The organism is Pseudomonas sp. MOIL14HWK12:I2, assembly GCF_000510745.1.
Taxonomy (GTDB): domain Bacteria; phylum Pseudomonadota; class Gammaproteobacteria; order Pseudomonadales; family Pseudomonadaceae; genus Chryseomonas; species Chryseomonas oryzihabitans.
In genome coordinates this window covers 878,553-935,305 of sequence record NZ_KI783313.1, presented here as the reverse complement: position 1 = coordinate 935,305, position 56,753 = coordinate 878,553, and the positions used below count along the sequence as shown (strand labels likewise).

The following is a 56,753-nucleotide window of genomic DNA, read 5'->3' as shown; positions in this document are numbered from 1 at the left end:
CTGGTCGCCGACACCCTGGACGCTGATCGAGGTGGTGCCACCGGCGCTCGACGCCAAGGACGATGAGCGCTACGCCGCCGAATCGCGCTGCATCGAGAGCTTCGTCGCGACCCTGCCGCAGGCGGCGCGGGCCCTGGCCGGCGTGCCGACGCTGATGATCTTCGACGACCACGACGTCACCGACGACTGGAACCTCTCCGCCCGCTGGGAAGAGACCGCCTATGGCCATCCCTTTTCCCGGCGCATCCTCGGCAATGCGTTGCTGGCCTATCTGCTCTGCCAGGCCTGGGGCAACGCCCCGGAAGCCGTGGCCGAACCCCTGGCGGCCACGGCCCGGCTGCTGGACACGGCGGGTGACGACGGCAAGCTGGAGTGCCCGACGCAGAACGCCTGCATCGACGACCTGCTGCGCTTCCAGGGCTGGCACTACGTGCTCAAGACCAGCCCGCCGCTGATCGTGCTGGACACCCGGACCCGTCGCTGGCGCAGCGAGCGGCGCCTGGAGCACCCCTCGGGGCTGATGGACTGGGAAGCCCTCTGCGAATTGCAGCAGGACCTGCTGGACCATCCCTCGGCGGTGATCGTCTCGGCCGCGCCCATGTTCGGGGTCAAGCTGATCGAGGCGGTGCAGCGCATCTTTACCTGGTTCGGCCAGCCGCTGATGGTGGATGCCGAGAACTGGATGGCCCACCCCGGGGCGGCCAAGACCATGCTCAACATCTTTCGCCACCGCCGCACCCCGGGCAACTACGTGGTGCTCTCCGGCGACGTGCACTATTCCTTCGTCTACGACATCCGCATCCGGGACCGGCGCGGTGAGCCGCGGCTCTGGCAGATCACCAGCAGCGGCATCAAGAACGAATTCCCGCCGCGCCTGCTGGCGACCCTGGACCGGCTCAATCGCTGGCTCTATGCGCCCTGGTCGCCGCTCAACGGCTTCACCAAGCGCCGCCGCTGGGAGCTGCAGCCGCGCCTGCCGGATCGCCGCGAGGCTGGCGAGCGACTGTGGAACGGTGCCGGCATCGGCCAGGTGCTGCTGGACGGGGAAGGGCGCCCGGCGGTGATCCGTCAGCACAATGCCGATGGCTCGCCGGCCACCGAGTTCGTCGAGCGCCCGGCCTGAGGTCGGCGCCGCCGCGCCCTAGGGTCTTCCGGGTGACAGGCGCCTGATCAGCCAGGTCGAGAGCCAGTACACCGGCTCCAGCACCAGAAAACCCAGCAGGATGCCGCCCAGCCGGGCCAGGCCTGCCACCGGGTCGATATGGTCATAGTGGTCAGGCACCATCACCACCAGAAACGCCAGCGCGAACTGCATGCCGAGATAGCCGATACCGAGCGGGCCGTTCTCGAGGTGTCTGCCGATCAGCACACCGAGCGCAACGCCCGCCAGCGTGAGCCAGAGGCTTTCCTGGCTGACCAGCAGCAAAAGGGCCGCCAGGCCACCCCCGAGCAGGCAGCCGAGCATTCGATGCAGCAGCCTTCTGGAAACCGCCTTGCCGGCGCTGCTCAGGCCGTCGAAGGGAACCACCATGACCGCCAGGATGGTGATGGCCGCCTGGCTGACATCCACCTCGATCTCTGCCGTCGCGCCCAGAGACAACAGGGCCAGAGCCAGACCTCCCTGCAGCGCATGGCGCAACGCCAGGGGCTGCCAGACACCCAGGGTTCGGGGTGTCGAGGCCACCGTGGTCGGCACCTTGGGCCACAGGCGCGCACGGACGCCGTAGGTGGAAAGGGCGCTCACCAGCACGCACGCCGAGGTGCCGAGCGCCACCTCCAACAGGCGTGACAAGGCGTATTGCTCGAGCTGCTCGGGCGCCTGGAGGCTCGCCAGGACCACCATGGCGTAGGTGAGGCCGCCCAGCAACCAGGCATAGCCATAGCGGCCCACCAGTGTCAGATAGAGGGTGATGCTGCCCACGGTGCCCAGCAGGACGGCCTGCTCGTAGGGGTTCAGCTGCAGGTGGCGCAGGACCAACAGAGCGCCTGCGGCGCCGATACAGGTACCCAGCACCCGCAGGCAGCCGCGCGAGAAACTGTCGCGGACATCTAACCTCATCACGATATAGCCGCTGAACGCCGCCCAACCGACATGCTGAACCCCGGCCAGGTGGCCGAGCAGGATCGCCAGCAGGACCGAGGTCAGGGTTTCCAGTTCGTCGACCACACGGCGCCGGTCGCGGCCGAACTGGCGGAGATCGCCTGCCAGATCGCGCAACAACTGCCTGAATTCCGACAACGCCTGAGAGGGAGACATGGATCCCTGATGAGTACCGTGATCGCTGCCTATGTTACCGCCGCTGATCGCCGTCTGGCAGCACGGGAGCCGGCCGCGAACGGTAGAGGCGCATCGCGACGGGACCGCTCAGGCCGAGCTGCCGCCATCGGCCAGCCAGCGCAGCACGCCCTGGCCCGCTGCCCGGCCACTGGCGAAGCAGGCCGTGAGCAGATAGCCGCCGGTGGGCGCCTCCCAGTCGAGCATCTCGCCGGCGCAGAAGACTCCCGGCAGCTGCCGGAGCATCAGGCCGTCGTCCAGCGCTTCCAGGGGTACACCGCCGGCGCTGCTGATGGCTTCCGCCAGGGGCCGCGCTCTGACCACGGTGAGGGGCACGGCCTTGCAGGCCTGGGCCAACCGGCCCATGTCCTGGAAGGTCTCTGGCGGGGCCAGTTCGCGGAGCAGGGCGGCCCGGGCGCCGTCGATCCCGGCGTGGCGCCGCAGGTGGTTGGCCAGGGACTGGCTGCCGCGGGGCCTGGCCAGGGCCCGGCCGAGTTCCGCCAGGTCACGCTGCGGCGCCAGGTCCAGGCTCAGGGTCGCCTGGCCATCCCGTTCGATGGCCTTGCGGATTTCGGCGGACAGCGCATAGACCAGGCTGCCCTCGATCCCGGTGTCGGTGAGCACGAATTCGCCCTGGCGTGGCGGCTGACCCGCCAGGGCCAGGGCCGCGGGCTTGATTGGCGCGCCAGCATGGCGGGTCTTGAGGAAATCGCTCCAGCCGGCCACCTCGAAACCGCAATTGGCCGGTTCCAGCGGGCGCAGTTCGACTCCTCGCGCGGCGAGCAGCGCCTGCCAGGCCCCATCCGAGCCCAGCCGCGGCCAGCTGCCACCGCCCAACGCCAGTACCGTAGCCTGGGGCTGCAGGAGCCGCTCGCCCTCCGGGGTGGCCAGGCGCAGCCGGCCCTCGGCGTCCCAGCCCAGCCAGCGGCTGCGGGTATGGATGCGTACGCCCTGGTCGCGCAGGCGATGCAGCCAGGCACGCAGCAGGGGTGCGGCCTTCATGTCGGCGGGAAACACCCGGCCCGAGGTGCCGACAAAGGTCTCGATACCCAGCTCATGGATCCAGGCGCGCAGGGCGTTGCTGTCGAAGCTGTCGAGCCAGGGGCTGACGCCGCTCTCACGCTCGCGATAACGCTGGCGAAAGGCAGACTGCTCCTCGGCATGGGTGATGTTCATGCCACCCACGCCGGCGAGCAGGAATTTGCGGCCCACCGAAGGCATGGCATCGAAGAGATCCACAGGAACGCCTGCAGCGGCCAGGGTCTCGGCCGCCATCAGCCCGGCAGGGCCGCCCCCGATGACAGCGACGGCGGGCGTGGCGGAGAGGAGAGACATGGCGGCATCCAGGAGCTGAGGAAAACCGCCATTGTACGCGACACGACTAGACCACGCCGGCCTGGCCCAGGGGCGCCGCTAGGGGCTCTTCCAGTCGTTCGGGAATCAGCGGATCGTTGCGCCCGGGCGTGAGAATCACCTTGCGGCAGTCCTCCTGCTTCTTGTCGAAGATCTTGTAGCCCTCGACCGCCTGCTCCAGGGACATCCGGTGGGTGATGATAGCCTCTGGCGCCAGGTCACCGCGTTCGATGTGTTCGAGCAGCTCCGGCAGATAACGCTGCACGTGGGTCTGGCCCATCTTGAAGGTCAGGCCCTTGTCGAAGGCGTCACCGAACAGGAAGCCGTGGATGAAGCCGGCATAGACGCCCGGTACGCTCACGGTACCGCCACGGCGTACCGCGGCGATGCACTGGCGCAGGGCCTTGCCGCTGCTGCCTTCCAGCTTGAGATTGGCGAGGATGGTCTCGGTGGTGCTGCCCTTGGCCTCGAAGCCCACCGCATCCACCACGCCGTCGACGCCGCGCTTGCCGGGCGTCTGCTCGATGATGGTGGCGGCCGGGTCGTCGTCTTCGTCAAAGTTGATCGGGATGACGCCATAGGTCTGCTGGGCATAGGCCAGCCGATAGGGGTGGTGATCGACCATGAAGATGCGCTCGGCGCCCAGCATCCGCGCACAGGCCGCGGACAGCAGGCCGACCGGGCCGGCGCCATAGATGGCGATGCTCGATCCCTGGCCGATGCCGGTGTTGAGCACGGCCTGCCAGGCGGTGGGTAGGATGTCGGACAGGAACAGCACCTTTTCGTCGGCCAGGGTGCCGGGCACCTTGAAGGGACCGGTGTTGGCCTTGGGCACCCGCACGTATTCGGCCTGGCCGCCCGGCACGCCGCCATAAAGGTGGCTGAAGCCGAACAGCGCCGCGCCCGGCGGGATCTGTTTCTTGTTGAGGATGGCGCCGCGACCGGTATTGGTGGTCTCGCAGGCGGCGTAGAGATCCTGGTTACAGAAGAAGCAGCTGCCACAGGCGATGACGAAGGGAATCACCACCCGGTCGCCTTTCTGCACGGCAGTGACGGCCGGGCCGGTTTCCTCGACGATGCCCATGAATTCGTGGCCGAAGATATCGCCGTGTTCGACGGTGGGAATCTTGCCGCGGTAGAGGTGCAGGTCCGAACCGCAGATGGCCGTGGCCGTCACCCGCAGGACGATGTCGTCGGCGTCCTGGATGGTCGGATCGGGGACGGTATCGACGCGGACATCGTGGGCACCGTGGTAGGTCAAGGCTCGCATGGCGGTCTCCGTAGGGCGGTAAGCACCTAGGGTGGAGGCCGCCGTAAGCCGAGCGGTTCCGCGAGGTCGGACCGGTGGTATGGCGATCTGATAGCGACAGTTCGCGACTTTTCGCCGCTATTGCCCGGGCCAGAGCCGGGCAGGCGCAGCGGCGTCAGCGGTTGCGGATATAGACGGCCTTGCCGGCGCTGCCGTCGGCGGGATCGCGTTCCTGGACTTCGAAACGATCGCCATGGGCCTTGACCAGGCCGCTGAATTTGCGGTGCCCATAGAGGCGGGCGTCGAAATCCGGACGCACCTTGCCGAGGTTGGCCCCGACCATGCCCAGATTGGCCCAGCCGCCTTCGTCGGAGGCGTCTTCCACCGCCTGCTCGATGAGCTTGAGGATGGTGCTCAGCTTGGGCTTGCCGCGGTTGGTGGTGACGGGCTTGTCGCTGGCGCCGGCGGCCTCGCGCGGTTCCTCCCGCGGCTTGGACCTGAGGATCTCGGTGTAGATGAACCTGTCGCAGGCCGAAACGAAGGGATCCGGCGTCTTCTCCTCGCCGAAGCCGTAGACCGTCAGTCCTTCCTCGCGCAGCCGCGCCGCCAGGCGGGTGAAGTCGCTGTCGCTGGAGACCAGGCAGAAGCCGTCGAAGCGGCGGGTGTAGAGCAGGTCCATGGCGTCGATGATCAGGGCGCTGTCGGTGGCGTTCTTGCCCTTGGTGTAGCCGAATTGCTGAACCGGCTGGATGGAGTGGTCGAGCAGCACCTTCTTCCAGCTGTTGAGCTGGGGTTGGGTCCAGTCACCGTAGATGCGCTTGACGCTGGCCACGCCGAAGCGGGCGATCTCGGCCATGAGGCCATCGACGATGGCCGCGGGGGCGTTGTCGGCGTCGATCAGCACGGCCAGGCGTGCCTGGCTGGATTCGGGTGTCTTGGCGGTCTTGCTCATGGAAACTCCTGTTCAATGCAGGCCGAGCTCGTGCCAGACCTGGGTCGCCGTGTGATGGAGGATGCCGTGACGACGGGCCAGGGCCAGGCGATCGGCCGAATAGCCGCCGCCGATCACCCCCACCACGGGTATATCCGCCGCCAGGCAGCGCCGCAAGACGAAACCGTCGCGCGCCGCGAGACCGGCATCGGTCAATTCGAGATAGCCCAGGGCGTCGTCGCGATGGACGTCCACCCCGGCGTCGTAGAGCACCACGTCGGGCTGATGGAGCGGCAGCAGGTAGCCCAGGGCGTCGTCGAGCACCCGCAGGTAGCCGGCGTCGTCCAGGCCGCGGGGCAGGGGGATGTCCCAGTCGCTTTGCGCCTTGCGCGCCGGATAGTTGGTGGCGCAGTGCAGGGAGACGGTGACGGCGTCGGGCACCTCGGCGAGGATGCGCGCCGTGCCGTCGCCCTGGTGGACGTCGCAGTCCAGGATCAGCACCCGTCCGGCGCGTCCGCTTTCCAGCAGCGACAGCGCCAGGATCGCCAGGTCGTTGAAGATGCAGAAGCCGGCCGGATAGTCGTGATGGGCATGGTGGGTACCCCCGGCGAGGTGGCAGGCCAGGCCATGACGCAGCGCCAGCTCCAGGGTGAGCAGGGAACCGCCCACGGCGCGGATGGTGCGGCGCACCAGGGCTGCGCTCCAGGGCAGGCCCAGCTGGCGTTGCAGCGGCGGCGGCAGTTCGCCGGCCTTGAACGCCTGGATGTAATCAGGGGCATGCGCCAGCGCCAGTAGCTCGTCCGGGCAGAGTTCGGGCCGTTGCCAGTTGTCCGCGCCCAGGATGCCGCTGGCACTCAGGTGTTCGTGCAGCAGCCGGAATTTCTCCATCGGAAAACGATGGCCAGCGGGGAAGGGCGGACTGTAGTCCTCGTGGTAGACCAGGGGCAGGCGTGTGTTCAAAACACCAGAAGCTCCAGGATGAACCAGAGGATACCGGTACAGAAACCCAGCGCCAGGAGAAACAGCAGGCCGTCGCGGGCGATCAGCGACAGGGCGAAGGAGGTCAGCGCCAGCCCCGCCGTGGTGTTGGCGAAGGGCACCAGATCCAGCACCGGCATGGTCGCGGCGATGAGGATGCAGAGCAGGGCGGTGACGAAGTGCGCCGGGCGCGAGGTGAGTACCCGCAGCCGCGACTTGACCACCTTGTCGACCCAGCGCGCCGGCTTCTGCAGCAGCCGCAGCGACTTGCGCAGCTTGCCGCGGGAGACGGAGCGCTGCAGCACCCAGCGCGGCAGCCAGAAGTGGTCGCGCCCCAGTAGCAGCTGACCGCTCACCAGCATCACGAAGACGGCGATGGCGGTGGCGATACCGGGAATGCCGGTGAGCGGCGAGATCGCCAGCACGCCCGGCAGGAGGATCATGGGGCCGAAGGAGCGACTGCCGATGGCGTCGATCAGGTGCTGCACCGAAACCTGGCTGGGGCTGTTGCCCACCCGCTCCAGGCAGGCCAGAAAGCTCTGGAGGTCCACCGGGCCATCCTGCCCGGTGTCGCAGCTGGCGGGCTCGCGCTCCAGGGCCTCCTCTTTCATGGCTGGGCGCTGTCCAGCATGCGGCGGATCCAGCGGGTCAGGTCCTGGCGGCCATAGGGCTTGTTGAGGATGGGGAAACGCTCGCCGTTGCCTTCTTCCAGTTCCAGGGCGTTGTTGGCGTAGCCGGTGGTGAGCAGGATGCGCAACTCGGGCTGCCGCCGCTGGGCCTCCTTGGCCAGCATCACGCCATTCATGCCGCCAGGCATGATCAGATCGCTGAACAGCAGGTCGATGGTGGGTTCGCGCGCGAGAATGTCCAGCGCCTGCTGGCCATTGTGGGCGACCAGCACCTGATAGCCGGTCTCTTCCAGGATGGCCTGGGCCAGGGCCGCCACGTCCGGGCGATCGTCCACCACCAGGATGGTCTCGGAACCGCCGCCGTCCTCGTGCGGGGTCGGCAGGGGCGCCGGGTGTTCGCGCGCCTCCTCTTCGGAAACGGGGAAGTAGAGACGCACCGAGGTACCTATGCCGACCTCGGAATAGAGCCTGACCAGGCCGCCCGACTGCTTGAGGAAGCCGTAGACCATGGACAGGCCCAGGCCGCTGCCCTGGCCTTCGTCGCGGGTGGTGAAGAAGGGGTCCAGGGCGCGCCCGAGCACGTCGGTCGACATGCCGCAGCCGGTGTCGGTCAGGGCGATGCAGACATAATGCCCCTGGGCCAGGCCGCCATGGGCCAGGTCCTGGCCATTGACCTCGACGTTGAGGGTTTCCAGGGTCAGGGTGCCGGTGCCGCGCTCCTGCATGGCCAGGCGAGCGTTGTCGACGATGTTGAGCAGCGCCGTCTCCAGCTGGATCGGATCAAGCCGGCAATTCCACAGCGCCGGTGCCGGGCGGAAGATGAAGCGGAAGGGGCCGCCCAGGGCCTGGGCCAAGCGACTCTGGCGGGCATTGATGAGCTTGTTCAGGTCCACCGCGCGCCCGGTCAGGCGCTGCTTGCGGGCGAAGGCCAGCAGCTGCTGGGTGAGGGTCGCCGCCCGATTCACCGCGTCGCGGGTGTTGTCGACATGGCGCTTGGCCTTGTCCCTGTCCAGTTCCGGGCGGTCCAGATTGATCCTCAGGATATCCAGGTAGCCGACCATCACCTGCAACAGGTTGTTGAAATCGTGGGCAATGCCGCCGGTGAGCTGACCCAGGGCTTCCATCTTCTGCGCCTGGCGCAGGGCGTCTTCGGCGTCGCGGCGGCGGGAGACGTCCAGCTGCGAGGCGAAGTAGTAGCGCAGCTGGCCGGCGGGATCGAGCACCGGCGAGATGAACAGCGCATTCCAGAAGGTCGAGCCGTCCTTGCGGTAATTGAGCAACTCGATGTCGCAGTCGCGCTGCTCGCGGATGGCGTTGCGGATCTCGGCGATGTGCTCCTGGCGGGTGTCGGGTCCCTGCAGGAAGCGGCAATTGCGACCCAGCACCTCGTCCAGGGCATAACCGGTGGTACGCAGGAAGGACTCGTTGGCAAAGATGATCGGGTTATCCGGCTGGTGCGGATCCGTCACGATCATCGGCATCCGGGTCTTCTTCACGGCGGCAAAGAAGATGTCGTCGTGGCCGAGACCCTTGCCCAGCTCCGCGATCTGGGCCGCGGCGGGGTGGGAAGACGAAGCGTTTGCGGTTTCGGTCATGGAGAGGAAGCCTGCGAGCGGACAGCGATACCTTTATTGTGACCCTTTATACGGCCACAAGCTCCACCAGTTATCGTCATACGATGAGCAATGTGTCTGGAAGCACGGCGAACGCACAGGATTTGACCGGTTTTGCGTATGATGATCGCTCTCTGTCAAGGAACCCTACCCATGAGCAAGGTGCTGGACAACCTGGTCGATCTACTGACCCTCGAATCCCTGGCCCCCGATCTGTATCGGGGCGGCAGCCAGGATCTGGGCTTTCCCCAGCTCTTTGGTGGTCAGGTCCTGGGGCAGGCGCTGTCGGCGGCCAGCCAGACCGTGCCGGTGGAGCGCCGGGTGCACTCGCTGCACGGTTACTTCCTGCGCGCCGGGTCGGCGGTCGAGGCGGTGACCTACCAGGTGGATCGCATTCGCGACGGCGGCAGCTTTTCCACGCGCCGGGTCACCGCTTTCCAGGGCGAGCAGCCGATCTTCTTCTGCAGCGCCTCCTTCCATATCGAGGAGCCGGGTTTCGAGCATCAGACGACCATGCCGGAGGTACCGGCACCCGAGACCCTGCAATCGGAAATCGCCCACGCCCAGCGCTATGCCGAGCTGATTCCTGCGCCGCTGCGCGACAAGCTGCTCGGCCCGCGCCCGATCGAGATGCGCCCGGTGGTCTTTACCGACCCCTTCCAGCCGCAGCCCACCGAACCGGTCCGCCACGTCTGGTTCCGCGCCACCGGCGACCTGCCGGACCAGCCGGCCCTGCATCGCTATCTGCTGGCCTACGCCTCGGACTTCAATCTGCTGCCCAGTTCGCTGCTGCCCCATGGCACCAGCTTCTGGGACCGCTCGCTGCAGATCGCCAGCCTCGACCATGCGGTCTGGTTCCACCGCGATTTCCGCCTGGACGACTGGCTGCTGTACGCCATCGACAGCCCCTGGGCCGGTGGTGCCCGCGGTCTGTGCCGCGGCAGCATCTACAACCGCGCGGGTCAGCTGGTGGCCTCGGTGGCCCAGGAAGGACTGATTCGCAAACGCGGCTGAGATCCAGCCGTCCGGCTGGCTATTTGGTTATCACCCTTATAGGCTCTTGCCTGCGAAGGACTGGATGCCCGCGGCTAGGCGTCCCAGGCACAACATTAGTTTGAGGCATCGTTCTTGAATCGACTCGCGCGCGTCGTAACCGGTATCCAGGGGCTGGATGAGATCTTGAAGGGAGGCCTGGTTGCAGGTGCGTCCTATGTCATCCAGGGGCGTCCGGGTTCCGGCAAATCGATCATGGCCAACCAGATCGCCTTCAACCATGTGCGCGGCGGTGGGCGGGTTCTGTTCGCCACCATGCTGTCGGAAACCCACGAGCGGATGTTCCAGTTCTTTTCCACGCTGGATTTCTTCGACCGCTCCTGCATCGGCGACCAGGTCCAATACCTGAGTGCCTTCGATACCATGGAAGGTGAGGGGCTGGACGAGGTGGTCCGCCTGCTGCGTCGCGAGATCAGCCGGCAGAAGGCCAGTCTGCTGGTGGTCGATGGCCTGCTCAATGCCCGGTCGCGCGCGGAAACGCCGATCGACACCAAGAAATTCATCGCCGAGTTGCAGGGGCATGCGGCCTTCGCCGGTTGCACGGTCATCTTTCTCACCAGCGCGCGTCTCGAGGACGGCAGCCCGGAACACACCATGGTCGATGGTGTGCTGGATCTGCACGAGGAAGAAATCGGCAGTCGCACCATCCGCCGCCTGGCGTTGCGCAAGACCCGTGGCAGCGGCGCGCTGCCGGGCTTTCACGAATTCACCATCTCCGATGCCGGCATCACCGTGTTTCCGCGCCTCGAGGCGCTGTATCGCGATCCTTCGGCCGGCGCGACCTATCGCGTCGGTCACCAGCGCGTGCCCAGTGGCATGGCGTCGCTGGATGCGATGATCGAAAACGGCCTGCCGGAGAGTTCGACCACCCTGCTCATGGGGCCATCGGGTGCCGGCAAGACCTCCATCAGCCTGAACTTCCTGGCGGCCTGCACGCCGGAAGCGCCCGCGTTGATGTTCGGCTTCTACGAACCGCCGGAGCGATTGCTGCTCAAGGCGAGCGCCCTGGGCCTCGACCTGGCCAGCCGGGTCGACGAGGGCGCCTTGCATCTGCACTGGCAACCGACCACCGAGATGCGCCTCGACGAGGTCGGTCTCGAGCTGCTGGCCATGGTCAGACGGCACGGCATCAAGCGGCTGGTGATCGACAGCCTGGGCGCCATCGCCCGCTTCGCCCTGCCGCAAGGACGGCTCATCGAATACTTCAGCGCGCTACTGAACGAGCTGCGCACCCAGGGCGTCACAGTTCTAGCCACCTGGGAATTGCGCGACGTCTTTGGCGCGGACATCGCCGCGCCGGCGCCCGAACTTTCCAGCATGGTGGACAATCTGATTTTGCTGCGATTCGTCGAGGCCGAGGCCGAGATCAAGCGGGTGCTGTCGATCCTCAAGGTCAGGGACAGCATCTACGATCCAGCGCTGTGCGAACTGATCATCGACGACTCGGGAATCGAACTGAAAAAGGCATTCAAAGACATGGTGAAGGTACTTTCAGGTTCAGCCATGCCCTCCACACAACCATGATCGCGTCGGGTGGGAGAATCTCCAGATGACGACGATACTGGTAGTCGATGACGAATTCCTGATAGCGGACATCCTGGCCTTCGCCCTCGAAGACGAAGGCTACATGGTGGTCAAGGCGAGCAATGGTCGCCGAGCGCTTGACGTCTTCGATCGCGAACTACCGTCCCTGGTCATCACCGATTTCATGATGCCGGTGATGAACGGCCGCGAGCTGGCAGAGGCCCTGCGTGAACGTCAGGGCTTGCAGCATCTGCCCATTATCCTCATGAGCGGCGCCCAGGCGCATCTGGCTCAGGAGAGTTCGGAGCTGTTCGATTGCGTGTTTCAGAAGCCGTTCAACATCAGCGACATCGTCGATGCGGTGCACAAGCACCTGGTGACCCTGGAGCAATGACGAACCCATAGCAAAAAGGCCTGTCTAGACAGGCCTTTTTGCTATGGGGCTGGCGCAGCGGCCAGCCCCGCGTCTCCGATCAGGAGCGCGAAAGCAGTACGCCCAGCACGAAGCCGACGCCGCCGGCGATGGCCAGGGCAGTGAAGGGCTTGTCGGCGGTCACGTTGCGCGCGCAGTCGATGGCCTGGCCATACTGCTCCTGCAGCTTGCCTTCCAGCTGACGGGCCTTGCCCTGGGCTTGCCAGTCGGCATTGCCGGTCGCCGCGCCAAAGCTATCCTGGACCTTGCCGGTAGCGTCCTTGGCATTGCCTATGATCTGATCGGTATTCATAAATGCACCTCGTGTGGGGAAACGGGGGAGGTCATGCCAAGCGGCATGCTTCCTTTATTGATCCGCGCCAGACGCATTTCGTTCAGGTCAATTTGCTGTTCGCGACGTGTATCGCGGTTCCCTGCCGAGAGGATCCATGATCTCCAGCCGTTTTTCCGCCCTTTGCCTGCTGTCGCTCCTGGCGGGCTGCAGCACTCAGCAGCCGCCGGCCGAAGCCCCGACCGGGGCCGACGACCTCTTCGCCCGTCCTATCATCGCCGAGAGCGTTCTGCGCGAGGGTTCGCGTCTGCAGATGGCGCTCGCCCTGGCCGATGGCGGCTCCGCCCTGGTCTCCCTGGATTGCGTGGCTGACCAGGCCGAGTTGCTCTACCTGGATGGCGCTCAGCGGGTCTATCCGGGGCGGGTGAATGCCTATGCCGCGCCCTTGCCGTTGAGCGCGGCCAAGGTCGCGGCGCTCAAGCAGCGTCCCGATGTGGCGGCGCTCTGCGCCCGGCCCGCCAATGCCGACTGGCGCGCCCTCGCCAGGGGCCCCGGCGGCGACACCCTGGTGATCGACCGCAACAGCCTGGTGGACGATAACGGCGTGCGCCGTTTCTGGGCGGGTCAGCAACTGCCCGTCGTCCTGCAGACGCCACGCTACGGTGCTCCGGTGCGCCAGTGGCGCGAATCCCTGGCGGCCGACTGTACGGCGCGCCGTTACCTGCTACTGGCGCGCTACGGCCTGGACGATGCGGGGCGGGTGACCGACAGCCAGCCGAGCGCCCAGGGCCAGGAAGCCTTCACGGCGGCGCCGGCCGAACGGCGTACCCTGCTGGAAGCCGCCTGTGATCGGCGAGACGCCTTGTTGGCTACGCCGCGCATGGAAGAGGTCAGGGCCGCCGCCACACCGCCGGCTGCTCCGCCGCCTCCCGGCGAACTACCCGCGGCCCAGGCGCAGCCCCTGCAGGCGCTCAAGGCGTTGGCGCTGCCCGCGCCGCGGGTGGCTGTGCAGCGCTTCGTGGAGGAGGGCGAGAGCCGCTACGAAGGCCAGACCCATGCCTATCGCGAAGAGGTGCAGGTCAGCCCTGGCGCCCAGCCCGGACTGCTGCGCTTCAGTGCCCAAGGCAAGGCGGCCCGGGTCGATTCGCTCACCTGGCGCGGGCTGATCGACCTGGTACGCCGTACCCGTATCGACAACGGCAACCTGCCGGTGGAAGAAGTCGCCAGCCTGGATCAGCTGACCTTCAGCGGCGACTGGCGCGCCCTCGCCGTTGGCAGCCAGGTCGGTTACCAGGCGCGGCAGACCCTGACCGGCAATCTCAAGGGCGCCGAGCAGCGCGAGATCAGGCTGTCTTGCAAGGTGGTGGGCGACGGCGAGGCGCGCCGGGTATTGGCCAGCCTCAGCGGCCGGGCCAAGACCCTGGAGTGCCGGCATGGCGAGGCGGGCCATGGCCCCCTGAGTCGCTGGACCTACCTGGAGGACTACGGCTTCTTCCACCTGACCAGTGTCGGAGCCGGACGCGCCATGGGCCTGGAAAAGCACCTTAGCGACCTGCGATAGCCGGCCCAGAGCCCCTGGTCAGGCCGGGGGCTGCTGCATGAAGTCTGGAAGTTCCCAGGTGATATTTTCCTCAGAGGTAAATATCACTCTCTAAAAGGACTCTTTTTGGCGAATTAGTACTGGGAGTACGCTGTGTCTATCGAAACAGCACAACCAAGAGGTATTCGCTATGAAAGTCCTGGGTGTCCAAGCCATCGTCGCCGTCCTGTTCATGGGTCTGCTGTCGGGCACGGCGTCCGCCGCCAGCCGCGATATGTCGAGCAAGTCGATTCGCGCCAACGCTCAAGCCCAATTCCAGTCGGAGCATCCCAACCGGGTATCCGCGCTCTACCAGAACAACGCCAACTAATCTGGCGGCTGTCTCGACGCCCCGGCGACCCACTCATCGCCGGGGCGTCGTCCTGTCTGGCCCCTCATCAGCCGGACTATCCATGTCTTCCCCCTCCGGTAACGTCGCTCCCTCAACCCCCTGACCGTCTTCCGTCCTTGCTGCAGCGGCTCCGGCACGGCAGGCTGTGCACCTCAGCTCAACGAGACAGGATGATGAAGATCGGCGAATTGGCCAGGCGCACCGATTGCGCCGTCGAGACCATCAGGTACTACGAGCGCGAAGGGCTGCTGAGTCCGGCGGCGCGCAGCAGCAGCAACTACCGCAGCTATGACGAAAGCCAGGTCGAGCGCCTGGTCTTCGTTCGCCATTGTCGGTCGCTGGACATGACGCTGGAAGAGATTCGCGCCCTGCTGGCCCTGCGCGATACCCGCGAACCCGGCTGCGCCCAGGTGGACGCCCTGATCGGCGCCCATCTGCATCATGTCGAGGTGCGTATCCGCGAGTTGAATCAGCTGCGTGAACAGCTGGTGACTCTGAGGCGCCACTGCCAGGGAGAGGGCGAAGGGGACCGTTGCGGCATCCTGCGCGAACTCGGTCAGCCGGCGGCGCCATCGGCGACCACCGCCAGCTGCAGTGCGGCCGGGCACGCCCATGTGCCCGGCACCCACCGCCTGCATGACTAGCTAGGAATCAGAGCGCCTCTGCCCAGAGGTCGTACTCGTCGGCGTCGGTGACCCGCACCCAGACCTTGTCACCCGGCTTCAGCGGATTGGCGCTGTCGACATAGACGTTGCCGTCGATTTCCGGGGCATCGGCATAGGAACGGCCGATGGCGCCCTGGTCGTCCACCTCGTCGATCAGCACCTCGATCTCGCGACCGATCTTGAGCTGCAGGCGCGCGGCGGAAATGGCCTGCTGGTGCGCCATGAAGCGCTCCCAGCGCTCCTGCTTGACCTCGTCCGCAACCGGCTCCAGGCCCAGCTCGTTGGCGGGTGCGCCCTCGACCGGCGAGTACTGGAAGCAGCCGACGCGATCGAGCTGGGCCTCGGTGAGCCAGTCCAGCAGGTACTGGAAGTCTTCCTCGGTCTCGCCGGGAAAGCCGACGATGAAGGTGGAGCGGATGGTCAGCTCCGGGCAGATCTCGCGCCAGCGCTTGATGCGCGCCAGGGTCTTGTCCTCGAACGCCGGGCGCTTCATGGACTTGAGCACCTTGGGGCTGGCGTGCTGGAAGGGGATGTCCAGGTAGGGCAGCAGCTTGCCGGCGGCCATCAGCGGAATGACGTCGTCGACATTGGGGTAGGGGTAGACATAGTGCAGGCGCACCCAGACGCCCATGCCCGACAGCGCCTCGCACAGCTCCAGCATGCGCGTCTTGACCGGCTGGCCGTTCCAGAAGTCCAGCTTGTACTTGAGGTCGACGCCGTAGGCACTGGTGTCCTGGGAGATCACCAGCAGCTCCTTGACGCCGGCCTTGACCAGGCGCTCGGCCTCGGACAGCACGTCGCCCACCGGGCGGCTGACCAGCTTGCCGCGCATGGAGGGGATGATGCAGAAGCTGCAGCTGTGGTTGCAGCCTTCGGAAATCTTCAGGTAGGCGTAGTGGCGCGGGGTCAGCTTGATGCCCTGGGGCGGCACCAGATCGATCAGCGGATTGTGCTCCAGCTGCGGCGGCACCACCTCGTGCACGGCGCTGACCACCTGCTCGTACTGCTGCGGACCGGTCACCGCCAGCACGCTGGGATGCACGCCACGGATGTTGCCCTCGTCCACACCCATGCACCCGGTAACGATCACCTTGCCGTTCTCGGCGATGGCCTCACCAATGGCGTCCAGGGACTCGGCCTTGGCGCTGTCGATGAAGCCGCAGGTGTTGACCACCACCACGTCCGCGTCTTCATAGGTCGGCACGATCTCGTAGCCTTCCATGCGCAGCTGGGTGAGGATGCGTTCGGAGTCGACGGTGGCCTTGGGACAGCCGAGGCTGACGAAACCGACCTTGGGGGCGGACGTTTGGATGGACATGGGCTAACCTCGGCGGGCGCTCAGGAGGCGCCTTGATCAAAAAACGCGCGATTCTAGCCATCTCTGCCGCTGCTTGGAAGGGGCAGGCAGGTCCTGGCGACAGCGCAGAGCTTTTTGCCGACCAAGGAGTCTATGGTGCTGGAAGCGCTGCGCTGAGAGGTTGCGCGCGCCACGCTACCGGCCTTTTCAACTTGATCCTGACGCCGCTTCGGCGCAGGATGCGCCGATTTTAGACTCTAGGAGCCCTGCATGAGCCGTCCGGAACACGAGCACGGTGGTAAAGCCCCTTCGGCCTTGGGAATGATCGTGCTCGCCACCGGTGTGGTATACGGCGACATCGGCACCAGTCCTCTCTATACCCTCAAGGAAGTCTTTTCGCCGCACTACGGCTTGCCGCTGAATCACGACAGTGTGCTCGGCATCCTGTCGCTGATCTTCTGGTCGCTCATCTGGGTCGTCACCCTCAAGTACATCACCTTCGTCATGCGTGCCGACAACCAGGGCGAGGGCGGCATCATGGCGCTCACCGCCCTGGCCCGGCGTGCCGCCCAGGGCTCGCCGCGCCTGTCCACCACCCTGGTGCTGCTGGGGCTGTTCGGCGCCGCACTCTTCTACGGCGACAGCATGATCACCCCGGCGGTCTCGGTGCTGTCGGCGGTGGAGGGTCTGGAACTGGCCTTCGATGGTCTGGAAGCCTGGGTGGTGCCCATCGCGCTGGTGATCCTGGTCGGCATCTTCGCCATCCAGAAGCGCGGTACCGCCACCATCGGCAAGTTCTTCGGGCCGGTGATGGTGCTCTGGTTCACCACCCTGGGCGCCCTGGGTGTCTATGGCATCGTCCAGCAGCCCGAGGTGCTCAAGGCCTTCAATCCCTACTGGGCGGTGCAATTCTTCGCCGATAACCCGGTGAAGGGCTTCATCGTGCTGGGCGCGGCGGTGCTGGCGCTGACCGGCGCCGAGGCGCTCTACGCCGACATGGGGCACTTCGGCCGCAAGCCCATCGCCCGGGCCTGGCTGCTGCTGGTGCTGCCGGGGCTGGTGCTCAACTACTTCGGTCAGGGCGCGCTGCTGCTCGCCGATCCCGCGGCGGTGCGCAATCCCTTCTATCTGCTGGCCCCGGAATGGCTGCTGCTGCCGATGATCGGCCTGGCGACCCTGGCCACCGTCATCGCCTCCCAGGCGGTGATCACCGGCGCCTTCTCCATGACCCGCCAGGCCATCCAGCTGGGCTACATCCCGCGCATGCAGATCCAGCACACCTCCAGCCAGGAGCAGGGGCAGATCTACATTCCGCTGATGAACTGGGCGCTGATGCTGGGGGTGATCTTCCTGATCCTGACCTTCCAGTCCTCGGCCAACCTGGCCGAAGCCTACGGCGTGGCGGTGACCGGCACCATGCTGATCACCAGCTGCCTGGTGTCGGCGGTGATCCTGCTGCTGTGGAAATGGCCGCGCTGGATCATGGTGCCGCTGCTGATCGGCTTCCTGCTGGTGGACGTGCTGTACTTCTCCGCCAATGCGCCGAAGATCTTTTCCGGCGGCTCCTTCCCGGTGATCGCCGGTATCGTCATCTTCATCCTGTTGACCACCTGGAAGCGGGGCCGGCAACTGGTGGTGGAGCGCCTGGACGACGGCGCGCTGCCGCTACCGATCTTCATCAGCAGCATCCGCGCCCAACCGCCGTTCCGCGCCAAGGGCACCGCGGTGTTCCTGACCGCCCGTACCGACGTAGTCCCCCACGCCATGCTGCACAACCTGCTGCACAACCAGGTGCTGCACGAGCAGGTGGTGCTGCTCACGGTGCGCTACGAGGATCGTCCGCGGGTGTCGCGCGGCGAGCGCATGGAGGTCGAGGACTTCGGTGATGGCTTCTATCGGGTGGTGCTGCACTACGGCTTCATGGACGAACCGGACATTCCCCTGGCGCTCAGCCATTGCCCCTATCCGGGACTGGATTTCACGCCGATGCGTACCACCTACTTCCTCAGCCGGGAGACGGTCATCGCCTCCAAGCGCCTGGGCATGGCGCCCTGGCGCGAGAATCTCTTCGTCTTCCTGATGAAGAACGCCAACGGCAACCTGAGATTCTTCAAGCTGCCGGTGAACCGGGTGATCGAACTGGGTACCCAGGTCGAGATCTAGCCGAGCGCGAAAAGCACAAAGGCCCCAGCAGGGGCCTTTTCTTTGCCTAGTTGAACACTGGCGGGGGGAGGGCGTCGGGATCGGTGATGAAGGGCATCTGCCAGCTGTCGAGGGTCTGGCCCCGGCTCTCCAGCTCGCTGCGTACCGTGCCGATGTAGCCGGCCAGGCGCAGGGGATCGGCGTAGTCCGCTTCGCCGAGCTGTTCTTCGGTATAGAGCGTCTTGCCCTGGGCATCCACCACGCCCAGTGCCAGGTCATGGCCATCCGCACCGGACGACACCACGCAGCCAAGGGGTTGGAAGGCATCCACCAGGATCTTGCTGGCGGCATCGGCGGAAAGCGGTGTGCTCATGTCGGGGGTCTCCGTGGCTGTTGCAGCCATAGACCGCGGGAGACCGGCTCCTTGTTCCGGCCGTTCGTCCGGGCCCGCAGGCCCGGACAAGATACGCTATTGCGGCGTACGGGCCTCGATGGCCTTGACCATGAAGTCGGCCAGCTTGTCGTAGTTCTCGTCGAAGTGGTGACCGCCCGGGCGGCCCAGCTTCTCGCCCGGCTGGCCCGGCTGGGTACAACCGCTGTCGTCCTTCTCTTCCTCGCCATAGACGCAGAACAGCTTGGCGGCGGGGATCTTGCTGGTTTCCGGCAGGGTGTCGGCTTCGTCACCCGGCTTGCCCAGCCAGCCTTCCACGGCGATCTCGAAGTTGCTTTTGCGGCTGAAAGCCAGCAGCAGCAGCGAGGTCACCTGGTCCTGATCCGCCTTGGGCAGGCGGTTGTAGACCGCCGGCAGGATGTCAGCGCCAAAGGAGTAACCGGCCAGCACGAAGTGCTTGGCGTTCCACTTCTCGCGGTATTCCTGCATCAGGTTGGCCAGATCGGCGGCCACCTGTTCCGGACTCTTGTGCTGCCAGAAGTAGCGCAGCGCATCCACGCCTACTACCGGATAGCCCGCTTCGTTCATGGCCTGGGCCGAGAGCCGGTCGATGTCGCGCCAGCCGCCGTCACCGGAGTAGAAGATGGTCACCACGTCGGGATGGCCGGGCTTGACGTCGGGATCGGCCGGCATCTCGATGGTCGGGATGTCGTTGTGCTGACCCAGCAGGCGGTTCTTCAGCTGGGTGCGCAGCACCACCGGCAGGGCGGTGCCGTAGTCGGCGATGGTCAGGTCGGCATTGCTCTGCTGACGCACGAAGATCGCCGAATCATCGGTCGGATGATCGTTCCAGGCGATGTGCCACTGGCCGGCTGCCGCCTTGGCGCGCAGGGCGTCCGGGCAATCCAGGGTTTCCAGGTTGAAACCGACGCTCAGGGCGGCGGCCTTCGGATTGTCCTGGGTGGCCAGCCAGCGCCAGGCGCGGGCAGCGCCCGGGCCGATGCCGCCGACAAAGGTCGGCGCGCCGCTCAGCTGCTTGGCGGCGGCGGCGAAATCTTCGTTCTGCGCCTGGCAGTTGTTGGAAACCTGGACCTCGTACTGGACGATCTCGGCGCCGGTGTTGGTCGCCAGCCCCAGCAGATCGGCGTCCGCCAGCTGCAGATCCGCAGGTGTGGCCAGAACCACGCGAGCGTGTGGCTCGCCCTTGGGCGCGGCCATGGTCAGCAGGCGACCGTCCGGCTGCGCCATGACCTTGACCTGGGGCGCCGAGGGCCAGCGATGGAGCCACCACCAGCCGAGGCCCCCCGCGATCAGCAGGATGACGAGCAGTACTGCGAGTGCACGTTTCAGCATAGGAGTCTCAACGTTTGACCAGGCCGGTATAACCCCCGGCGATTAGGGCGGCGGTATCGGCGAAGGCGACCAGGGGATCCAGGCCAGCGGGGACCGCCATGTAGCGCGGTTCCCATTCCGGATCGAACTTGTCCTTGAAGCGGCGCAGCCCCTGGAAGTTATAGAACTGTTCGCCACGTCTGAACACCATGGCGCCCAGGCGCTGGGTGATGGGGGCGCCGCGGCGGGGATGCAGGCCGGCCAGCGGGACCATGCCCAGCGAGAAGCGCGCGAAGCCGGCGGCCTTGAAGTGCAGGATCAGCCCGAGCATGAGGAATTCCATGGTCTGCTTGGGCGCATCCGCGGTGACCCGCATCAGGTCGATGCTGGCCAGATCCGGGCGTTCGGTCTCCAGGAGGTTGGCGAAGGCCACCGCCTTGCCCTGGAAGCGCACCACGGCGATGCGGAAGTGCCTGAGATAGGTCGGATCGAAGCGACCCAGGGAAAAGCCCTTCTCGCGCACCTGCTTGCTTTCCAGCCAGACGTCGGAGATGGCCTTGAGCTCGTCCAGGGGCGCCTCGCCCGGGGCGTGGAATTCGATGGCCAGGCCATCGCGCTGACCACGATTCCAGGTGTATCTGAGGTCCTTCTTGCCCTTGCTGTCGAGATCGAAGGCATGCAGGTCGACCCGCGCCTCTTCGCCGAGTTTGAGCGCGGTGAGGCCGATGTCCATGTAAAAGGGCAGGTTCTCCGCCCGTACCTGGTAGAACACCGGTCGTGCATGGTGCAGGTCGCAGAGGTCGCGAAATTTCCAGATCAGCTCGGCACGGGGCTGGGAGCGGCCGATGGGATCGAATAGGGCGATCAGGCTGCGGCCCCGCCGTCCGTACATCAGGAAGGCATCGTCGCTTTCGTGGAAGAGCAGGGCCTTGTCGCCGGTCATCACCAGGCCGCCATCCGGCTGGCTGGACTTGCGCACGATGCCGAAGGCGCGCTCGAGCTCGGCGCCGGTGGGCGCTTCGATGGGCGGTGGCGCGGCGCGCAGCAGCCAGCCCAGGGCGATGATCAGCAGCAGGACGGAGCTGCCCAGGGCGGCCCGCAGGCCGCGCGGGGCATCGGCATCCAGCGCGAATTGCCACCACAGACGCGTTTCGTAGGGGACATCCTGGTAGGCGAACAGCAGCAGCCACACCGAGGCGGCGACCACGCAGATGCTGGCGGTCACGTACAGCGGCGAGAAGGGCTGTTCCATCAGCCGGCTGCGGCGATAGAAGGATTTACGAAAGATGGCAAGCAGCGCGGCCGTCATCGCCAGAATGGAGGCTTCCTCCCAGTCGAAACCTTTCAACAGGGACAGCAGGCAGCCCAGCAGCAGCAAAACCAAGGTCACCGCCCAAGCCGCGGAAAGGCGCCGGCGCAATCCCTGCGCCAGCAATAGACAGACGACGCCGATCAGGCTCGCGCCCAGGTGGGAGGCATCGATCAGCCGCTGGGGGAGCAGGAAGTCCATGCCCTCCAGGCGGGTGTCTATTTCAGGGGTGACCCCAGAAAAAAGCAGCACCACCCCAGAAAAAAAAACCAGGATGGCGAGGATGGGTGCGGCCAGGCCTGAGGCGACCCGTACGGCCGGGCTGTTCGACAGCAGGCGCCGGCCTTCGCTGAACAGCAGCACCAGGCAGGCGATCACGAACGGCAGCAGCACATAGAAGAGGCGGTAGACCACCAGCGCCGCGGCCAGCTGCGCGGCGCCCAGCTCATTGGCGAAGGCGGCCAGCAGTACCGCTTCGAACACGCCGACACCGCCTGGAACATGGCTGAGCACCCCGGCGGCCAGGGCCAGCAGGTAGACCAGCAGGAAGGCACCGAAGGGCGGCGCCGTGGGCAGCAATAGATAGAGCACCATCGAGGCGGCGGTCACGTCGAGGATGGTGATCACCAGCTGCAGCACGGACAGCCGCAGGGTCGGCAGGCGCAGGGCGCGCTTGCCGATGCGGAAGTGCAGGGCATGGGCGCAGGGCTGCTCGGGCGCGCGCCAGCGACGCAGCGCCAGGATGCCCACGGCATAGCCGATCAGGATCAGGGCAGCCACCGTGACGATGACCGCTTCCGGCACGCGCAGGGCCTGGGTGGAGGCCGGCAGGTTGGTCAGGGCGGCGATGGCGGCCAGCGGCGGCAGGGCGGTGCCCAGCGCCAGACTGGAGAATACCGTCATCTGCGCCACTTCCAGGGCACTGAGCCCCTGACGGGCATAGAGGCGATAGCGCACCGAGCCGCCGGACAGCATGGACAGGCCGATCGCGTTGCCGATGGCGAAGGCGGTAAGACCACCCATGGTCCAGGTTCGGGCCGGCAACTTGACGTCGGCGAAGCGCATGGCCGACCACTCGTAACCGAGCAGGATGGTGAAACCGGCGGCCGCGGCGATGAGGGCGCCGATCAGCGAGGAATGGGGGATATCGTGGAGGGCATCGTGAAGGGCTTCGCCATCGATGCTGCTGAGCAGGTGCCAGCAGACCACCAAGGCGGCGGCGAACAGTACCAGGGTGACGCCCAGTTCGATGGGTTGTCGATAGGCCGTCAACCGCTCCAGAAGGCGCCAGGGTAGCGCTTGAGGGGGCGCTACGGGGTGGTCCGCAGGGGATGCCGGCTTCGAGGAGACCTCTTTGGCTGGATCAGGTGCAGTCATGCAAACTCCTCTAGACAGGAACGCGCGTCAGATTACTGGTCGCGCGCGGTTTGCCAAGCCTTGTACAGATAAAAAAGCTCTATACCAACCTTTGTAGCTCTTGCAGCTGCCAAGTTCGCACCGCTTGGATCTGACCTGGGTCAAATTCAGCGCAAAAAAAAACCACTCAAGAGAGTGGTTTTTTCGAATTTGGTTGCGGGAGCTGGATTTGAACCAACGACCTTCGGGTTATGAGCCCGACGAGCTACCAGACTGCTCCATCCCGCGTCCGATGGGGCTCAGTATAGGGCCAAGAAAAAATTCGTCAAGAAAAATTTAATAGCGATCAAAGGCTTATTTACCAAGCAGGGGCGGGCCTACTTGTCGCCGTCGCTTTTCTGCATCTGCACGGATGCCTTTTCACCGCTCGAGCGATTCTGTTGATCCGACTGGTCGCGATCGAAGCAGCCACCCAGCATGAGGCTGAGGAGCAGGGCGGAGGACAGGAGTAGAGGGCGTTTCATGAGGGTTCTCCTAGAGGTACGTCCTCAGTCGACCTGTCCTGGCGGCAAAGAGTCCGGAAACCCGATGAGAGTGCCTCTTCGATCAAGTGAGAAGGTGATAGCAAATCGCCGCTAAGCGGCTAAGGCGGGTGGTGGCCATGTGCTATCCTCGATGAGTGTTATGGAGAACCTCATGCAGCCTTCCCAGGATTCGAGTTGTCTGGATCAGCGCATCATGCGCGTGATGGATCACGATATAGCGACACTGGTCGCCCAGTTGTGCAATCTTTCCCTGGCGCTGACCGGCAGCAGTGCCAAAGGCGCGTCGGAGATGGCACTTCAGGTCGTGGAGAAAGTCGAATTGCTCGTCGACGACATGCAGACGCTCCGCGCCGCTGCGCAGGAATTGCTGGACACCACGTCCCGCCATGTTCGCTCCGGCCATATAGAAGATCGGACCGCCATCGCCGGCGACGAGAGTGCACCTTTCGACGATGGGCAGCGCGACCGGACCGTTTGACCAGGAAAGTCCAAGGGGCCGCCATGAATCTCCTGCTGGAAACCTTGCTCCACCATCTCCAGGGCCTGGGTCGTATCGAGTTCTTCGAGCGCAGCGAGCATTTCGCACGATTGATGATCACCACACCCGACGGCGTGATCGCCGAACGCCACCTTTATTACGATCAGCTGCACCACGCCCACGATCTCAAGGCGGTGGTCGATGAGCTGCGCGAAGAGGTCGTGCACCGGCAACGCCTGCTGCAAGACGTCGGTTGACGGGTGATTCGTCGTTCGCCATGGACAAATCCGGGCGGTCTTGGCTTACTGTACGGATAATCAGCCGTCATGCCCGGCCCGGCATCTGCTCCCATGGCTCCGGACAATTCTCCCGCCCAGCTCCCACCCAAGCGCCAGCGCAAGATCATCCATGTCGACTGTGACTGCTTCTATGCGTCCATCGAGATGCGTGACGATCCGCGCCTGGGCGGCAAGCCGCTGGCGGTAGGCGGGACCCCCGATCGGCGCGGGGTGGTCGCCACCTGCAACTACGAAGCCCGGGCCTTCGGGGTGCGTTCGGCCATGTCCTCCCATCAGGCGCAGAAACTCTGTCCCGACCTGGTGTTCGTCAAGCCGCGCTTCGAGGTCTACAAGGAGGTGTCGCGGCAGATCCACGGGATCTTCCAGGACTACACCGAGCTGATCGAGCCGCTGTCCCTCGACGAAGCCTACCTGGATGTCACCCAGTGCGAGCTGTTCAACGGCAGCGCTACCCTGATCGCCCGTGATATCCGCAGGCGGGTGTGGCAGGAGCTCAACATCACGGTGTCCGCCGGGGTCGCGCCCAACAAGTTTCTCGCCAAGATCGCCAGCGACTGGAAAAAGCCCAACGGGCTGTTCGTCATCGCTCCCCACGAGGTGGCTGACTTCGTCGCCGCGCTGCCGGTGGCCAAGCTGCACGGCGTCGGCAAGGTCACCGCCGACAAGCTCAAGCGTCGCGGCATCGTCCTCTGCAGCGATCTGCATACTTGGTCGCGCTTCGATCTGCTGCGCGAATTCGGCAGCTTCGGCGAGCGCCTCTGGTCGCTGGCCCATGGCATCGACGAGCGCCAGGTCAAGGTGGACAGCCAGCGGCAGTCGGCCAGCGTGGAACGCACCTATGACCGCGACCTGCCCGACGCTGCCGCCTGTGCACAGGAATTGCCCGACTTGCTGGCCAAGCTCGAAGAGCGCCTGACGCGGCTGGCGGACCGCTATCGCCCGGAGCGGCCCTTCATCAAGGTCAAATTCCACGACTTCACCCAGACCACCCTGGAGCAGCAGGGCGCCGGTCGCGATCTCGACAGTTATCGGCGCCTGCTGGAGCAGGCCTACCGCCGGGGCAATCGGCCGGTACGGCTGCTGGGCGTGGGCGTGCGCCTGACCGATCTGCGCGAGGCGGCGCTGCAGCTGAGGCTGTTCGAGGACTAGCCCGCTAGAGCGGGCTCTTGGCCTGGGTCGACAGGTTGACGATGGCCGCGTCCAGTTCTTCCAGCGCCGGGCTGGAGGTGGGAGCGCCCTGCTTGAGCAGGGTTTCGCTGTGCTGGCAGGCCGCGCGCAGCTGGGGTACGCCACAATAGCGGGTGGCGCCATGCAGGCGGTGGACGCGCTCGATGAGGGCGATCCGATCGCCGTCTTCGCGGGCCTGGCGGATGGCCTGGCGATCCGCGGCCAGGGAGGCGAGCAGCATGCTCAGGAGATCCTTGGCCAGATCCGGCTTGTTGGCGGCCAGCCGCAGGCCTTCGTCGGCATCCATCACCGGCAGGGTGGAGATGTCCTGGCCACCGCTGTTGAGGCTGGTGACCTCGGGCGCCGAGCTGTGCAGCAGGCGCAGGCCGGTCCACTTGAGGATGACCTGGGCCAGTTGCCGATCGCTGATCGGCTTGGTGAGGTAGTCGTCCATGCCGCTCTGCAGCAGCGCGCGTTTCTCGTTGGCCATGGCGTGGGCGGTGAGGGCGACGATGGGCACCGGGGTGCCGCCCTCGCTGGCTTCCCAGTCGCGGATCGCCTCGGTGGCCTGGCGTCCGTCCATGCCGGGCATCTGCACGTCCATGAACACCAGGTCGAAGCGCTCCTGCTGCACCGCTTCCACCGCGGCATAGCCGCTTTCCACCGCCGTGACCTGGGCGCCCAGGTCGGTCAGCAGGGTCTCCACCAGCAGCAGGTTGGCCGGATTGTCGTCCACGCAGAGCAGTCGCGGCGGGCGGTCGGTGATGCCCAGGCCACCGCTTTCGTTGCGCTGCGGCCGCTGGTTGAGCAATTCCGCCACCGCCTGCTCCAGCTTGCGACTGCAGGCCGGCTTGGAATGCAGCTGGCAATGGACATCGGGCAGCGAGGCATGGAAGACCGCCTGGTCGGTGGTCGGGCAATAGACCAGGGTGTTGCAGTCCTGGCGGCCCAGTTCCCAGATGCGCTCGGTGAGCAGATCCGGCGGAATGCTGCGGGCGCTGACGCCGAGTACCGCAAGGCTGACCGGCAACTTGCCGGAGGCCGGATGGGCGACGGCTTCGCTGAGCTGCTCGAGGGTCTCGAACGGCTCCACGCTCAGGCCGCATTCTTCCAGCTGATGCTGCAGCGCCTGGCGGGTGAGGGGGTGGGGCTCCACCAGACCGACGCGGCGGCCCGCCAGGGCGATGCGCTTGTGGCTCTCGACGCTGCCATGGGCTTTGGGCAGGTTGAGGGTGATCCAGAATTCCGAGCCCTCGCCGGGGATGCTTTCCAGGCCGATCTCGCCGCCCATCTGCTCGATCAGGCGCTTGGAGATGACCAGGCCAAGGCCGGTGCCGCCGGCCTGGCGGGTCAGGGAATTGTCGGCCTGGGAGAAGGCCTGGAACAGCATCTGCCGGTCTTCGTCGGTGAGGCCGACGCCGGTGTCCTGGACGCTGATGCGCAGCTGGGCGTGGTCGTCGGTCTCTTCCTCGACCATGGCACGCACGGCGATGGTGCCGGAGTGGGTGAACTTGATGGCATTGCTCACCAGGTTGGTGAGCACCTGGCGCAGGCGCTGCGGATCGCCGACCAGGTGGGTCGGGGTGTCGCGATAGACCAGGCAGACCAGTTCCAGGTGCTTTTCATGGGCCGAGGGCGCCAGGATGGTCAGGGTGTCCTGGATCATGTCACGCAGGTTGAACGGCAGATTCTCCAGCACCAGCTTGCCGGCTTCGATCTTCGAGAAGTCGAGGATCTCGTTGATGATGCCCAGCAGGCTCTCGGCGGAATTCTGGATGGTGCTCAGGTAATCCTGCTGGCGCGGGGTCAGTTCGCTCTTCTGCATCAGGTTGGTGAAGCCGATGATGCCGTTGAGCGGGGTGCGGATCTCGTGGCTCATGTTGGCCAGGAATTCCGACTTGATACGGCTGGCCTCCAGCGCCGCCTTGCGCGCCAGATCCAGCTCGATGTTCTGGATCTCGATGGTCTCCAGATTCTGGCGCACGTCCTCGGTGGCCTGGTCGATGTTGTTCTGCATCTCGAACTGGGCGTTTTCCATGGCTTCGGCCATGCGATTGATGCCGGTGGCCAGTTCGTCGAATTCGGGACTGCCGAGCTGGGTCGGCAGGCGGGTCTCTAGGCGACCTTCCTGCAGCTGGCTGACGCCCTGGGCGATCACCTGCAGCGGTCGATTGATGCGTCGACCCATGCGTACCGCGATGAAGGCCGTGAAGGCCAGGCCGAGCAGGATCAGCAGGAGGCCGGCCACCAGGTTGCGATAGCCGCGCAGCAGGGTGGCGTGATGGGAGAGTTCGAGCTGGATCCAGCCCAGCGTCTGGGGGGTGGCCGGGCTGCCGTCGCTGCGGGTCAGGCGCAGGTCGTGGGTCTGCACCGGCAGGTTGAAGTGGGTGATGTCCAGACCGGATCTCATGCTGATGGTCTGGTAGTCGCGCCCGGTGAGCTCCACCGTCATCGAGGGACCGGCGTGGGCGAGGACGTTGCCGTCGGCATCCAGGAAGGTGATGGCGCGGACATCGGCCTGGTCGAGGGCGCGCTGGGCGATGCGGTTGAGCTGGTCGTTGTCGCCGGTGCGCATGGCCGGGGCGATGAGCGGCGCCATCTGCTGAGCCACCAGCTGGCCGTGCTCGATGAGCTGGCTGCGCATGTCGGACAGCTGCACCCAGCTGAAGTAGACCCCCAGCAGGGCCGCCATGCAGCAGGTCGGGAGGACGCTCAACAGCAGGATGCGCCCCTTGAGTCCCAATTCGTCCAGCACTGCACGTCCCCCAAAGGAAATTTGGCCAGTCTAACCCCTTTACCAAATGTAAAGAGAGTCTTTGCGAAAGGGGTCGCACCCCCTGGCGCTCTGATTCGAGAAAATCCGCGAAGGCTGCCACGGTCCCTGGCTGCGGTGCACAACCATTGAACCCATCGGCGGTCTGGTAGGGACTGCCGGTCGTTCCGGTGCGGTTGCGTTCGAGGAGATCCTTTGAAGAAGAGTTGCAGTCTGATGCTGGCGGGCGCCCTGTTGCTGGGGACCGGCTGGCTGGCGCCGACCCAGGCCCAGGAGCAGAAAAAGACCACCCTGGTGGAGCGGGGGTCGATGTACTACAGCTTCGAGACGCACCTGCTCGACTCGGCGGATGGCAAGCGCCGCTATCGGGTCTATATCGGCATTCCCAAGCAGCCGGCGCCGATGATGGGCTATCCCGCGCTGTTCCTGCTTGATGGCGATGCCGCCCTGGCGCAACTCCAGGATGTCTGGCTGTCGCCCCATAAACTGAAGAGTGCCCCGGTGCTGGTGGCGATCGGCTACGCCGATGCCGCGGACGCCATGCAGGAGCGCACCTACGACTACACCCCGGCGGTGGGCAATGGCCGCGCCCGCGATGACGTGCGCAAGGACTGGCCGGCAGGAGGCTCGCGGGCCTTTCTCGACCTGATCGAGCAGCGCATCAAGCCGCTGCTGACCCAGAGCGTGCCGGTGGACCCCAATCGCCAGACGCTGTGGGGCCATGGCTACGGCGGCCTCTTCGTGCTCGACACACTTTATAGACAGCCGCAGGCGTTCCAGCGCTATGTGGCGAGCGATGTCGCCTTTGGCTGGCAGCAGGGCTTCATTCTCAAGCGCGCGCAGGAATTCCAGGGCGTGGGCGGGGCCCGGCCGGTGCAGCTCTGGCTGTATTCCGGTACCGAGGACCTGACCCGCAAGGTGGCGCCCGATGCCGCCAAGCGACTGGCCGAGCGTCTGGCCGGACTGCCGGGGATGCAGGTGACGCCCGAGATACGTCCCAACCTGGGTCCGGAGGGCGTGCTGTCAGTGAGCCTGCCCGCGGCCCTGGAGGTGGCCAGCGACGGTGCCGCCACGCGCCGACCCTAGCCAGGCGCCGGACGGGTAGGGTCGGCGGGGCTTTGGGAGTATCATGGAAGGCTTTCACCCTTGGCGGAACGAGCTGATTCATGAGTCTGCACTATCCCACCATCGCCGATTGCATCGGTAACACACCGCTGGTGCGCCTGCAGCGCCTGGCCGGCGACACCCGCAGTACCGTGCTGCTCAAGCTGGAAGGCAACAACCCGGCGGGCTCGGTCAAGGACCGCCCGGCGCTGTCGATGATCCGCCAGGCCGAGGCCCGCGGCGACATCCAGCCCGGGGATACCCTGATCGAGGCCACCTCCGGCAATACCGGGATCGCCCTGGCCATGGCGGCGGCCATCATGGGCTACCGCATGATCCTGATCATGCCCGACAACTCCAGTGCCGAGCGCAAGGCGGCCATGACCGCCTATGGCGCCGAGCTGATCCTGGTGAGCAGGGAAGACGGCATGGAAGGGGCGCGGGATCTGGCCACCCGCATGCAGGCCGAAGGCCGCGGCAAGGTGCTCGACCAATTCGGCAACGGCGACAATCCGGTGGCCCACTACCTGGGTACCGGTCCGGAAATCTGGCGCCAGACCCATGGCAGCATCACCCATTTCGTCAGCTCCATGGGCACCACCGGGACCATCATGGGCACCTCGCGCTACCTCAAGGAGCAGAATCCCAAGGTGCAGATCGTCGGTCTGCAGCCGGAGGAGGGCGCGGCCATCCCCGGCATCCGTCGCTGGCCGGAGGCCTATCTGCCAAAGATCTACGAGGCCAGCCGCGTGGATCGCATCATCGACATGGGCCAGCAGGAAGCCGAGGACACCATGCGCCGCCTGGCGCGGGAAGAAGGCATCTTCTGTGGCGTGTCGTCCGGTGGTTCGGTGGCGGGCGCCCTGCGCATCGCCCGGGAAGTGGACAATGCGGTGATCGTCGCGATCATCTGTGACCGAGGCGATCGCTACCTGTCGACCGGCGTCTATGACGCGCGCTAAGCGGGGCGGTGGCGGACTGCGCTTCCAGCCGGCCGGTGGCGCCCGGGCGACCGGGGTGCCGACCGGCAAACGGCAGCTGCTGGGCATCGAGCGGCTGTCCCATGACGGGCGCGGCATCGCTCACGAAGGCGGGCGGACCTGGTTCGTCGCCGGCGCCCTGCCGGGCGAACGGGTCGAGGCGCGGGTGCTCGGTGCCCGCAGCCAGGTGGTCGAAGCCCGTACCCTTAGAGTGCTGGAGGCCAGTCCGCTGCGGCGTACGCCGCCCTGCAGCGTGGCCGACCGCTGCGGCGGTTGCACCCTGCAGCACCTGCCCCATGCCGATCAGCTGACCCTCAAGCAGGAGGCCCTGGCCGAGCAGTTCCGCCGGCTGGCCGGGGTGCAGCCGCTGGCCTGGGCCGCGCCCATGGTCGGACCCGAATTCGGCTATCGCCGTCGCGCCCGCATCGCGGTGCGCTGGGACGAACGCCAGGGCCGCCTGGAAGTGGGCTTTCGCGCCGAGGCCAGCCAGGACATCGTCACCCCTGACGACTGCCTGGTGCTGGTACCGGAACTGCAGCCCCTGCTGCGGGCGCTGCCGGAGCTGCTGAGCGGGCTGGAACGGCCCCAGGCGATCGGACATGTCGAACTCTTCCAGGGGACGGCAACCGCCTTGCTGGTGCGCCATACCCAGGCGCTGCTGCCGGGTGACCAGGCGCGCCTGCGCGACTTCTGCGCGGCGGCCGGCGTCCAGCTCTGGTGGCAGGGCAAGGGCGAGCCGCAACCGGACCAGGCCGCCGCCAGGCTGGGCTATCGGCTGGCGCCCTGGGACCTGACGCTGGCCTATCAGCCGGGCGACTTCGTCCAGGTCAATGCCGCCATCAACGAAGCCATGGTCGCCCAGGCGCTGGACTGGCTGGCGCCCAAGGCCGACGACCGGGTCCTCGATCTCTTCTCCGGCCTCGGCAACTTCGCCTTGCCGCTGGCGCGGCAGGCGGCGGCCGTCACCGGGATCGAAGGGGTCGCGGCGATGACATCCCGGGCAATACAAAATGCGCGTGACAACGGCATCGGCAACGCGCACTTTCTACAGGTGGACCTGTCGAACCCGCTACCCGCCGATCTGGGCAGCCATTCGCTGGCGCTGCTGGATCCGCCGCGCGACGGTGCGCTGGAAGTGGTCCGGCAACTCAGCGGCCTGGGTATCGGGCGACTGGTCTATGTCTCCTGCAATCCGGCCACCCTGGCGCGGGACGCGGGAGAGCTGGTCCGACAGGGCTATCGCATGACAAGAGCGGGCATTCTCGACATGTTCCCGCAGACCGCCCATGTGGAAGCCATGGTGTTGTTCGAAGCGGGCGGGATGCCCGGGTAACGACGGCTCGCCAACCGATGCGAGCCAATCCGGCGAAGGCACCGCCGTGAGGAAGGGGTAGATGGTACAGGTCAGAGCGCATCAGCCAGTCAACGTCGATGGCAGCATCAACCTTCACGCCTGGCTGGATCACATCCAGAGCGTGGATCCGAATCTCGATCGCGAGACCTTGCTGGATGCCTGCGGCTTCGCCCGCACGGCGGAGGAGAATTCCGGCCAGGTCGAGCACACCTGGGCGGAGGGCACCTCCAGTTTCCATACCGGGCTGGAGATGGCCGAGATCCTGGCCGATCTCAAGCTGGATCAGGACAGCCTGATCGCGGCCATCGTCTACCGGGCGGTGCGCGAGGGCAAGGCGACCCTGGAGTCGGCCGCGGAGCATTTCGGGCCGGTGGTGGCCAAGCTGATCGAAGGCGTGCTGCGCATGGCGGCGATCAGCGAGAGTCTCAATCCGCGCAAGTCCATGGTGCTGGGCAGTCAGACCCAGGTCGACAACCTGCGGCGCATGTTGGTGGCCATGGTCGACGACGTGCGCGTGGCCCTGATCAAGCTGGCCGAGCGCACCTGCGCCATCCGTGCGGTCAAGAATGCCACCGAAGAACGCCGCAACCGGGTGGCTCGCGAGGTGGCCGACATCTATGCACCCCTGGCCCACCGCCTGGGCATCGGTCATATCAAGTGGGAGCTGGAGGACCTGTCCTTCCGTTACCTGGAGCCCCAGCAGTACAAGCAGATCGCGACCCTGCTGCACGAGCGGCGGCTGGATCGCGAGCAGTACATCGCCGATGTCATGCAGCAGCTGCGTGACGAACTCACCGCCACCGGTATCAAGTCCGACATCAGTGGCCGGGCCAAGCACATCTATTCCATCTGGCGGAAGATGCAGCGCAAGGGCCTGGAGTTCAGCCAGATCTACGACGTCCGCGCGGTACGTGTGCTGGTGCCCGAGGTGCGTGACTGCTACACCGCGTTGGGTATCGTGCATACCCTGTGGCGGCACATTCCCCGCGAGTTCGACGATTATATCGCCAATCCCAAGGAGAACGGCTACCGTTCCCTGCACACCGCGGTGATCGGTCCGGAAGGCAAGGTGCTGGAGGTGCAGATCCGCACCCACGCCATGCACGAAGAGGCCGAACTGGGGGTCTGCGCCCACTGGCGCTACAAGGGCACCGATGTCAAGTCGGCCTCCAACCACTACGAAGAGAAGATCTCCTGGTTGCGCCAGGTGCTGGAATGGCACGAAGAGCTGGGCGACATCGGCGGCCTGGCCGACCAGTTGCGCGTCGACATCGAGCCGGACCGGGTCTATGTCTTCACCCCCGACGGCCACGCCATCGACCTACCCAAGGGCGCGACGCCGCTGGACTTCGCCTACCGGGTGCACACCGAGATCGGCCACAACTGCCGTGGCGCCAAGATCAACGGCCGCATCGTGCCGCTGAACTACCAGCTGCAGACCGGCGAGCAGGTGGAGATCATCACCGGCAAGCAGGGCTCGCCCAGCCGCGACTGGCTCAACCCCAACCTCGGCTACGTCAACACCTCGCGGGCCCGGGCCAAGATCGTCCACTGGTTCAAGTTCCAGGCGCGTGACCAGAACGTTGCCGCCGGCAAGGCCATGGTCGAGCGCGAGTTGTCGCGCCTGGCGCTGCCGCCGGTGGACTTCAATACGCTGGCCGAGAAGGTCAACTACAAGGGTGCCGAGGACATGCTGGCGGCCCTGGGCGCCGGTGACCTGCGCCTGGCCCATGTGATGCATGCCGCCCAGCAGCTGGTGGAGCCGGACAAGGGCGTCGATACCCTCGATCTCCTACCGCGCAAGCCGACCAACAAGCCGGGCAAGCGCGGCGATGTGCAGATCCAGGGCGTGGGCAACCTGCTCACCCAGATCGCCGGTTGCTGCCAGCCGGTGCCGGGCGATGCCATCGTCGGCTACATCACCCTGGGGCGCGGCGTGACCATCCACCGGCAGGACTGCGCCAACGCCCTGCAGCTGGCCAGTCGCGAGCCGGAGCGGACCATTCAGGTGAGCTGGGGCCCGGTGCCGGTGCAGACCTATCCGGTCGATATCGTCATCAAGGCCTTCGACCGCTCCGGTCTGTTGCGCGATGTCTCGCAGATCCTGCTCAACGAGCGGATCAACGTGCTGGCGGTGAACACCCGCTCCAATCGCGAGGAAAACACCGCCAACATGCTGCTGACCATCGAGATCCCCGGCCTGGACGCCCTCGGCCGTCTGCTCGGACGGATCTCCCAGCTGCCCAACATCATCGAAGCCCGGCGCAATCGCGCCGCCTGAGCCGATGACGATGCCCCCACGAGGCGCCTCCTGGCGCCTCGTTCTTTTTCCAGTGACAGGATTCACCCAATGTACAAGCTCGACGACCTGCTGCACCTCATGGCCCGGTTGCGCGACCCCCAACACGGCTGCCCCTGGGACCTGCGCCAGGACTACGCCAGCATCGTGCCCCACACCCTGGAAGAGGCCTACGAGGTCGCCGACGCCATCGCCCGGCGGGATTTTCCGCAGCTGCGCGACGAGCTGGGCGATCTGCTGTTCCAGGTCGTCTACTACAGCCAGCTGGGGCGCGAGGATGGCCATTTCGACTTTGCCCAGGTGGTGGATGGCATCACCCGCAAGCTGGTGCGACGCCACCCCCATGTCTTTCCCGATGGCGACCTGCATGGCCCGCTGGACCTGCCGCGGCTGGACGAGGCGACCATCAAGCGCCGCTGGGAAGAGATCAAGGCCGAGGAGCGGGCGGAAAAGGCCGCGGCGCCCGAGCAGCTGTCGCTGCTAGATGACGTGCCGGCGGCGCTGCCGGCCCTGAGTCGCGCGGCAAAGCTGCAGAAGCGTGCGGCCAATGTCGGCTTCGACTGGGCCGATGCCACGCCGGTGGTGGCCAAGATCCAGGAGGAACTGGATGAGGTGCGCGAGGCCATGGCCAACGGCCAGGCGGCCCAGGTGGCGGAAGAGGTCGGCGATCTGCTGTTCGTGATGGTCAACCTGGCGCGGCACCTGCAGGTCGACGCCGAAGACGCCCTGCGCCAGGCCAACGCCAAGTTCGAGCGGCGCTTCCGCTTCATCGAAGAGGCGCTGAAAGCCCAGGACCGCTCGCCCCAGGAGGCCAGTCTGGAGGAGATGGATGCCCTGTGGGACGCCGCCAAGGTGGAAGAGAAGGGCACCGTCGGGCATTCGTTGCGGCGGGGGNAGGGCAGGNTTTTGCGGGTTTTGTCGCGGCCATGCCGGTGCGCCGTAGCGACCGCTCTGACTTGGACTATCGCGGCCATGGGCCGCTCCTACAAAAAGCATCACTCCCTGTAGGAGCGGCGCATGGCCGCGATAAGAGAATTGAGCTGGATATCTACGGCATCCGCTCCCAACCGTACGACAGATCCGGCTGGTCGGCCAGGTGCGCCGGACACTTGCCCTTGAGGTGCCAGGCGAAGGCGATGATCTCGGCCAGAGTGCGATAGAGCGCCTCGGGAATTTCCGCGCCCAGCTCCAGGCGCGCCAGGATGCGCACCAGGTCGGCGTTCTCGTAGATGGGCACCTCGTGCTCCCGGGCGGTGGCCAGGATGAGTTCCGCCAGTTCGGCGTCGCCCTTGGCGGAGAGGATGGGGGCGCTGCTGCCGTCATAGGACAGTGCGATGGCCTGGCGGGCGGCGGTCGTGCTCATGCGGTGTCGTCGATCCAGCGTTGTTCGAGGGAGGTGCGCGGATGGCGTGCGGGACGGCCCTGGCGGCTGCTGAGGTCGCCGACCACGAAGCCGGCCGCCAGCAGGCGCTCGCGCAGATGGGGCAATTCGGTATCGATCAGGGTGGCGGTGGCGCCTTTTTCCGCCCAGAACTCGCTCGACAGCCGACCGCTGGCCAGTTGCGCGCGCACCTGCAACGGGCCGAGCGGCGCCAGATCGAAGGCCAGTTCCACCTTCCACAGGCTGTCGCGGGCTTTACCGCGGCTATCCGGCGGCGGTCGTTCCTCCTGGAAGCGCACCTGCACCGCGCCAAGGCGCTCGCCATCGCGCCAGGGGATCTCGGTCTGCCAGGTGGAGAGGTAATAGCCGTCGGGCAAGACCTGGGTCTGCGCCAGGCTGGCGAGCTGGTGGGTCTGCAGCCGGGCGATAACGCCAGTGGCCAGTTGCAGCAATTCGTCGAGTTCGGCGTTGGCGGCACTGAGGCCGCGACCGTCGCGCTCACCCAGGGGAAAGTCCAGGGCGGTGGGCTGGCGACTGGCGGTGGCGGCGTCGCCCAGCGCCCGGCGCAAGGCATCGGGCAGATTCTGCTGGGCGGTCTGGATCGCGACCTGGGGATTGCGCAGGGCCTCGCCCGGTACGCTGGCCAGCAGCCGATCCACCAGGCGCAGCAGGTTGGCCTTGAAGTCTTCCTGGAGCTCGGGACCGCCGCGATCCAGCAGTTGCTGCTCCAGTTGCAGACCGCTGCGCGCCAGGGCGCGCGCCCAGCCCTGCGGGGTGGTCAGGGCCTCGGTGTGTTCCAGATTGGCCAGCAGGGACTTGAGCGCCGCACCCACCGACGGTGGCAGGTCCGCCTCGGGGACGTCCTCCAGCCATTGCAGCAGGGCATTCATCGACAGCTGGCGCTGTCCCTGGCCCTGCAGTTGGCGGTCGATGTCGAGCTGGTCGAGGCGCTGCGCCATGGGCAGCACGGTGACCTCCTGGCTGTCCTTGATCACCACGGTCAGCAGGCTGCCCACCGGCACCGGGCGGGGCGATTCCAGCTTGAGCTGGCGACCTTCGAGACTGGAGCTCAGGGCCTTGGCGATCACCTCGTAGGTAGGCGCCGCACCGAGTGGCTGCTGCAGCAGGCTGCTCAGCACCCGCAATTGCAGGTTGGTGCCCACCGGCAACTGGCGCAGATCCAGTTGCTGCAGCGGCGGTGGTGGCGCGTCGCCCTCCAGGCTCTGCAGCAGTACGGCCAGCTGGGTGGAGCCGAGGGTGCTCACCAGCAGCTGGCTGCCCACCGGCAGGTTGTTGGTCGGACTCTGGGTGGTGAGCAGGACGCTGCCGCCCTCGGCCAGCTGCAGTTGCAGCAGGAACTGGAAGCTCTGGCCGGCCGGACGGGTGGCCAGCACCTCGGCGGTGGCCGTGCTGCCGGGCGGAATCAGGTCGTCGAGGGATTGCAGGGCCTGCAGGATCTGCGCCCCCGCGTCCGACGCCTGCGCCGCCGCGGCCCGGACGGGCAGGGCGGGCGAGACGCCAGCGCTGGGTTGGATCGCGGAGATGGAAGTCATCGGGCAGGTCCGGTGGAATCGCCTGTGTATAATGGCGCGCCTTCAAGGGCGTGTGCCGGGTTAACGGCCAGCGCCCGACCGACTTTAGTGCCGTGAGAACCCCTGTCTTGAATCAGCCCCTGCTCGACGCCGTCGCGCTCCGTTGCGAACGGGGCGGTCGCCTGCTGTTCGACGACCTGAGTCTGAGCGTGGCGGCGGGCGAATCGCTGCAGATCGGGGGCGTCAACGGCAGTGGCAAGACCAGCTTGCTGCGCATCCTGGCGGGACTGCTGCCGGCGGATGCCGGTACGGTACGCCGGCCCGCCGCCGGCGAACTGCTCTGGCTGGGTCATGCGCCCGGCATCGCCGAGGGGCTGACCGCGGCGGAAAATCTCCATAGCCTGGCCAATCTGTGGCGCCCGACGACGCGGGAGGCCTGCCGGGCCGCCCTGGCGGCGGAGGGGCTGGCCGACTGGACGGACGAGCCCTGCCGGCAGCTCTCGGCCGGCCAGCGTCGCCGTGTCGCCCTGGCCCGTCTCCAGCTGCCCGAGCCGCCGCGGCTCTGGTTGCTGGACGAACCCTTCACCGCCCTCGACGCCAGCACCTGCGCGCGGCTGGAAGCGCGCCTGCAGGCGCATTGCGCCGCGGGTGGCGCCCTGGTACTGACCAGTCACCGCGAGCTGGAAGCCGCCCCGGCCGCCCATCGGCTGCTCTGGCTGGACGCTGGTCGATGAGCGGCGCCTGGCTGGCCATCCTCGGGCGCGAAGGGCGCCTGGCCTGGCGCCGACCGGCGCTGTGGCTCACGCCCCTGGCCTTCCATGCCCTGGTGGTGACCCTCTTTCCCCTGGCCCTGGGGCCCGATAGCCAGCAGCTGGCCGCCCTGGCGCCGGGCTTGCTGTGGATCGCGCTGTTGCTGGCCCTGCTGCTCGGTCAGGAAGCCCTGTTTCGCAGCGAGTGGCAGGACGGCTCCCTGGAACTCTGGCTGCTGGCACCCCAGCCCTTGCCGCTGCTGGTCCTGCTCAAGCTGCTGGTGCACTGGTGCTTCGCCGGCCTCGGCCTGGTGGCCCTGACGCCGGTACTGGCGCTGATGCTGGGGCTGCCCGCCGCGGCCCTGCCGGCGACCCTGGCGGCCCTGACCCTGGGCAGTCTGGCCCTGACCCTGATCGGCGCCATCGGCGCGGCCCTCACCGTGGGCCTGGCCCGTGGCGGGCTGCTGCTGGCGCTGCTCAATCTGCCGCTACAGATCCCGGTGCTGATCCTTGGCGCCAGCACCCTGGACGCGGCGCGGCTGGGCCTGCCGGTAGCGGGGCTGCTGCTCTGGCTGGGCTGCCTCACCCTGCTGGCCCTGACCCTGGCCCCCCTGGCGATCGCCGCCGGCCTGCGCATCGGCGCGGCCCAATGACGAGGACGACATGAACTGGACCTGGCTGCATCGCCTGGGCTCTCCCGCCATCTTCTATCGCCTGGCCGGCCGGCTGCAGGGGCCCTGCCTGGCGCTGGCCGGACTGCTGCTGGCCGTCGGCCTGAGCTGGGGGCTGTTCCTGGCGCCGCCGGACTATCAGCAGGGCGACAGCTTTCGCATCATCTATGTGCATGTGCCGGCGGCCTTTCTGGCGCAGTCCTGCTATCTGCTGCTGGCGGTCGCCGGGGCCATCGGCCTGGTCTGGCGCCTCAAGCTGGCCGATGTGGCCCTGCGCGCGGCCGCGCCGATCGGCGCCTGGATGACGGTGATCGCCCTGGCCACCGGGTCGCTGTGGGGCATTCCCACCTGGGGCACCTGGTGGATCTGGGATGCCCGGCTCACCTCGATGCTGGTGCTGCTGTTTCTCTATCTGGGCGTGATCGCCCTGGGGCAGGCCATCGACCATCGCGAGAGCGCCGCCCGGGCCTGCGCCATCCTGGCGCTGGTGGGCTCGGTCAATCTGCCGATCATCAAGTATTCGGTGGAGTGGTGGAGCACCCTGCACCAGCCGGCCACCTTCAGCCTGGTGGAGCGTCCCCCGATGCCGGCGGCCATGTGGCTGCCGCTGCTGGTGATGGTGCTGGCGTTCTACCTGTTCTTTGCCGGCGTGCTGCTGCAGCGCATGCGTCTGGAAGTGCTCAGGCGCGAATGGCGCAGTCGCTGGGTACGCCTGGAACTGGGCGAGGAGGGCGCGTGAGCGGCGTGGACTGGGCGCAAGCCCTTGGCATGGGGCGTCATGGCCTCTATGTCTGGCCGGCCTTCGGCCTGACCCTGATCGTCCTCGGCGGCCTGCTGCTGCACGGCTGGCAGGCGCGTCGCCGGCTGCAGCGGGAGTTGCGCCAGCGCTGGCGGCGGGAGCGGCGGCCATGAATCCGGTTCGTCGTCGTCGGCTGCTGTGGATCCTGCTGCTGTTGCTAGGCGTAGGGGGCGCAGCGGCGCTGGCCCTCAGCGCCCTGCAGCAGAACATCAACCTCTTCTATACCCCGAGCCAGATCGCCCGAGGCGAGGCGCCGCGCGATACCCGCATCCGCGCCGGCGGCATGGTGGAGCAGGGCAGCCTGGTGCGCGCCGCGGATTCCCTGGCGGTGAGTTTCGTCATCACAGATTTCCAGCGGGAGGTGCGGGTGAGCTATGCCGGCATCCTGCCGGATCTGTTCCGCGAGGGGCAGGGCGTGGTGGCCCTGGGTCGACTCGACGACCAGGGGCGCCTGGTGGCCGATCAGATCCTCGCCAAGCACGACGAGAAATACATGCCCCCCGAAGTGAGCCAGGCGCTGCGCCAGGCCGGACGGCCGCTCGACGGCGCGAGGCCGGCGCCATGATCCCGGAACTCGGACAACTCTGCCTGCTGCTGGGGCTGGCCATGGCTCTGGTGCAGGGCACCCTGCCGCTGCTGGGCGCCTGGCGCGGTCAGGCCGACTGGATGCGCTTGGCGCGCCCGGCCGCTTTCGGCCAGTGGCTGTTCCTGGCGCTGGCCTTTGCCGCCCTGACCTGGGCCTTTCTGCAGGACGACTTCTCGGTGGCCTATGTGGCGGCCAACTCCAACAGTCGCCTGCCCTGGTACTACAAGGTCAGCGCCACCTGGGGCGCCCACGAGGGCTCCCTGCTGCTCTGGGCGCTGATCCTGGCGGGCTGGAGTCTGGCGGTGGCGTGCTGTTCGCGATCCTTGCCCCAGGCGCTGCTGGCGCGGGTGCTGGGCATCCTCGGGCTGGTGGCCACCGGATTCCTGACCTTTCTGGTCGCCACCTCCAATCCCTTCGCCCGCCTGCTGCCGCAATTTCCGCGGGAGGGCAACGACCTCAATCCGCTGCTGCAGGACCCCGGGCTGATCCTGCATCCGCCCATGCTCTACATGGGCTACGTCGGCTTTTCGGTGGCCTTCGCCTTCGCCCTGGCGGCGCTGCTGGAAGGCCGGCTGGACGCCGCCTGGGCGCGCTGGGCCCGGCCCTGGACCCTGCTCGCCTGGGCCTTTCTCGGCTGCGGCATCGTGCTCGGCTCCTGGTGGGCCTACTACGAACTGGGCTGGGGTGGCTGGTGGTTCTGGGATCCGGTGGAAAACGCATCCTTCATGCCCTGGCTGGTGGGCACGGCGCTCCTGCACTCCCTGGCGGTGACCGAGAAACGCGGCCTGTTCAAGGGCTGGACGGTGCTGCTGGCCATCGCCGCCTTTTCCCTCAGCCTGCTGGGGACCTTTCTGGTGCGCTCGGGGGTGCTGACCTCGGTGCATGCCTTCGCCAGCGATCCCACCCGCGGCGTCTTCATCCTGGCCTTCCTGCTGCTGGTGGTCGGCGGCTCCCTGGCGCTGTTCGCCTGGCGCGCGCCGGCGCTCAGCGGCTCGGCGTCCTTTGGCCTGGCGTCGCGCGAGGCGCTGCTGCTGATCAACAACCTGATCCTGGTGACCGCCGCCGCCACGGTCCTGCTCGGCACCCTCTATCCGCTGGTGATCGACAGCCTGACCGGCGCCAAGCTGTCGGTGGGCCCGCCGTATTTCGACCTGCTGTTCGTGCCGCTGATGGCGCTGCTGATGCTGGCCCTGGGCGTCGGGGTGCTGGTGCGCTGGAAAAGCAGCCCGGGTCGCTGGCTGGCGCGCCTGCTGGCACCCATCCTGCTGGGCTGCGCGGCCTTGGCCGGACTGTTTGCCTGGTGGCTGGATCAGCCCAGGGCGGCGATCCTGGCGGTGCTGGCGCTGGCGGCCTGGATTCTGCTGACCGCGCTGCGCGACGTGCTGGGCAAGGTGGCGGCGCTGGGCTGGCGCCGCGGCCTGCGCAGTCAGCCACGCAGCTACTGGGGCATGCACCTGGCCCACCTGGGGCTGGCGGTGCTGGCCCTGGGCGTGGTGCTGGCCAGCCAGCTGGATGTGCAGCGCGATCTGCGCCTGGCGCCAGGCGAGCACGTCGAACTCCAGGGCTATCGCTTCGGCTTCGCCGGTACTCAGCACTACGAAGGGCCCAACTTCACCGCCGAGCGCGCCCTGCTGCAGGTCGAGCGCGAGGGCCGGGTGGTCGCCCTGCTGACCCCGGAAAAACGCCGCTATCTGGCCAGTAACGCGGTGATGACCGAAGCCGCCATCGACGCCGGCCTGACCCGCGATCTCTATGTGGCCCTCGGCGAGCCGCTGGGGCAGGGCGCCTGGGCCGTGCGCCTGCAGATCAAGCCCTTCGTCCGGCTGATCTGGCTTGGTGGCCTGCTCACCGCCCTGGGCGGCCTGCTGGCCCTGGCCGATCCGCGCTATCGCCGCCGCCGGTCGTCTTCCCCTGCCTCTGCCGCGGAGTCCCGCTGATGCGCCGTCGCCTGTTGCTCTGCCTGCCACTGCTGGCCTTTCTGGTGCTGGCCGGCTTTCTCTTTCGCGGGCTCTATCGCGATCCCCAGGCCCTGCCGTCGGCGCTGGTCGGCCAACCCTTTCCGGCGTTTTCGCTGCCAGGCGTGCAGGACGACCGCCTGTTCACCCGGCAGGACCTGCTCGGCCGCCCGGCGCTGGTCAATGTCTGGGGCACCTGGTGCGTGGCCTGCCGGGACGAGCACCCGCTGCTCACTCGACTCAAGGCCGAGGGCGTGGTGATCCACGGCATCAACTACAAGGATGACAACGCCAGCGCCCGCCGCTGGCTGGCGGAGTTCCACGATCCCTACCAGCTCGATATTCGCGACGACGAAGGCCGGCTGGGGCTGGACCTGGGCGTCTATGGCGCGCCGGAGACCTTTCTCATCGATGCCCGGGGCGTGGTGCGCTATCGCCATGTCGGGGTGATCGATCAGCGCGTCTGGGACGCAGACCTCGGGCCGCGCTATCGCGCCCTGGTAGCGACGCCATGAGGGCCGGCTGGCTGCTGTTGCTGCTCTGGTCGATCCTGAGCCAGGCGGCCATCGACCCCTATGGCTTTCGCGACGACGCTGAGCGTGCGCGCTTCCAGGCGCTGACCCGCGAACTGCGCTGCCCCAAGTGCCAGAACCAGGACCTGGCCGATTCCAATGCGCCCATCGCCGGCGATCTGCGCCGCGAGATCCAGCGCCTGATGGCGGCCGGGCGGAGCGATGCCGAGATCATCGCCCACCTGGAGCAGCGCTACGGTGAATTCATCCGCTATCGACCGCCTTTCGAGGGGCGCACCCTGCTGCTGTGGCTGCTGCCGGGCCTGGGCCTGCTGGGCGGTGCCGGCCTGCTGCTGGTCCTGACGCGGCGGCGCCGGCCGGAGCAGGCCTTGAGCGAGGCCGAACGCCAGCGCCTGGCCGCGCTGCAGGCGGAGGAGGAGCCATGATGCCGACCTTCTGGGGATTGGCGGGGCTGCTGCTGATCCTGGCGCTGCTGATCCTGCTGGTACCGCTCCTGCGCGGCGGACCCGCCACGGCGGACCAGCGCGCGGTGCTCAATCGCACCCTCTATCAGGAGCGCCTGGCCGAAGCCCGGGCGCGGGCGGCCCGGGGCGAGCTGGACGACCAGGCCCTGGCGCTGGCCGAAGCCGAGGCCGGCCGCAGCCTGCTCGCCGACAGTCCTGCCGAGGAGGCTTCGCCCCAGCGCCGCGGCCGTTGCCTGGGGGTCGCGGTCGCCCTGGGCGGCCCGGCCCTGGCCCTGGGGCTCTACCTGCTGCTGGGCGGCTGGCCGGCCTGGCAACTGAGTCAGCGTCTCGCCGCGCCGCCGGCCTCGCCCCAGGCGCTGCTGGCCTATCTGGAGGCAGCGACGCGACTGCAACCCCAGGCGGCCGACAACTGGTACCTGCTGGCACGCGCCTATGCCGGCCTGGGTCGCTACCGGGATGCCGTGGCCGCCTTCGAACAGGTCATTCCTCGTGATGGCCGGCGCGCGGAGGTCCTTGGGCAACTGGCCCAGGCCCGCTTCTTCGCCGCCGGGCGCCAGCTGGATGCCCAGGCCCGGGCGCTGGCCGACGAAGCCCTGGCCGCCAATCCCGGGGAGCCCACCACCCTGGGGCTGTTGGGCATGGCTGCCTACGAACGGGGGGGCTACGCCGAGGCGGCAGGCTACTGGCAGCGGCTGGTCGCCGTGCTGCCAGCGGGCGATCCCCTGCGCGCCACCCTCGCCCAGGGGATCGCCCGGGCGGAGACGGCGGCGCGGGCGGGCGGTCAGGCGCTGGCCAAGCCGGGGCTCGAAGTGGAGGTCCGCCTGGCGCCCGCGGTGGCGCAGCGGGTACGGCCCGAGGACAGCGTCTTCGTGCTGGCCCTGGCGGTGGATCAGCCCGGCCCACCGCTGGCGGTACGGCGATTGCGGGTTGCCGATCTGCCCCTCCGGGTGCGCCTGGACGATCGCGACGCCATGCTGCCGCAGCGCAAGCTGTCCGACCACCGGCGGGTAAGACCCGTGGTGGTGATCGCCCGGGGCGGCGATCCGCTCAGGGGCGACTGGCGGCATGAGGGACAGCCACTGGAGCTCCCTTCTAGTGCGTTCAGCCTATTGCGCGTGGAGGCCGGTGATGCCATTGCGCCATGATCGGCCAGGATTCCAACAAGCAGGGCAGGGAAGGCATGTACACCTATGAAGACGCCGTCGCGGCGACCCGCGAACTCTGTCGCCAGATCGAGAACGTGCCTGTCCGGCGGCGGGCGGTCCGCGGGGACTTCTACAGGAGCTTCGGCGACGCCGACAACGATGGCCTGAGCTATGGCGATTCGGAGCTGGCCTTTCTCGACTGGGAAATCCAGGCCGGTGTCCTGGATCCCGTGACCGGCAGCGCCTGGTGGCGCAACGTCAATCTGCACTTCATCTATCTGTCCGAGCTGGCCGGTTGCCTGGCGCAGCATGGCCTGGCCGGTGACCAGGCGCCCTATCCGACGCGCTGCTGGCTGACCTTCATCGCCGATCCCACCCCGCGTCACTGGTACCGGGCGCACAACGCCTCCATCCTCGCCGGCTTCGCCCTGCATCAGGAAGAGGCTCGCGCGGAGAACGCGGTAGGTCAGCTGTTCCTCAACATCACCCTCTATCGGCTGATGTTCGCCCAGGCGCTGGTGGAGGAGGCGACGCTGTTCGCCGAGCTGGGGGCCCTGCTGGCCGATCCGCGCGGCTTCTCGGTCAAGCTGCTGGTCAGCCTCGCCGAGTTCTATCCCCCGCATTATCCCCTCACCGAGGCGGATCGCGAGGTCATCGAGGGGCACGGGCTGGGTATCGAGGAACTGGGCGTGCGCCTCATGGACGGCTGGATTCGCTTCGAATTACACAAGCTCTACAGCGAGGCCGCCGTCTGGAACCAGGCGCCCGAATTGCTGGCTTACCTGGACGGCGGCGAGCCGTGCTATCCGCCTGCCGTGGACCGCTGCACCGAGCGCGCAGCGGCCCAGACGGTGGCGCTACTGGAAGGCGTCCTCGCCGGGCAGGACCTCACGGTGGCCGAGCAGGGCGCGAGCGGTCTGCAGGCCGGATAGGGTCGCCGACTCCACGCAGCCCATGTTGAAGCCGTTGTCGATCCAGTCGCCGGTCAGGTAGAGGTTGCGGCAGACGCTGCCGTCGGTGGTCAGCCGATGGCGGCTGCTGCCGGCCACGCTCTGCACATAGCGCTCGCTGGGATCGACGTTGGCGCGCCAATATTGATAGTCGAAGCGCGCCTGGCCCTGGACCTCGGGGGGTGCCAGCAGGAAGTCCCAGCGATAGCCCGCCGGGGTCACGGCTTCCGGCCAATAGGCACCCAGCTTGCCGTTCATGAGGTCGAGGAAGGCCTGCTTCACCTTGGCGGCTTCCTGCTGCGGATAGTCATCCTTTTTGCCGATGGGTGGGGCGGCCGCGGCGGCGAGCACCCCGCAGAAATAGCTGATGTCCGCCGGCGGCGTGCCGCTCGACCAGTCCTCCCGCTCCACCAGGTAGCTGACATCGGCCCAGGAGTCCATCGCCTGGGCGGCGAAGCCCAGCAGCTCGGGGGCTTGGCCGCCCTCGGGCGAGCCGCTCCAGCCCAGTTGCCAGGCGTCGCGGTTCTGCCAGAGTTGCACCGCCTGGGTGGCGACGGTGGCCACCTGCCGGGTCATGCGCGCGAACGCCGGGTCCAGGGCGCACAGGCTGGGGGCCAGGTCGGCCAGGCCGGCCACGGAGATCCCCAGCACCACCTCGTCGAAGTCGCGGTCGACCTGCAGTTCCAGCCGCTCGACGCCCTGCCAGCCGCTCCAGTTGGATTCCAGGTTGATCTGGCCCTTCTGCAGGTCCCGGGCGATCTGGTCGTCGAGCTGCTCGTACAGCGGGGCCGAGGGCCAGCAGGGCAGGCCCTTGACGTCCACCAGCGGCTGGTAGGCGGCGCCCTTGAGCCTGACCTGGCGCTGGATCTCGAGGCGCGTCACCCGCGGGCCCTGGCCGTCGTCGGCGGCTTCGATGGCGGTCACCTGGTGGAAGAAGCGGAAGTCCACCCCGCGGCGCGCGAGCACCTCGTAGTAGGGCGCGAAGACCACGTCGCCCATGCCGGCCTGCATGCGCCAGATAAAGGAGCCCTTGGCCGTGGTCAGGGCCAGCAGGGCGGCGCGCAGCACGGTGCCGGCCTCGACGTCGGGCTGGGCGAGATCGCCGTCGCGATAGGCGAAGATGCCGCCGTGCAGGGACTTGAGCACCGCGCCGTCCAGGGTCGCGGCGCTGGCGCCATGACGGCTCAGCCAGGCCTGGAAGGTTTCTTGGTTGAGCGCCGCGAAGCCCTTGGCATAGACCTCGTCGGCGAGCATGCCGATCAGCACGGTCAGGCCGAAGTCCATCAGCAGCCACAGCCGGTGGGCCTTGACGTGGGTCTGACTGCGGTCGTGCAGGATGTCGCCGAGCAGGCCGCGGAGCTTGCGCAGCAGCGCCAGCAGCACGGGATGGTCGACGCCGTCGGACAGCGCCGTGCGGGCCTGCTGCAGCTGGCGCTCCGCCTCGTTCAGGAGTCGCTCATGCAGCTCCTCGCGGCAATGTGCGCGCAGCCGGGCGAACAGGCCACCTGACGCAGCGGCAGTCGGGGTGTCGTCCACCTCGCCCAGCCGCAGCAGCCACTCCAGCAGATCGCCGAGGGCGCCCATGAAGGGCTTGGGATTCCAGCCCTCGCCGGGCTTGCCGGGCAACGCCAGGGTGTCGATGGGCCAGGTGGTCCACTGCGCCTGGAAGTCGTCGGCGAAGGCGGTGTGGGAATGCGGGAAGAAGGCCTCGTCGAGGGTCGCCAGCGGCGCGCCGGCGGGCCGGTCCAGTTCCTCGTAGCACTGCCTCAGGCTATGGAAGGCGTTGTAGTAGAAGCCGAACCAGACATGGATGCCGTGTTCCTCGATGCGCTGGTGGTCGGTGGCATTGCGTCCGCTGGCCCCCTTGCCGCCGAGACGCCAGCCCTGCTGGTACAGGGTGATCTGGTAACGCTCTTGCCAGTTGGGCTCATTAGTAAGACGAAAGGCGGTGGTGACGGCGGACACGCCGCCGCCCAAGATGGCGATCTTGCGGACAGAAGGTACAGCGTCCATGCCTATTGCTCCGAAGTGTGCAAATTGTTGCACCAGTGGACGAATGCCAGATGATGGCTAGGGTAATATCACTTTATCGAAAAGTTCCCTTGAGACTTTAGCAAGGCAACGGAAATAGTTGAGGCGCTGGCGCGGCGTAGACCGGTCGGCCGAGGATCGAGGCGAACGCGGTGTTGAGGATTCCAGGCTACAGCTGCAAGACGCGGGTGAGCGAAAGCCGCCATGCCCTGATCTACCGCGGCACGCGCCTGGTCGATGGCCAGCCGGTGATCCTCAAGCAGCTGGCCGCCGACTATCCCACGCCCCAGGCCCAGGCCGGGCTGCGCCATGAATTCGAGCTGACCCGCCGCGCCAGTGCCAGCGGGGCGGTGAGCGCCGCCCTGGAACTGCTGGAATACCAGGGCCGCCAGGTGCTGGTGCTCGAAGACATCGGTGGTAGCGACCTGGCCGAGTTGCTCGCCGCCGGGCCGCTGGCGCTGGACGACTTCTTCGACTGGGCGCTGGCCATCGTCCGCGCCCTGGCGCGGCTGCACCGGCTGCGCATCGCCCATAACGACCTCAATCCGCGCAACATCGTCTGCAACTGCACCACCGGCAGCCTGAGACTCACCGATCTGGGCATCGCCACGGCCTTTGGCGCCGTCCAGGGCAGCGACAGCCGCCTGGAGGGCTCGCTGACCTATCTCGCCCCGGAACAGAGCGGGCGGACCGGGCGGCACCAGGACTACCGCAGCGACTTCTATGCGCTGGGCGTGACCTTCTACGAGATGCTCGCGGGCGAGCCGCCGTTCCGCGCCCAGGATCCGCTGGAGCTGGTGCATGCGCACCTGGCGATGCGCGCACCCTCGCTGGTCGAGCGGGTGCCGACGGTACCGCCGATGCTGGCGGCGCTGGTGGACAAGCTCATGGCCAAGGCCGCCGAAGAGCGCTACCAGGGCTGCTTCGGCATCCTGCGCGACCTGCAGCGCTGCCAGGCGGCCCATCGGGCCGGTGAGCGGACGCCCTTCGCCCTCGGCGAGCAGGATCCGCCCGCGCGACTGGTGCCGGTGCGTACCCTGCAGGGGCGCGGCGCGCCGCTGCGCTTGCTGGAAGAGGCACTGGCCCGGGCGACCCTGGGTCGGAGCGAAGCCGTCTTTGTCAGCGGCCAGTCCGGGGTGGGCAAATCGGCGCTGGTGCAGGCCTTCGTCCGCCGCCAGGGCGATCGGGTGCTGCTCGCCCACGGCAAGTTCGAGACCCTTGGCAAGGAGGTGCCCTATGGCGCCCTGCGCCAGGCCGTGCGCGAACTGGTGGAGATCGGCCAGACCCTGGGCGAGGCCTTTGCCGACCGCCTGGTGGAGGGCCTGGGGGGCAATGCCGGGGTGCTGACCGAGGTCTCGCCCGAGCTGGCCAGCTGGCTCGGGCCCCAGGCACCGGTGGCCGAGTTGCCGCCGCTGCAGGCCGAGCAACGTTTCGACGAAGCCGTGATCGCGCTGCTGCTGGCCTTTGCCGCGGACTCCCGGCCGCTGCTGCTGTGGCTGGACGATCTACAGTGGGCCGACAGCCCGTCGCTGCGGCTGATCGAGCGCCTGCTGGCCCGCGGTGATCAGGGGCCGCTGCTGCTGGTGGCGACCCATCGTGAAGAGCAGCTGGCGGGCAGTGCCCTGGAACGGTTGCTGGGTGCGGCGCTGATCCGCAATGTGTCGCTGGGACCGCTGTCGCGGGTAGAAATCGAGCGACTGATCGCCGAGCTGCTGCCGGCACCGGCGGAAGACCAGGCGGCCCTGGCCGGCCTCTGCCTGGACAAGACCCTTGGCAATCCCTTCTTCATCGAGCAGCTGCTGCGCAGCCTGCAGCAGGAAGGCCTGCTGGAATTCGACGGCGAGACCGGCCAGTGGCACTGGGAGCTGGCCCGGCTCCAGGCGCTGGACGTCTACGACAACGTCGTCGACTTCATGGTGGGCAAGCTCAAGGACCTGCCGGCCGCCACCTCGCAGCTGCTGCAATGGGCAGCCTGCCTGGGCACCCATTTCTCCAGCGACCGCCTGGCCGCGCTGATGGCGGAATCGCCCGCGGACATCCGCCGGCGCTGCCAGTCGCTGGTGCAGGAAGGCCTGCTCACCGAGCCCGAGGGTGGCCAGGTGGGTGAGCAGACGCCCACCCACTACAGCTTCCTGCACGATCAGGTACGCCATGCCGCCCATTCGCTGCTGGCGCCCGCCGAGCGCGAACGGGTCCATCTGCGCGCCGGGCAGCTGTATCTCGCCGAAGGCAGCGCCACGCGGCTGGACGCGGTCAGTCACCTCAACCTGGCCGTCGCCCTGATCGAGACGCCCGCCGAGCGGCTGCAGCTGCTGGAGCTCAATCTGGACGCCGCCCGCAAGGCGCGCCAGGCCAATGCCTATCCGGCCGCCCAGGATTTCCTGCGCACGGCCGTTACGCTGATCGACGCCGCCGCCTGGGAGAGCCGCCACGCGCTGCTGTTCCAGCTGCATCGGGAATGGGCCGAGGTCGCGCACCTCTGTGGCGATGCCAACGAGGCCCTGCGCATCTGCGAACTGCTGTTGCCGCGCGCGCGCAGCACCTTCGAGGAAGCCGGGGTGCGGGCCCTGCAGATCGATCTCTACAGCGGCCTCGGGCGCTTCACCGAAGCCTTGACCGTGGCCAAGGCCGGTATCCAGGCACTGGACGAGCCCTGGCCGGAGGCACCGGACGCCATCAATCAGGCCATTGGCGCCGACAGCGCCGAGGTCGAGGCCTGGCTGGCCACGCGCAACCCGGCGGCGCTGCTCGACCTGCCGCGCATGGAAGACCCGCGCGCCCAGTTGCTGATCCGCCTGCTGGGCCTGCTCTGGGGGCCGGCGATCAACGTCGACCTGCCAATGAGCCTGCTGGCGGTCATGCGCATCGTCAAGCTGTCGATCCAGTACGGCAACGGCGATCTCTCGCCCTTCGGCTATGCCAACTACGGCTCGCTGCTGTCGGCCTTCCACGGTCGCTACGAGCTGGGTTATCAGGTCGGGCGGCTGGCCGTCGACCTGGTCGACCGCACCGGCAATCTGCCGCTCAAGTGCAAGGTCTACACCATGTTCGCGGTGACCAACAGCCCCTGGTCGAGCCCCATAGCGGACAACGTCGCCCTGCTGCGCGAGGCCCTGGCGGCCGGTCAGCGCACCGGTGAGATCATCTTCACCGCCTACAGCGCCTTCCACATCCTCAAGCACCTGCAGCACGCCGGCGCGCCGCTGGACGACATCCTCGGCGAAACCGCGGAGATCGAGCGGATCCTGCTGGGGATCGGCGATCCCAACACCCTGGAGATATTTACCATCCTGCGCCAGTCGCTGCGCCTGCTGCAGGGCCTCACCCCAAGTCAGGAGACCTGGGACGAGGAGGGCCAGGACGAAGCGGCGCTGGTGCGGCAGATGCAGGACAGCGGGCATGTCCTCTGCCTGAACTACTACGACTTCAACAAGATGCAGGCGGCGCTGCTGTTCCGCCGACTGCCCCAGGCCCGGCAGCACGCCGAAGCCATGGAGGCCTCGCTGGCGGCCAGCTTCGGCTGGTTCAGCATCGCCGAGCACGCCTTCTATCAGGCGCTGATCCTGCTCGCCGAGGGCGAACTGGCAGGCGAGACCCTGGCCAAGATCGAGACCGCCCAGGAGCGGTTGAGTGGTTGGGCGGCGCACTGCCCGGAAAACTTCGCCCACAAGCGCGACCTGGTGGCCGCTGAACGGGCGCGCCGCGAGGGCCGCGCCGACGCCGCCATGGACCTCTATGAGCAGGCCCTGGAATCCGCGCGGCTGCATGGCTTCCGCCAGGGTGCGGCGCTGGCCGAGGAACTCTATGGGCGTTTCTGGCTGGAACAGCAGCGTCCGCGCATCGCCCGGACCTACCTGCAGGACGCCCAGCGCAGCTATCTGCACTGGGGCGCCGCAGCCAAGGCCCAGGCGCTGGAAAACGAATTTCCCCACTGGTTGCGCGTGGCCGAGGCCACTCCCCTGACGGTGCAGCGCACCCAGGCCCAGTCCACCAGCGACATCATGCGCCTGGACTGGCTGTCGGTGCTCAAGTCGCTGCAGACCATCTCCAACGAACTGGCGCTGGATCAGCTGCTGGCGCGGATGATGCGCATCATCCTGGAGGAGGGCGGCGCTCAGCATGGCTTGCTGCTGTTGCCCGAGGGCGGGCGCTGGCTGGTGCAGGCCTCGGTCTGCAGTGGCGCCGCCGAGCCCAAGGTGCTGCAGGGACTGCCGCTGGCGCTGAACGAGCAGGATGCCGGCGAGGGTCTGGTGCCCCTGACCCTGGTGTCCCATGTGATCCGCCATCGCGAGCCGGTGATTCTCGACGACGCCGCCCGTGCCGGTCGGTTCGTCCGCGACGCCTACATGCGCGCGCGCCGTCCGCGGTCGGTCTGCTGCCTGCCGGTGCTGCGCCAGAATCGCCTGATCGGCATCCTCTATCTGGAAAACAACCTGCTGGCCCAGGCCTTCACCCCGGGGCGGTTGCAGGTGCTGAGCATCCTGGCCACCCAGGCGGCGATCTCCCTGGAACACGCGCAGATTTACGAGACCCTGGAGCAGCGCGTCGGCGAGCGCACCCTCGAACTGGACCAGGCGCGCATTCGCGCCGAAGAGGCGGCCGCGGCCAAGTCGCTGTTCCTGGCGACCATGAGCCACGAGATCCGCACCCCGCTCAATGCGGTGATCGGCCTCAGCCGCCTGACCCTGGGTACCAGGCTGTCCGGCGAACAGCGCGGCCATGTCGGCAAGATCCTCGATTCCGGCGAGACCCTGCTGAGCGTGATCAACGACGTGCTCGACTATTCGCGCAACGAAGCCGGCGGTACCCAGCTCGAACAGCTGGGCTTCAACCTGGCCAAGGTGCTCGAACGAACCCTCAATCTCTGCGCCCTCAAGGCCCATGAGAAGGGTGTCGAGCTGGTGCTGGATTGCGGTCCGGACATTCCCCTGGCGCTGGAAGGCGATCCGCTGCGCCTGCAGCAGGTGCTGGTCAATCTGCTGAGCAATGCGGTCAAGTTCACCGAGCGGGGCCATGTGCTGATCCGGGTCGGCGCGGTCTGCGAAGCCGGTCGTGCCCATTTCAGTTTGGCGGTGGAAGACACCGGCATCGGCCTGACCGAGGCCCAGCAGGCACAACTCTTCCAGCCCTTCACCCAGGCGGACGGCTCCATCAGCCGCCGCTATGGCGGGACTGGCCTGGGCCTGGCGATCTCCCGCCAGCTCACCGAACTCATGGGCGGCACCCTCGACGTCCACAGCGAAGCCGGGCGCGGCTCCTGCTTTACCCTGCGGCTGACCCTGCCCGTGGTGGGCGAGCCCGAGCGGCTGCCCAGCCAGACCCCGCGCCAGGTCCTGCTGGTGGACGACCACGGCCTGGCCCGGCGCACCCTGGGGCAACGGCTACGCGAACTGGGCATGCAGGTGGTGGAAGCCGAATCCACCGAGCAGGCCCTGGCGGCCATGGCCACGTCGGTCTTCGAACTGGCCATCGTCGACTGGCGCCTGGGCGGCGAAGACGGTCTGGCCCTGGCGCGCCAGCTGCGCGCCCGGCAACCGGAGTTGGCAGTGACCCTGCTGGCCTCGCCCTACGAGGCGGAAGAGGTGCGCAGCCTGGGCGAGGATCTGCCGGGTCTGGAGCTTCTCGACAAACCGGTCACCGGTCCCGCCGTGCAGCGACTGCTGTCCGGACTGGGCCTGGCGCCGGTCGCCGCGCCGACGGTGGGCCAGAGCGTGGTGGATCTGCAGGGCATCCGCCTGCTGCTGGTGGACGACAACGCCATCAACCGCCAGGTGGTCATCGGCTTCCTGCAGGGCAGCGGCATCCTGATCGACGTGGCCGAAGACGGCCAGGCCGCGCTGGACCAGCTGGAACAGCAGCGCTACGACCTGGTGCTGATGGACGTCCATATGCCACGCCTGGACGGCCTGTCGGCCACCCGCGAATTGCGTACCCGACCGGCGCTGGCCGGGTTGCCGGTCATCGCCATGACCGCCAACGGCCTGCCGGGCGATCGCGAGCGCTGCCTGGATGCCGGCATGAACGATCATCTGGTCAAGCCGCTCGATCCCGCCGAACTGTTCCGCATCATCGCCGCCTGGGCCAATCTCGAGCAGCTGCAACGGGCCGAGCGCAAGGCGGTGGAAGAGGTCGTGGAGGTCAAGGAGATCGGCGTGCTGGCGCGGGCGCGTGCCAGTGCGGTGCTCGAACCCGAGTCGGCGCTGCGCCTGCTGCGCGGCAGCGCCGAACTCTATGAACAGCTGATCCGCGATTTCCGCGTGCAACAGGCCGAATTGCCGGGGCGGATCTCCGCCTGGCGTGCGGCGGACGATGTCACCGCGCTGTTCGAGTGCGCCCACGGCCTGCAGGCCACCGCCGCCTATGTCGGCGCCATCGACCTGCAGGAAGCGGCGCAACGCCTGACCAACAGGATCCGCCTGGCCCAGCCCATCGGCGAGGACGTGCGCCGCCTGCACGCCGAGGCTGAGCGCTGCCTGGCGTCTCTCGACGAGATCCTGGTCGAGGTGGCCGGTGGCGAGGAGGGCACGGTCGAGGAGCTGGAGGCCCTGCTCGAACGCCTGATCGCCCTGCTGCAAACGTCGGATTTCGCTGCCGAGGAGGTCCTCGACACCCTGCTGCGCGCCTGCGTGAGCACGCCCCACAGCGCCGACGTGGTACGCATTCGCGAATGGGTGAACGAGGTGGAGTTCGAGCATGCCGCCGATGCCACCGCGGATCTGCTGCGACGGGTGCGGCAGGCCGGACAGCGGTCGAGCTAGGTGCCCATGGAGGGGCGCCGTCCGGACCTGCCGTTGATCCTCATCGTCGACGATCAGAAGAGCAATCTGCGCGTCCTCGGCGACCTGCTGCGCGACGAGGCGCGCATCATGCTGGCCAAGAGCGGGGTGCAGGCCCTGACCAAGGCCGCCCGCGAGCACCCCGACCTCATCCTGCTGGACGTGGTGATGCCCGGCATCGACGGCCTGCAACTGATCCAGCTGTTCAAGCGCCGCGCCGAGACCAGTGCCATCCCGGTGATCTTCATCACCGCGGCCAATGACCTGCACCGCGAGGTGGAGTGTTTCGAACTGGGCGCCAGCGACTTCATCCAGAAGCCCTTCAATCCTCTGGCCGTGCTGGCGCGGGTGCGGCTGCACCTGCAACTGGCCCGCCAGCGGCGGCTGCTCGAAGAGCTGGCGCACATGGATCCGCTGACCGCAGTGGGCAATCGCCGCCGCTTCGACGAGCAGCTGGCGATCGAGTGGCAGCTGGCGGTCAGCCGGCGGGGCTCGCTGGCCATCGCCATGCTCGATATCGACTACTTCAAGCAGTACAACGATACCCACGGCCATGGCGCCGGGGATCAGGCGCTGGCGCGGGTCGCTCAGGTGCTGGAACAGCGCATCCGCGAGCGGGATTGCCTGGCGCGTTATGGTGGGGAGGAGTTCGTGCTGCTGCTACCGGGCGCTTCGCGCACGGCCGCCGAGGCGGTGCTGGAACGCTGTCGGCAGGGCATCGCCGAATTGCGCATCGCTCATCCGCTGGCCGAGGACCGGCTCTGGCTGACCATGAGCATGGGCCTGGCCTGCTGTAATCCGACCCCCGAGCAGACCCCGGAGGGCCTGCTCAAGGCCGCCGACAACCTGCTCTACCAGGCCAAGGCCGAAGGGCGTAATCGCCTGGTCAGTCGCAGCTTCTAGGTTGCAGCCGCCGCGTCCCTAGGCCGGGAGGTCCTTGCCGCTGCCCTTGACCAGGTGCACCCGGTTGCGGCCTTCGGCCTTGGCCTGGTACAGCGCCTGGTCGGTGCGCTCGATGAAGGCTTCGTGGTCGTCACCGCTCTGCGGCTGGATGCTGCCGACGCCGATGGAGATGGTGACGAAGCCCAGGTCGCTGCCGGAGTGGGCCACCTGCAACCGCTCGACACCGGCCCGGCAGGCCTCGGCGACCTTGAGCGCGCCCTCGGCGTCGGTCTCCGGCAGCACCATGGCGAATTCCTCGCCCCCGTAGCGGGCCACCAGGTCGGCCGGTCGCTTGAGTTGCTCGGTGAGCACCGCCGCCACCTTCTTCAGGCAGAGATCGCCGCTGAGGTGGCCATAGGTGTCGTTGTAGCGCTTGAAGTGGTCGACGTCGCACAGCAGCAGGGCCAGCGGCTGGCGATTGCGCCGGGCGCGCAGCCATTCGCCTTCGTAGGTCTGGTCGAAATGGCGGCGGTTGTTGATGCCGGTGAGGCTGTCGATGGCCACCAGCTTCTGCAGCTGGATATTGGCCTCGGCGAGCTGGCGCTGGCTTTCGCGCAGGAAGCGAAAGGCCTCGTCGCGCTGGGCGCGCAGCACATGGGCCTCGGAGTGGTAGCGCACCCGCGCCAGCAGTTCCAGCTTGTCGGGCAACTTGACCAGATAGTCGTTGGCGCCGGTGGCGAAGCTCTGCGCCTTGACCTGGGGGTCCTCCTTGGAGGAGAGCACCACGATGGGCACGTCGCGCAGCGCTGGTTCGGCACGGAAACGCTTGACCGTTTCCAGGCCGTCGATCTCCGGCATGATCAGGTCCTGCAGGACCACCGTGGGCTTGAGTTGAAGGGCCATGCTGACCGCCTGGTGGGCGTCCAGGCAGTAATGCAGCTCGATGTCGGGCTGATCGGCGATCATCCGCCGCAGGGCTTCGATGATGATCAGCTGATCGTCCACCAGCAGCAGGCGCACCTTGGGTGCGGTCAGGCTGTCCAGGGTATTACCCTCGTGCGTGGCCATTACTGCGAGTCCTTGTGCGGGCGGGGTCAAACGTCCCGCGTCTCTTCTTGGCCAGTCCCTGCCACTGCGTCGTCCAACGCTCCTGTTGGCGACCTGTCATATGCTGTTCCGCGAGCCGTTGCCGAAGCGTCGTTGCAGCCAGGCACCGATCTGCGTGGGGCTGAGTACGCGCTCCGCGGCGCCCATTCTAACCGCAGCCGCGGGCATGCCGTATACGGCACAACTGGCCTCATCCTGGGCCAGGGTCGGACAACCGCTCTGGCGCAGGGCATAGAGGCCGCTGGCGCCATCGCGGCCCATGCCGGTCAGCAGGATCCCCAGGGCCTTGGCGGCCCGCAGCGGGTGGCTGGCGAGGTTGTCGAAGAACACATCCACCGAGGGACGATAGGGGTAATCCACCGGTTCGGCGGTGTAGGCGAAGCGACCGCGCTCGTCCAGCAGCAGATGGTCGTCACCCAGGGCGACGGACACCTGACCGGGGGCGGGCAGGGCGCCGGGCAGGGCGGCGGTGACCGGCCAGGCGATCTGGGTGCCGAGCCAACCGATGAAGCTGGGGGCGAAGCGCCGATCGATGTGCTGCACCAGCACCACGCTGGCCTGGGGCGTGGGCGCCCAGGCCTCGAACAGACTGACCAGGGCTGCCGGGCCACCGGTGGAGGCGCCGATGGCCACCAGGGTGTCCGGCGTCGCCTGAGCACGATCGGCGGGAGCGGCAGCGCTGACCGGTTGCGGGCGGGCGGCGCGTTCCGGCAGGCGCACCAGGGGTTCGATACGGGCGATCTTGCGCAGCAGGGCGCCGCCATCGGCACCGCCGCTCAAGGCCGGGGTGGCGGTCACGTCGAGGGCGCCGGCGCCCATGGCGCGAAACACGCCTTCGCAATCGTCGGGGGTGGCGGTGACCATGAGGATGGCGCAGGGCGACTGGGCCATGATCCGGCGGGTGGCCTCGATGCCGTCCAGACGGGGCATCTGCAGATCCATGAGGATCAGATCCGGGCGGTCCTCGGCGCAGCGCGCCACCGCTTCCTCGCCGTCGTGGGCGATCCAGGCGACCGTATGGCGACCGTCGCCCGTCAGCAGGCGGCGCAGGGCTTCGGTGGCCAGCAGCAGATCGTTGACGATGGCGATTCTCATGGCGCTCCGATGAGGTCCTGCACGGCGGTGATCAGGGCGTCATCGTGGAAGCTGCCCTTGGTCAGGTAGTAGTCGGCACCGGCCTGCATGCCCTTGAGCCGGTCTTCCGGGCGATCCTTGTAGGACACGATCATCACCGGCAGCGCATGCAGACGCGGATCGCGGCGCACCAGTTCCACCAGTTCGATACCGTTCATGCGGGGCATGTCGATGTCCGACAGCAGCATGTCGAATTCGCCGGCGCGTACGGCGTTCCAGCCATCCATGCCATCCACCGCGACCTCCACCTGGTAGCCCTGGCCTTCCAGCAGCTTGCGCTCCATCTCGCGCACCGTGAGAGAGTCGTCCACCACCAGAATACGCTTG

The 56,753-nt window shown here is 67.3% G+C and carries 48 protein-coding genes and 1 tRNA gene (2 of these 49 cut by a window edge); 28 read left to right on the top strand and 21 right to left on the bottom strand.

The window, feature by feature from the left end; all coding sequences use genetic code 11:
- Window positions 1-1,123 carry the 3' portion of a hypothetical protein gene (locus tag PSK12I2_RS0120595; protein WP_027599874.1) on the top strand. The gene continues 770 nt to the left of window position 1, outside the view, so only the last 1,123 of its 1,893 coding nucleotides appear in the window; its start codon lies beyond the left edge, outside the window; it ends in the stop codon at window positions 1,121-1,123.
- Between the two features lie 18 nt (window positions 1,124-1,141).
- Here PSK12I2_RS0120595 and PSK12I2_RS0120590 read toward each other — a convergent pair whose 3' ends face one another.
- The 7 genes from PSK12I2_RS0120590 to PSK12I2_RS0120560 form a co-directional block, all read right to left on the bottom strand.
- Window positions 1,142-2,221, bottom strand: coding sequence for an FUSC family protein (locus tag PSK12I2_RS0120590; protein ID WP_027599873.1), 1,080 nt, complete (start codon window positions 2,219-2,221; stop codon window positions 1,142-1,144).
- A gap of 144 nt (window positions 2,222-2,365) precedes the next feature.
- Window positions 2,366-3,610, bottom strand: a complete 1,245-nt coding sequence (locus tag PSK12I2_RS0120585; protein WP_027599872.1) for a TIGR03862 family flavoprotein — start codon at window positions 3,608-3,610, stop codon at window positions 2,366-2,368.
- A 46-nt stretch (window positions 3,611-3,656) separates the two neighbouring features.
- Window positions 3,657-4,898 (bottom strand): zinc-dependent alcohol dehydrogenase, encoded by a 1,242-nt coding sequence (locus tag PSK12I2_RS0120580; protein ID WP_027599871.1) that lies wholly within the window; start codon window positions 4,896-4,898, stop codon window positions 3,657-3,659.
- Window positions 4,899-5,052: 154 nt separating this feature from the next.
- Window positions 5,053-5,829, bottom strand: coding sequence for an NYN domain-containing protein (locus PSK12I2_RS0120575; protein WP_027599870.1), 777 nt, complete (start codon window positions 5,827-5,829; stop codon window positions 5,053-5,055).
- A 12-nt stretch (window positions 5,830-5,841) separates the two neighbouring features.
- Window positions 5,842-6,768 carry a histone deacetylase gene (locus PSK12I2_RS0120570; RefSeq protein ID WP_027599869.1) on the bottom strand — a complete coding sequence of 309 codons (927 nt, stop codon included), beginning with the start codon at window positions 6,766-6,768 and terminating at the stop codon, window positions 5,842-5,844.
- A complete protein-coding gene (locus PSK12I2_RS0120565) occupies window positions 6,765-7,397 on the bottom strand; it encodes an exopolysaccharide biosynthesis protein (protein WP_007158986.1) in 633 nt (210 codons plus the stop codon). The genes PSK12I2_RS0120570 and PSK12I2_RS0120565 overlap by 4 nt, the downstream gene beginning before the upstream one ends.
- Complete coding sequence (locus PSK12I2_RS0120560) at window positions 7,394-9,010, bottom strand: histidine kinase famiy protein (RefSeq protein WP_027599867.1); 1,617 nt, start codon at window positions 9,008-9,010, stop codon at window positions 7,394-7,396. Before PSK12I2_RS0120560 ends, PSK12I2_RS0120565 begins: the two co-directional genes overlap by 4 nt.
- 171 nt (window positions 9,011-9,181) lie before the next feature.
- Here PSK12I2_RS0120560 and tesB point away from each other — a divergent pair, with 171 nt between their 5' ends.
- The 3 genes from tesB (at window position 9,182) to PSK12I2_RS0120545 (ending at window position 11,999) form a co-directional block, all read left to right on the top strand.
- Entirely contained in the window at window positions 9,182-10,042 is an 861-nt protein-coding gene (gene tesB / locus PSK12I2_RS0120555; protein ID WP_027599866.1) for an acyl-CoA thioesterase II, read from the top strand.
- A 114-nt stretch (window positions 10,043-10,156) separates the two neighbouring features.
- Complete coding sequence (locus tag PSK12I2_RS0120550; protein ID WP_027599865.1) at window positions 10,157-11,605, top strand: ATPase domain-containing protein; 1,449 nt, start codon at window positions 10,157-10,159, stop codon at window positions 11,603-11,605.
- 25 nt (window positions 11,606-11,630) lie between these two features.
- Window positions 11,631-11,999: a response regulator gene (locus tag PSK12I2_RS0120545; RefSeq protein WP_027599864.1), complete on the top strand. Its 369-nt coding sequence runs from the start codon at window positions 11,631-11,633 to the stop codon at window positions 11,997-11,999.
- A gap of 79 nt (window positions 12,000-12,078) precedes the next feature.
- Here the strand turns inward: PSK12I2_RS0120545 and PSK12I2_RS0120540 are convergent, their stop codons facing one another.
- Complete coding sequence (locus PSK12I2_RS0120540) at window positions 12,079-12,330, bottom strand: CsbD family protein (protein WP_007158981.1); 252 nt, start codon at window positions 12,328-12,330, stop codon at window positions 12,079-12,081.
- A 136-nt stretch (window positions 12,331-12,466) separates the two neighbouring features.
- Between PSK12I2_RS0120540 and PSK12I2_RS0120535 the strand changes: the two genes are divergently transcribed.
- The 3 genes from PSK12I2_RS0120535 (at window position 12,467) to cadR (ending at window position 14,884) form a co-directional block, all read left to right on the top strand.
- Window positions 12,467-13,870, top strand: a complete 1,404-nt coding sequence (locus PSK12I2_RS0120535; RefSeq protein ID WP_027599863.1) for a hypothetical protein — start codon at window positions 12,467-12,469, stop codon at window positions 13,868-13,870.
- Between the two features lie 169 nt (window positions 13,871-14,039).
- The gene (locus PSK12I2_RS0120530; protein ID WP_007158979.1) at window positions 14,040-14,219 is read left to right on the top strand and encodes a hypothetical protein; all 180 of its coding nucleotides are present in this window, start codon (window positions 14,040-14,042) and stop codon (window positions 14,217-14,219) included.
- A gap of 194 nt (window positions 14,220-14,413) precedes the next feature.
- Complete coding sequence (cadR, locus tag PSK12I2_RS0120525) at window positions 14,414-14,884, top strand: Cd(II)/Pb(II)-responsive transcriptional regulator (RefSeq protein ID WP_027599862.1); 471 nt, start codon at window positions 14,414-14,416, stop codon at window positions 14,882-14,884.
- Between the two features lie 7 nt (window positions 14,885-14,891).
- Here cadR and rimO read toward each other — a convergent pair whose 3' ends face one another.
- Window positions 14,892-16,217: a 30S ribosomal protein S12 methylthiotransferase RimO gene (gene rimO / locus PSK12I2_RS0120520; RefSeq protein WP_027599861.1), complete on the bottom strand. Its 1,326-nt coding sequence runs from the start codon at window positions 16,215-16,217 to the stop codon at window positions 14,892-14,894.
- A 306-nt stretch (window positions 16,218-16,523) separates the two neighbouring features.
- Here rimO and PSK12I2_RS0120515 point away from each other — a divergent pair, with 306 nt between their 5' ends.
- On the top strand, window positions 16,524-18,365 hold the full coding sequence (locus PSK12I2_RS0120515) for a potassium transporter Kup (protein WP_027599860.1): 1,842 nt from the start codon (window positions 16,524-16,526) through the stop codon (window positions 18,363-18,365).
- 46 nt (window positions 18,366-18,411) lie between these two features.
- Here PSK12I2_RS0120515 and PSK12I2_RS0120510 read toward each other — a convergent pair whose 3' ends face one another.
- From PSK12I2_RS0120510 to PSK12I2_RS25115, 5 genes are all read right to left on the bottom strand, one after another.
- Complete coding sequence (locus PSK12I2_RS0120510; protein ID WP_027599859.1) at window positions 18,412-18,717, bottom strand: hypothetical protein; 306 nt, start codon at window positions 18,715-18,717, stop codon at window positions 18,412-18,414.
- Window positions 18,718-18,813: 96 nt separating this feature from the next.
- Window positions 18,814-20,088, bottom strand: coding sequence for a virulence factor family protein (locus tag PSK12I2_RS0120505; protein ID WP_027599858.1), 1,275 nt, complete (start codon window positions 20,086-20,088; stop codon window positions 18,814-18,816).
- A gap of 7 nt (window positions 20,089-20,095) precedes the next feature.
- Window positions 20,096-22,753: a bifunctional lysylphosphatidylglycerol flippase/synthetase MprF gene (mprF, locus tag PSK12I2_RS0120500; RefSeq protein WP_027599857.1), complete on the bottom strand. Its 2,658-nt coding sequence runs from the start codon at window positions 22,751-22,753 to the stop codon at window positions 20,096-20,098.
- A gap of 190 nt (window positions 22,754-22,943) precedes the next feature.
- Window positions 22,944-23,020, bottom strand: a tRNA-Met gene (locus PSK12I2_RS0120495).
- Window positions 23,021-23,109: 89 nt separating this feature from the next.
- The gene (locus tag PSK12I2_RS25115; protein WP_165904647.1) at window positions 23,110-23,256 is read right to left on the bottom strand and encodes a hypothetical protein; all 147 of its coding nucleotides are present in this window, start codon (window positions 23,254-23,256) and stop codon (window positions 23,110-23,112) included.
- Window positions 23,257-23,428: 172 nt separating this feature from the next.
- On the opposite strand from PSK12I2_RS25115, the gene PSK12I2_RS0120485 reads away from it, so the two are divergent.
- The 3 genes from PSK12I2_RS0120485 (at window position 23,429) to dinB (ending at window position 25,203) form a co-directional block, all read left to right on the top strand.
- Window positions 23,429-23,755: a hypothetical protein gene (locus tag PSK12I2_RS0120485; protein ID WP_027599856.1), complete on the top strand. Its 327-nt coding sequence runs from the start codon at window positions 23,429-23,431 to the stop codon at window positions 23,753-23,755.
- Between the two features lie 23 nt (window positions 23,756-23,778).
- On the top strand, window positions 23,779-24,012 hold the full coding sequence (locus tag PSK12I2_RS0120480) for a hypothetical protein (protein ID WP_007158971.1): 234 nt from the start codon (window positions 23,779-23,781) through the stop codon (window positions 24,010-24,012).
- Between the two features lie 93 nt (window positions 24,013-24,105).
- Entirely contained in the window at window positions 24,106-25,203 is a 1,098-nt protein-coding gene (gene dinB, locus PSK12I2_RS0120475) for a DNA polymerase IV (protein ID WP_037007882.1), read from the top strand.
- A gap of 4 nt (window positions 25,204-25,207) precedes the next feature.
- Here the strand turns inward: dinB and PSK12I2_RS0120470 are convergent, their stop codons facing one another.
- Window positions 25,208-27,976, bottom strand: a complete 2,769-nt coding sequence (locus PSK12I2_RS0120470; protein WP_007158969.1) for a response regulator — start codon at window positions 27,974-27,976, stop codon at window positions 25,208-25,210.
- 213 nt (window positions 27,977-28,189) lie between these two features.
- Between PSK12I2_RS0120470 and PSK12I2_RS0120465 the strand changes: the two genes are divergently transcribed.
- The 5 genes from PSK12I2_RS0120465 to mazG all read left to right on the top strand — a co-directional run bounded on the left by PSK12I2_RS0120465 (window position 28,190) and on the right by mazG (window position 34,739).
- Complete coding sequence (locus PSK12I2_RS0120465) at window positions 28,190-29,080, top strand: alpha/beta hydrolase (protein ID WP_177324661.1); 891 nt, start codon at window positions 28,190-28,192, stop codon at window positions 29,078-29,080.
- Window positions 29,081-29,160: 80 nt separating this feature from the next.
- Window positions 29,161-30,060: a cysteine synthase CysM gene (gene cysM / locus PSK12I2_RS0120460; RefSeq protein WP_007158967.1), complete on the top strand. Its 900-nt coding sequence runs from the start codon at window positions 29,161-29,163 to the stop codon at window positions 30,058-30,060.
- A complete protein-coding gene (gene rlmD / locus PSK12I2_RS0120455; RefSeq protein WP_027599853.1) occupies window positions 30,047-31,411 on the top strand; it encodes a 23S rRNA (uracil(1939)-C(5))-methyltransferase RlmD in 1,365 nt (454 codons plus the stop codon). The genes cysM and rlmD overlap by 14 nt, the downstream gene beginning before the upstream one ends.
- Window positions 31,412-31,472: 61 nt before the next feature.
- Window positions 31,473-33,713 carry a GTP diphosphokinase gene (relA, locus tag PSK12I2_RS0120450; protein ID WP_007158965.1) on the top strand — a complete coding sequence of 747 codons (2,241 nt, stop codon included), beginning with the start codon at window positions 31,473-31,475 and terminating at the stop codon, window positions 33,711-33,713.
- A gap of 69 nt (window positions 33,714-33,782) precedes the next feature.
- On the top strand, window positions 33,783-34,739 hold the full coding sequence (gene mazG / locus PSK12I2_RS24225; protein WP_371100776.1) for a nucleoside triphosphate pyrophosphohydrolase: 957 nt from the start codon (window positions 33,783-33,785) through the stop codon (window positions 34,737-34,739).
- 40 nt (window positions 34,740-34,779) lie between these two features.
- Here the strand turns inward: mazG and PSK12I2_RS0120440 are convergent, their stop codons facing one another.
- Window positions 34,780-35,094, bottom strand: coding sequence for an EscU/YscU/HrcU family type III secretion system export apparatus switch protein (locus PSK12I2_RS0120440; RefSeq protein ID WP_007158963.1), 315 nt, complete (start codon window positions 35,092-35,094; stop codon window positions 34,780-34,782).
- Window positions 35,091-36,665 (bottom strand): flagellar hook-length control protein FliK, encoded by a 1,575-nt coding sequence (locus PSK12I2_RS0120435; protein WP_027599852.1) that lies wholly within the window; start codon window positions 36,663-36,665, stop codon window positions 35,091-35,093. The genes PSK12I2_RS0120440 and PSK12I2_RS0120435 overlap by 4 nt, the downstream gene beginning before the upstream one ends.
- A 107-nt stretch (window positions 36,666-36,772) precedes the next feature.
- Between PSK12I2_RS0120435 and ccmA the strand changes: the two genes are divergently transcribed.
- From ccmA to PSK12I2_RS0120385, 10 genes are read left to right on the top strand one after another with little or no spacing between them, the layout of a single operon-like run.
- A complete protein-coding gene (gene ccmA / locus PSK12I2_RS0120430; RefSeq protein ID WP_027599851.1) occupies window positions 36,773-37,378 on the top strand; it encodes a cytochrome c biogenesis heme-transporting ATPase CcmA in 606 nt (201 codons plus the stop codon).
- On the top strand, window positions 37,375-38,046 hold the full coding sequence (gene ccmB, locus PSK12I2_RS0120425) for a heme exporter protein CcmB (protein WP_027599850.1): 672 nt from the start codon (window positions 37,375-37,377) through the stop codon (window positions 38,044-38,046). The genes ccmA and ccmB overlap by 4 nt, the downstream gene beginning before the upstream one ends.
- A 10-nt stretch (window positions 38,047-38,056) precedes the next feature.
- Complete coding sequence (locus PSK12I2_RS0120420; RefSeq protein WP_027599849.1) at window positions 38,057-38,803, top strand: heme ABC transporter permease; 747 nt, start codon at window positions 38,057-38,059, stop codon at window positions 38,801-38,803.
- On the top strand, window positions 38,800-38,976 hold the full coding sequence (ccmD, locus tag PSK12I2_RS24705) for a heme exporter protein CcmD (RefSeq protein ID WP_074583134.1): 177 nt from the start codon (window positions 38,800-38,802) through the stop codon (window positions 38,974-38,976). Before PSK12I2_RS0120420 ends, ccmD begins: the two co-directional genes overlap by 4 nt.
- Window positions 38,973-39,428, top strand: a complete 456-nt coding sequence (gene ccmE, locus PSK12I2_RS0120410) for a cytochrome c maturation protein CcmE (protein WP_027599848.1) — start codon at window positions 38,973-38,975, stop codon at window positions 39,426-39,428. The genes ccmD and ccmE overlap by 4 nt, the downstream gene beginning before the upstream one ends.
- On the top strand, window positions 39,425-41,386 hold the full coding sequence (locus PSK12I2_RS0120405) for a heme lyase CcmF/NrfE family subunit (protein ID WP_027599847.1): 1,962 nt from the start codon (window positions 39,425-39,427) through the stop codon (window positions 41,384-41,386). Before ccmE ends, PSK12I2_RS0120405 begins: the two co-directional genes overlap by 4 nt.
- Window positions 41,386-41,919 (top strand): DsbE family thiol:disulfide interchange protein, encoded by a 534-nt coding sequence (locus PSK12I2_RS0120400; RefSeq protein ID WP_027599846.1) that lies wholly within the window; start codon window positions 41,386-41,388, stop codon window positions 41,917-41,919. The genes PSK12I2_RS0120405 and PSK12I2_RS0120400 overlap by 1 nt, the downstream gene beginning before the upstream one ends.
- Window positions 41,916-42,362 (top strand): cytochrome c-type biogenesis protein, encoded by a 447-nt coding sequence (locus tag PSK12I2_RS0120395; RefSeq protein ID WP_027599845.1) that lies wholly within the window; start codon window positions 41,916-41,918, stop codon window positions 42,360-42,362. Before PSK12I2_RS0120400 ends, PSK12I2_RS0120395 begins: the two co-directional genes overlap by 4 nt.
- Window positions 42,359-43,546, top strand: coding sequence for a c-type cytochrome biogenesis protein CcmI (ccmI, locus tag PSK12I2_RS0120390; protein WP_256204011.1), 1,188 nt, complete (start codon window positions 42,359-42,361; stop codon window positions 43,544-43,546). Before PSK12I2_RS0120395 ends, ccmI begins: the two co-directional genes overlap by 4 nt.
- Window positions 43,543-44,478 carry a hypothetical protein gene (locus tag PSK12I2_RS0120385; RefSeq protein WP_256204010.1) on the top strand — a complete coding sequence of 312 codons (936 nt, stop codon included), beginning with the start codon at window positions 43,543-43,545 and terminating at the stop codon, window positions 44,476-44,478. The genes ccmI and PSK12I2_RS0120385 overlap by 4 nt, the downstream gene beginning before the upstream one ends.
- On the opposite strand, the gene PSK12I2_RS24220 is transcribed toward PSK12I2_RS0120385, so the two are convergent.
- Window positions 44,404-46,509: an NAD(P)-binding protein gene (locus PSK12I2_RS24220; RefSeq protein ID WP_037007879.1), complete on the bottom strand. Its 2,106-nt coding sequence runs from the start codon at window positions 46,507-46,509 to the stop codon at window positions 44,404-44,406. The two genes, PSK12I2_RS0120385 and PSK12I2_RS24220, sit on opposite strands and share 75 nt — an antisense overlap.
- A 170-nt stretch (window positions 46,510-46,679) precedes the next feature.
- Between PSK12I2_RS24220 and PSK12I2_RS0120375 the strand changes: the two genes are divergently transcribed.
- Together PSK12I2_RS0120375 and PSK12I2_RS0120370 are read left to right on the top strand one after the other, a co-directional pair.
- Entirely contained in the window at window positions 46,680-53,285 is a 6,606-nt protein-coding gene (locus tag PSK12I2_RS0120375) for a response regulator (RefSeq protein ID WP_027599842.1), read from the top strand.
- A 6-nt stretch (window positions 53,286-53,291) separates the two neighbouring features.
- Window positions 53,292-54,206: a diguanylate cyclase domain-containing protein gene (locus PSK12I2_RS0120370; protein WP_027599841.1), complete on the top strand. Its 915-nt coding sequence runs from the start codon at window positions 53,292-53,294 to the stop codon at window positions 54,204-54,206.
- 18 nt (window positions 54,207-54,224) lie between these two features.
- On the opposite strand, the gene PSK12I2_RS0120365 is transcribed toward PSK12I2_RS0120370, so the two are convergent.
- The 3 genes from PSK12I2_RS0120365 to PSK12I2_RS0120355 all read right to left on the bottom strand — a co-directional run.
- Window positions 54,225-55,253, bottom strand: a complete 1,029-nt coding sequence (locus PSK12I2_RS0120365; RefSeq protein ID WP_027599840.1) for a diguanylate cyclase — start codon at window positions 55,251-55,253, stop codon at window positions 54,225-54,227.
- Window positions 55,254-55,349: 96 nt separating this feature from the next.
- The gene (gene cheB / locus PSK12I2_RS0120360; protein ID WP_027599839.1) at window positions 55,350-56,387 is read right to left on the bottom strand and encodes a chemotaxis-specific protein-glutamate methyltransferase CheB; all 1,038 of its coding nucleotides are present in this window, start codon (window positions 56,385-56,387) and stop codon (window positions 55,350-55,352) included.
- On the bottom strand, window positions 56,384-56,753 hold the 3' portion of the coding sequence (locus PSK12I2_RS0120355; RefSeq protein WP_027599838.1) for a hybrid sensor histidine kinase/response regulator. It continues 1,817 nt past the right edge of the window; the window shows 370 of its 2,187 coding nt (coding positions 1,818-2,187); its start codon lies beyond the right edge, outside the window; it ends in the stop codon at window positions 56,384-56,386. The genes cheB and PSK12I2_RS0120355 overlap by 4 nt, the downstream gene beginning before the upstream one ends.

Excerpts from the sequence above, each read along its gene's own strand:
- PSK12I2_RS0120585 (WP_027599872.1), bottom strand. The coding sequence starts at position 3,610 with ATGTCTCTCCTCTCCGCCACGCCCGCCGTCGCTGTCATCGGGGGCGGC.
- PSK12I2_RS0120580 (WP_027599871.1), bottom strand. The coding sequence starts at position 4,898 with ATGCGAGCCTTGACCTACCACGGTGCCCACGATGTCCGCGTCGATACC.
- PSK12I2_RS0120575 (WP_027599870.1), bottom strand. The coding sequence starts at position 5,829 with ATGAGCAAGACCGCCAAGACACCCGAATCCAGCCAGGCACGCCTGGCC.
- PSK12I2_RS0120565 (WP_007158986.1), bottom strand. The coding sequence starts at position 7,397 with ATGAAAGAGGAGGCCCTGGAGCGCGAGCCCGCCAGCTGCGACACCGGG.
- PSK12I2_RS0120560 (WP_027599867.1), bottom strand. The coding sequence starts at position 9,010 with ATGACCGAAACCGCAAACGCTTCGTCTTCCCACCCCGCCGCGGCCCAG.
- tesB (WP_027599866.1), top strand. The coding sequence starts at position 9,182 with ATGAGCAAGGTGCTGGACAACCTGGTCGATCTACTGACCCTCGAATCC.
- PSK12I2_RS0120545 (WP_027599864.1), top strand. The coding sequence starts at position 11,631 with ATGACGACGATACTGGTAGTCGATGACGAATTCCTGATAGCGGACATC.
- PSK12I2_RS0120540 (WP_007158981.1), bottom strand. The coding sequence starts at position 12,330 with ATGAATACCGATCAGATCATAGGCAATGCCAAGGACGCTACCGGCAAG.
- PSK12I2_RS0120535 (WP_027599863.1), top strand. The coding sequence starts at position 12,467 with ATGATCTCCAGCCGTTTTTCCGCCCTTTGCCTGCTGTCGCTCCTGGCG.
- PSK12I2_RS0120530 (WP_007158979.1), top strand. The coding sequence starts at position 14,040 with ATGAAAGTCCTGGGTGTCCAAGCCATCGTCGCCGTCCTGTTCATGGGT.
- cadR (WP_027599862.1), top strand. The coding sequence starts at position 14,414 with ATGAAGATCGGCGAATTGGCCAGGCGCACCGATTGCGCCGTCGAGACC.
- PSK12I2_RS0120515 (WP_027599860.1), top strand. The coding sequence starts at position 16,524 with ATGATCGTGCTCGCCACCGGTGTGGTATACGGCGACATCGGCACCAGT.
- PSK12I2_RS0120510 (WP_027599859.1), bottom strand. The coding sequence starts at position 18,717 with ATGAGCACACCGCTTTCCGCCGATGCCGCCAGCAAGATCCTGGTGGAT.
- PSK12I2_RS0120505 (WP_027599858.1), bottom strand. The coding sequence starts at position 20,088 with ATGCTGAAACGTGCACTCGCAGTACTGCTCGTCATCCTGCTGATCGCG.
- mprF (WP_027599857.1), bottom strand. The coding sequence starts at position 22,753 with ATGACTGCACCTGATCCAGCCAAAGAGGTCTCCTCGAAGCCGGCATCC.
- PSK12I2_RS25115 (WP_165904647.1), bottom strand. The coding sequence starts at position 23,256 with ATGAAACGCCCTCTACTCCTGTCCTCCGCCCTGCTCCTCAGCCTCATG.
- PSK12I2_RS0120485 (WP_027599856.1), top strand. The coding sequence starts at position 23,429 with ATGCAGCCTTCCCAGGATTCGAGTTGTCTGGATCAGCGCATCATGCGC.
- PSK12I2_RS0120480 (WP_007158971.1), top strand. The coding sequence starts at position 23,779 with ATGAATCTCCTGCTGGAAACCTTGCTCCACCATCTCCAGGGCCTGGGT.
- dinB (WP_037007882.1), top strand. The coding sequence starts at position 24,106 with ATGGCTCCGGACAATTCTCCCGCCCAGCTCCCACCCAAGCGCCAGCGC.
- cysM (WP_007158967.1), top strand. The coding sequence starts at position 29,161 with ATGAGTCTGCACTATCCCACCATCGCCGATTGCATCGGTAACACACCG.
- rlmD (WP_027599853.1), top strand. The coding sequence starts at position 30,047 with ATGACGCGCGCTAAGCGGGGCGGTGGCGGACTGCGCTTCCAGCCGGCC.
- relA (WP_007158965.1), top strand. The coding sequence starts at position 31,473 with ATGGTACAGGTCAGAGCGCATCAGCCAGTCAACGTCGATGGCAGCATC.
- PSK12I2_RS0120440 (WP_007158963.1), bottom strand. The coding sequence starts at position 35,094 with ATGAGCACGACCGCCGCCCGCCAGGCCATCGCACTGTCCTATGACGGC.
- PSK12I2_RS0120435 (WP_027599852.1), bottom strand. The coding sequence starts at position 36,665 with ATGACTTCCATCTCCGCGATCCAACCCAGCGCTGGCGTCTCGCCCGCC.
- ccmB (WP_027599850.1), top strand. The coding sequence starts at position 37,375 with ATGAGCGGCGCCTGGCTGGCCATCCTCGGGCGCGAAGGGCGCCTGGCC.
- PSK12I2_RS0120420 (WP_027599849.1), top strand. The coding sequence starts at position 38,057 with ATGAACTGGACCTGGCTGCATCGCCTGGGCTCTCCCGCCATCTTCTAT.
- ccmE (WP_027599848.1), top strand. The coding sequence starts at position 38,973 with ATGAATCCGGTTCGTCGTCGTCGGCTGCTGTGGATCCTGCTGCTGTTG.
- PSK12I2_RS0120405 (WP_027599847.1), top strand. The coding sequence starts at position 39,425 with ATGATCCCGGAACTCGGACAACTCTGCCTGCTGCTGGGGCTGGCCATG.
- PSK12I2_RS0120400 (WP_027599846.1), top strand. The coding sequence starts at position 41,386 with ATGCGCCGTCGCCTGTTGCTCTGCCTGCCACTGCTGGCCTTTCTGGTG.
- PSK12I2_RS0120395 (WP_027599845.1), top strand. The coding sequence starts at position 41,916 with ATGAGGGCCGGCTGGCTGCTGTTGCTGCTCTGGTCGATCCTGAGCCAG.
- ccmI (WP_256204011.1), top strand. The coding sequence starts at position 42,359 with ATGATGCCGACCTTCTGGGGATTGGCGGGGCTGCTGCTGATCCTGGCG.
- PSK12I2_RS0120385 (WP_256204010.1), top strand. The coding sequence starts at position 43,543 with ATGATCGGCCAGGATTCCAACAAGCAGGGCAGGGAAGGCATGTACACC.
- PSK12I2_RS24220 (WP_037007879.1), bottom strand. The coding sequence starts at position 46,509 with ATGGACGCTGTACCTTCTGTCCGCAAGATCGCCATCTTGGGCGGCGGC.
- PSK12I2_RS0120370 (WP_027599841.1), top strand. The coding sequence starts at position 53,292 with ATGGAGGGGCGCCGTCCGGACCTGCCGTTGATCCTCATCGTCGACGAT.
- PSK12I2_RS0120365 (WP_027599840.1), bottom strand. The coding sequence starts at position 55,253 with ATGGCCACGCACGAGGGTAATACCCTGGACAGCCTGACCGCACCCAAG.
- cheB (WP_027599839.1), bottom strand. The coding sequence starts at position 56,387 with ATGAGAATCGCCATCGTCAACGATCTGCTGCTGGCCACCGAAGCCCTG.